The organism is Mycobacterium venezuelense (genome assembly GCF_054919535.1).
In genome coordinates this window covers 228765-286048 of record NZ_JBONDW010000008.1, presented here as the reverse complement: position 1 = coordinate 286048, position 57284 = coordinate 228765, and the positions used below count along the sequence as shown (strand labels likewise).

Sequence of the window (57284 nt, the reverse complement as noted above, 5' to 3'; positions counted from 1 at the left end):
GGTTGTCTTCGTAGTCGACGCCGCTGCGAGCCTGCTCCTCGATCGTGCTGCCGGTCACGTAGTGCACCAGCGTCAGCACGGCCCGCGCGGCGGTGTCCAGACTGAAGCCGGCGGCCTGCAATTCGTTGAGCGCCAACTCATTGGCGGGCCGGGCCGACGGTGTCACCGAGCCGACGAACACCCTGGCACCGTCGCGGTAGGCCAGCATCGCGGCCCGGATCGCCCTCGCCACCTCGCCCAGCCAGTCGTGTGCCGTTTCGCCGGGCCTGCGCGGTCTGAGCCGATCGCAGATCTCGCGTGCGATGACGTCGGCCATCATGTCGAGCAGTTCCCGCTTGTTCTTCACATGCCAGTACAGCGTGGGTGCCTGGATACCGAGGGCGGTCGCCAGGATGCGCATCGACAACCCGTCGAGCCCGTGCTCGCCGAGCAGTTCGAGTCCCGTTCGTGCGATGAGCTCGCGGTTCAGTTTGGGCGCCACACGATGCACCCTAACACTGTTAGAGTTTTCTCTAACAGTGTTAGAGGAAGGTTGGAAATGGCGGATGTGATCGTGGTCGGAGCGGGGCCGACGGGATTGATGCTGGCCGGTGAGCTGGCGCGTGGCGGCGTGTCGGTCGAGCTCGTCGACCGAGCTCACGAGCGGCCTGGCACGTCGCGCGCAGCCGGCGTCAACGCACGCACCATGGAGGTTTTCGACCAGCGCGGCATGCTGGACGCGTTCGAAGCCCTCGGCACACCGATGGATGCCGGCCACTTCTCCGGGATACGGCTCGACATGTCGGCGTTGCCGACCCGGCGGGGCTACACGCTGGCCATCATGCAGACCCAGACCGAAAGCGTGCTGGAGCAGTTCGCGGCCGAGCTCGGCGTCGCCGTGCAGTGGGGCGTTGAGGTGACCGGGCTGGAGCAGGACGCAGCGGGCGCCGTCGTCACCACCACCGGGCCGCACGGCCCGCATACGCGACGCGCGGACTACGTCGTCGGATGTGACGGCAGCCGCAGCGCGGTGCGAGGCTTGACTGCAATCCCGTTCGAGGGCACCGATGCACAGTTCGTCACGCTGCTCGGCGACGTCGAGGTCAGTGACCCACCGACCGGGCGGACCTTCCTGGAGCGCACGGCGGCAGGCGTGTTCACGTTCCTGCCATTCGGCCAGTTGTCGGGCGAAACCTGGCAGCGCGTCATGGTGACCGAATACGAACCGTCCGAACCGAATTCGGAGCTCACCCTCGACCATCTGCGCGCAGCACTGAACGCGGTGGCGGGCAAGGATTTCGGGATCCACTCGCCGGTATGGTTGTCACGGTTCGCCGACGTGTCGCGCCAAGCCAGAAACTACCGCTCCGGACGCGTGTTCCTCGCCGGCGACGCCGCGCACATCCATCCACCGCTTGGCGGGCAGGGCATGAATCTCGGTATCCAGGACGCGGCAAACCTCGGATGGAAGCTGGCCGCGGTCATTCGGGGCGAGGCAAGCCCGGAACTGCTCGACACCTACCACCATGAGCGTCATCCGGTGGCGCAGCGCGTCCTGGAGAACACCAGAGCGCAATCCGCGCTGCTGGCCGGTGGCGCCAATGTGACCGCGATGCGCGAGACGTTCCGCGGGCTACTCGATATCGACGCGGTCAACGAGCGCATCGGCGCCGAGATCTCAGGCCTGGATGTCAGTTATGGGTCCGCCGTCGACCACGTGCTGGTCGGGCGGCGAATCCCGGACTGCGACATCAGAATCGGCGGCGCGCTGAGCCGACTCTACGAGCTGCTGCACGAAGCGCGGCCAGTCCTCATCGACTTCGGTGCGGGGCTCGGCCGCGACGCGGTCGAGGCCGAGCCCATCGGCGCGAGTTGGCGCGTGCCGCTCTTCGGTCGCGTGTCGATCCCGCCCGCGGTGCTGGTGCGGCCCGACGGGCACGTCGCCTGGGTGTCGGTGGACGGGACGGACAGGGGATTGGACCGGGCGGCAGAACGGATCGGGGCAACTCATGTCGCAACGGGCTGCCGTTCGGCGATGACCTCGTCGACGAGTACGCCGATCTCGGCCACACCGTCTCGCTGAGCGAACGCCGCTTCGAGCCCACGCGCACGGTCCCGATAGCGGTTGTCGGCGAGAACGTCGCGAACCGCGCGCCGGATGACATCGGGCGACGGGGTGCCGGTGCGCAGATTGATGCCCGCACCCGTCCAGGCCACGCGCGCGGCGACCTCGGGCTTGTCTTCGGTGTTGCCGGCCACCACCAGCGGGACCCCGGTCGACAATGCGCGCTGGACCGCGCCGTAGCCGCCGTTGGTCACCATCACGTCGACCTTCGGCAACAACACGTCGTGTGGGATGTATTCAGCGACAAAGGTGTTGGATGGTACCGCCACTTTGAGCAGGTCCACGTCACGGCCACCGGTGGTGGCGACCACCGTGACGTCGTCGTAGCGCAGTGCTTCGATCGTCGGTTCGAGGAGCCGGCTGAGGTCGGCATTGTCGATGGTGCCTTGCGTGACATGTACGACCGGTCGGCCGGCATCGAGCTGTCCCCACCAGGCGGGCGGCTGGAAGGCATGGCTGGGGGCCGGATGCACGGCACCGACGTAGCACACGTTGGCCGGTAGATCGCTACGCGGGTAGTCGAATTCGCGGACCGTCGGCGCGATGAGGCGGTCCGCGAGAAGCGCGGCGTCGAACACGAAGGTCGGCAAGGCGCGGGAGTTCATCCGGTGAAGCTGCTCTTTCACCGCGTTCTGCGCCGGGCGCAGCAGAACCCGCTGGGTCAGGAGATTGAGGCTACGGTTACGCAGGCGTCCGAGCCGGGTCGACGACGGCGGCAGCCCCAATCCGCTCGGTGCGGTGTCGCGGCTGCTCACCATCAAAGGCGTCGTCGTATAGGCCAGGATCGCAGGCAGGTTGCTCCGGTCGCCGAGCAGGAACGGCATGATCCCGAAGAAGCCGTAGTCGGCGATCACCGCGTCGTAGTGGTTGCGCGCCAACAGGTCTGTCAACGCGGCGGCCTGGTGTGCCATGGGCGCAACGAAGAAATGGATGATGTCGAAGTTGACGCGTTTGATGCCCGAGGTCTGTGCCCTGCCGGGATTGTCCGCGTCGAGTCTCGTGTCGTCCAGGTCGGCCTCGGCGGGCAGCGCCGACGGGGTGGCTCCGGTGGCCCGGATCGCGGGCGCATGCTTGGCCGATGTCAGCACGGTCACCCGGTCACCTCGATCAACCAGTCCGTGCGCCACTGTCAGTAGCGGTCCGATATGTCCGAGTGGTGACAGTGCGGCGATGAGAATGTCCGCCATCGTGGGCTCCCTTTTGCGGTGATCTGTGCAGTCCGACGAGATCCGATCGTCGGTGATCACCGGGTGGGCGAGCTTGGAGGTTTCGTGGAGAACGGGTGGAGATTGCAGGTAGAGGGTGGTTTTTCGCGTCAGCCCTCGTGCGGCCTGCCCCTCAATGCTTCACGCGGTCGGGGCGCGTGTAGACGTTCATCGACTCGCCACGCAGGAATGCCACGAGCGTCAGGCCGGACTGGCTGGCCAGATCCACGGCAAGAGACGACGGGGCCGAGACGGCCGCGAGCACCGGGATGCCCGCCATGACCGCCTTCTGCGTGAGCTCGAACGAGGCGCGGCCGCTGACCAACAGCACGGTGTCGGTCAGCGGTATCCGGTTTTGTTCGAGCGCCCAGCCGATCACCTTGTCCACCGCGTTGTGCCTGCCGATGTCTTCCCGGACGACGAGCATGGTGCCGTCGACGGTGAACAGTGCCGCGCCGTGGAGGCCGCCGGTGCTGGCGAAAACCTTTTGCGCATCGCGCAATTGGTGGGGCATGGCCGACAGGGTCTCGGCCGATACGGTGGAGGGATCGTCACCCGGGCAGTGTCGGCTGCTGAGGCGGACCGCTTCCAGCGAGGCTTTCCCGCACACGCCGCAGGACGAGGTGGTGTAGAAATTGCGGGTCACATCAACATCGGGCTTGGGGACGCTGGGTGCCAGCGTCACGTCGAGCACGTTGTAGGTGTTCTGCGAGACACCGGATTCCTCGGTGGCGCCCCGGCAGTACCGCACGGTCAGGAGGTCGTCGCGCTGCCGGATGATGCCCTCGGTGAGCAGAAAGCCCTGTGCCAACTCGACATCGGATCCGGGTGTGCGCATGGTCACGGTGATGGGCGTGCCGTTGATGCGGATCTCCAGCGGCTCCTCGACGACGAGGGTCTCCGGGCGAGCCACGGCGTGGTCTGCCGTGACGTGATGGGCGCGACGGCGCGCGGTCACCCGGCCCACTACGGTGTACTTCCCTCGCGGCGTTCGAGCCTGATGACGACCGCCTTGGACACCGGGGTGTTCGACTTCCTCGCGGTATGGTCCAGCGGCACAAGGGGATTGGTCTCGGGGTAGTAAGCCGCGGCGTTGCCTGCCGGGGTGGAGTAGGGGACAACCAGGAAGTCCTTGGCCCGGCGCTCCTGCCCGTCGAACTCCGATATCAGATCCACCCGGTCATCCGGCCGCAACCCGAGCCGGTCGATGTCGGATGGGTTGACGAACACCACCCGGCGACCGCCCTTCACACCGCGGTAACGGTCGTCGAGACCGTAGATCGTGGTGTTGTACTGATCGTGGCTGCGCAGGGTCTGCAGCACCAGCCGGCCGTCGGGCACTGCGACCCATTCCAGTGGGTTGACCGCGAAATTGGCCTTGCCCGTGGTGGTGGGGAATTCGCGGGAGTCCCGCGGTGGGTGCGGCAGCTGGAACCCGTCGGGCTGGCGCACCCGCGTGTTGTAGTCCGTGCAGCCGGGCACCACGGCGGCGATCGCGTCGCGAATGGTGTCGTAGTCGGTGGCGAAGGTCTCCCATGGCACCGGATGATCCGGGCCGAGGAGGGTGCGCGCGAGTTGGCAGACGATCGCGACCTCGCTGCGCAATTGGTCGCTGGGCGGATGCAGGCTGCCGCGGGACAGATGCACCATCGACATCGAGTCCTCGACCGACACCTGTTGCTTGCGTCCGTCGATGATGTCGCGGTCGGTGCGGCCCAGTGTCGGCAGGATCAGCGCGGTCCTGCCGTGCACGAGATGACTTCGATTGAGTTTCGTCGAAATCTGCACTGTCAGACTGCAACTGCGCAACGCAGCCTCAGTCACCTCGGTGTCGGGCGTCGCCGAGACGAAGTTGCCGCCCATGCCGATGAACACCTTCGCGCGGCCGTCGCGCATCGCGCGGATGGCGTCGACGGTGTCGTAACCGTGCTTTCGTGGGCTGGCGATGCCGAATCGGCTGTCGAGGGCCGCGAGGAACGCCTCGGGCATCTTCTCCCAGATGCCCATCGTGCGGTCGCCCTGCACATTGGAGTGGCCGCGCACCGGACACACGCCCGCACCCGGCTTGCCGATCATGCCGCGCATCAACAACAGGTTGGTGGCCTCGCCGATCGTGGCGACCGCGTGGGTGTGCTGCGTCAGTCCCATGGCCCAGCACACCACCGTGCGTTGCGATGCGATGAGCATGTCGGCGACCCGCCGCATCTGCGCCCGGTCGACTCCGGTGGCCTCGGTGACGACGTCCAGGTCAACCATTCGGGTCTGAGCGGCGTAATCCTCGAAACCCGCGCAGTGTGCAGCGACGAAGTCGTGGTCGACGACGGTGCCGGGGGCCTTGTCCTCGGCTTCGAGCAACATGCGGCCGAGCCCGGCGAACAACGCCATGTCGCCGCCGATGCGGATCTGCACGAACTCGTCGGCGATCGGCACGCCGTGCCCGACGACGCCGTTGACCTTCTGCGGGTCCTTGAACCGGATCAGCCCGGCCTCGGGCAACGGATTGACCGCGATGATCTTGGCGCCGTTGGCTTTCGCCTTTTCCAGGATCGACAGCATGCGCGGATGGTTGGTTCCCGGATTCTGCCCCGCGATCAGGATCACGTCGGCCAGCGTGAGGTCCTCGACCGTGACCGAACCCTTGCCGATACCGATCGATTCGCTCAGCGCGGTGCCCGAGGACTCGTGGCACATGTTCGAACAGTCCGGCAGGTTGTTGGTGCCGTAGCTACGGACCAACAACTGATAGAGAAACGCGGCTTCATTGCTCGTGCGCCCGGAGGTGTAGAAGAGCGCCTCATCCGGTGAGCCGAGCGCGTTGAGCTCGTCGGCGATCAGCCGGTAGGCCGCATCCCAGGAGATCGGCCGGTAGTGGTCGTCGCCCGGCGCGAGCACCATCGGATGCGTCAGCCTGCCCTGCTGCGACAGCCAGTACTCGGGTTTGGCGTCGAGTTCGGCGATCGTATGGCGGGCGAAGAACTCCGGTGTCACGACGCGTTTGGTGGCCTCCTCGGCCACGGCCTTGGCGCCGTTCTCGCAGAATTCGGCGAGTTTGCGGCCACCGTGTTCCTCGGGCCACGCGCAGCCCGGGCAGTCGAAGCCATGGCGCTGGTTGAGCCGGGTCAGTGCGGCCGCCGTCCGCAACGGCCCCATCTGCTCGAGCGCACGTTCCATCGACACCATGACGGCCTTGACACCGGCCGCCTCATCCTTGGCGCCGGTGGTGATGACGTCGTGGTCGTCATAGTCGGCTTGGTAGTCGGTGCCGCGGCTCATATTCCAAACTTAGCCGTCGCGAACCGAGGGCCGCATTCATTGGCGGGCGGTGGGGATTGGTATTTCACATGCAGTGATAGATGCTTTCTATTGAGCGACGAGAGCGTAGGTGACGGATGGCCAACGATGTGCTGCTACAACACCTCGACTACTTGCTCGCGCTCGCGACCGAGCGGCACTTCGGGCGGGCTGCTGCGCGTTGTCACGTGAGCCAGCCGACGCTGTCGGTCGCCATCCGCCGATTGGAGCGCGAGCTCGGCATCGTCATCGTTCAGCGCGGACACCGCTTCGAGGGATTCACCGAGGAAGGCCGGCGAGTGGTCGCGTGGGCGCAGCGGATCGTGGCCGAACGCGACGACATGCTGGCCGATATCGACCGCATGCGGGGGCGGTTGACGGTGACCGCCCGACTGGGCGCGATTCCGACGGCCGTGCCTGCCAGCCCGTTCGTCACCGCGGATTTTCTTCTCCGCAACCCGGCGGCGTCAGTGCGCATCGAGGCGTTGTCGTCGCGGGAAATCGCAAGGCGGCTGGCGGATTTCGAGATCGATGGCGGGCTGACGTATCTCGATGACGAAGCACCTCCCGGCACAAAGCTGGTGGAGATGTACCGGGAGCAATACGTTCTGGTGGCTCCGGCGGATCATCCGCTGATGGGCGAGTCGGAGATCGCGTGGTCGGATGCGGCGACCCTGGAGCTGTGCGTGCTGACGCCGACCATGCGCAATCGCCGCATCCTCGATGCCAACATGGCCGCCGAAGGCGTGGTCTATCGGCCTGCGGTAGAGGCGGATTCGGTCGACGCCCTCTACGCACACGTGGCGCATTCGCAACGGGCGACCATCGCTTCCACCGCGTGGCTTCCGCAGCTGGGTGTCCCGGAGGGCTTCGCCGCGCGGCCGATGGTCCAGCACGGCCCACGCCCGGCGATCGGACTTGTGGTGCTCGACCGCGCACCGGCGTCCATCGTGGCTGCCGCTCTGGTCGAGGTGGCCGCCGGCATCGATCTCGGCGCCCGCATCGACGGCATGTGGGCGCAGATGAGTGACTCGGCAGGTTAGTGACGGTGCACGATGGCACGTTCGGCCATGCCGGTGTCACACCGTGCCACAATCATCGTTCAGGACGGTGTCGGCGCCGCGCGTCGCCGATACCCGCAGCTACCGGGAGAGGTGCTCGGTGAAATACGGAAACGGTTGGCGGCCTGCCCCGGTGGACTGGTCATCGACGCGTGGCCGCATCCTCCTGGCAGCCTCGGCCCTGTTCGCTCAACGCGGGTACTTCGGCACCTCGACGCGCGATATCGCCGAGGCGGTGCAGATTCGACAGCCGTCGCTGTTCCACCATTTCGACGCCAAGCAGACGATCTTCCGGACACTGATCGAGCTCGACCTCGGTCCATCGATCGACCGGCTCCAGCAACGCATCGCTGAGGATTCGACGTGGGCGGAGAAGCTGCATCTGACCGCGGCGCTCGACGTGCAGGACGCGCTTTCGCAGCCCTTCGACTCCCGGGGCCTGTACCAGGACGCCGTTCTGGCGCAGGACGGTTTCGCCGATGAGCGCGACGGCATCGAGCTTTTCCACACGCTGGTCGAGAGCCTGATCATCGGAGGTCAGCGCAGCGGGGAGTTCGTCGACGTCGATCCCAGCTTCTTCCAACGTGCCCTCAACGGCGTGCTCTTCGAGACCATCAGAGAACAAGGCGGGCCCGACGGGCCGGTGCGCCGGGGCCGCCCGCTCGACGCGGCGGATTTCCTGCTGCGCGCAGTGCTGATCGATCCCGCCGGCTTGTCCGGCGTGCGGGAGACCACGAAGCGACGGCTCGCCGACATGACGGCGCCGTCACGCGTGGCGCGCTGACGGCCCGCGCTCACGGCGTAATCGCCGGGCGGCCCACCAGTCGGATCGGATTTTTCTCGGCCGACACATGAATTAACCCATTCGGCATACAAGACGCCTATCGTTCGATAGCCTGCTGCCTATCGGTCGATAGGCACCCCGTTCGCAGTTCCGGCCGCCCCCAGGAGGAACCCATGAGGAAGATCACCATCGCCCTTGCTGCTGCCTGCATCTCCGTGCTTGCGGGCTGTTCGTCGTCGGACTCGGCCGCGCCTTCCGAGTCCGCGGGCCCGCCCGAGGTCGCGCCGCCCGCGATCCTGCAGGCAGGCACGCTCAAAGTGTGCGCGCCCAATGACGGGACACCGCCCGGGGTGTATCACGACGAGGCCGGGAACTTGGTGGGCAGCGAGGTGGATCTCGCCAATGCGCTCGCCGGTCAGCTCGGGCTGAAGGCCGAGTTCGTCCAGTCCGGCTTTGCCGCTGTCATCCCGACGCTTCAGGGCAAGCAGTGCGATGTAATCATGGCGCAGCTCTACATCAAGCCGGAGCGCGAGAAGGTCGTCGATTTCGTTCCTTATCTGTACTCCGGCACCGGAATTGCCGTCGCCGAAGACCACGCGTCCGACATCACGGGCATGAACGACAGCCTCTGCGGCAAGAAGGTCATGGTCGCCGTCGGCACGACCGCCGAAGCGCTTTCGCAGGAGCAGTCCGACAAATGCACGGCGGCAGGCAAAGAGCCCGTCGACATCAGCAGGAACAACAACGCGGCGGTGTCACTGCAGCAGGTTCAGAACGGCCAGGTGGACGCGTTCCTGGACACCGCGGAAACTCTCGGTTACTACGAGACCAAGACCGGAGCCAAGATCCAGATGGCCGGTGAACCATTCGGCACCATCAAGATCGGTGCCGCGACACTCAAGGGCAACACCGCGCTCCACGACGCGATCCAACAGGCGCTGACCGAGCTGCAGGGCAGCGGCGCCTATGACGAGATCATCGCGCAGTGGGGCCAGGCCGACCTGAGCATCCAGAAGTAACCGGCAGGCAGCACAGTGAATTTCGATTGGGATTTCTTCTGGAAGAGCCTGCTCACGCCGAGCGAGCCGTTCCTCGACGGCCTGGTTCTCACCATCGTCATCTCAGTGGTCGCCATGATCCTGGCAACCGTGTTGGGGCTCGTCATAGCCCTCATGCGGCGCTCGCATGTCGCCGCGTTGCGGTGGTTCGCCGGCTTCTACATCTGGGTCATCCGCGGCACGCCCTTGCTGGTCCAACTGGTGGTGATCTACACCGGCCTCGCCGCCGTGGGTCTCTACGAGTTCCATGACGTCAGCTTCGTCGGCATCTCGGTCAAAGCCGCCGTCCAAGCCGCCATCATCGGGCTGATGATCCACGAGAGCGCCTACATCGCCGAAATCGTTCGCGCCGGATTGGATTCGGTGCCCAAGGGGCAGTTCGAGGCGGCAGCGTCGCTGGGTATGCGCCCCAGCAAGGTTATGCGCTGGATCATCGTCCCGCAATCGCTGCGGGTCATGGTGCCGCCGCTCGGCAACACGTTCAACGGCTTGATGAAGACAACGTCGGTGCTGAGCGTGATCGGTGTCAGTGAGCTGTTTCTCGTCACTCAGTCGATCAGCTCGGCGACATTCTTCACCTTCGAGATCTTCATGGTCGCGGCGATCTACTACCTGGCCTTGACGACGATCTGGACGTTCATCCAGGCCGCCATCGAGAACCGGCTTGCCCGCCAGCTGGGGATCGACCAGCCGGTGCGAATCACACAGCGACTACGCGGCGGCCGAAAAGGCAGCAATACAGCGACTTTACAGCCGCAGGCGTGAGACAGGAATGAGTACTCAGATGAGTTCGACGGTCGAACAGCCCATCGTCCAGGTACGCGGCGCGTGCTGCACTCTTGGCGGCAGGCGAGTCCTCGACAACGTGTCGCTCGACGTGATGCGCGGCCAGGTCGTGGTTCTGATCGGCCCATCCGGTGCCGGAAAGACCACCCTGCTGCGGTCCCTGAATCACCTGGAGGAGTTGGACAGCGGCGAGGTTCTCATCGCCGGTGTGCCGATCGGCCACCGCGACCTGACCAACCGCAAGAAGGTCAGCACGGCCGAGCTCGCCCGACGTCGGCGCGAAATAGGCTTTGTGTTCCAGCATTTCAACCTCTTCCCGCACATGACGGCGGCCGAGAATGTCTGGAACGCGCCCGTGCGTGTGCTTGGCACCCCCAAGGAAAAGGCGCTGCAGGATGCGTTGGAGCTGCTCGACCGTGTCGGTCTGGCCCACAAAGCGGATGCGCGCCCGAGCCAGTTGTCCGGCGGCCAGCAGCAGCGCGTGGCGATCGCCCGCGCACTGGCGATGCGCCCGAAGGTGATGCTGTTCGACGAGCCGACGAGTGCGCTGGATGTGGAGATGGTCGGCGAAGTGCTCGCCGTGATGCGCGAACTGGCTAAAGAACACATGACCATGGTGTTGGTGACCCACGAGATGCGCTTCGCGCGCGACGTGGCCGACCGGATCGTGGTCATGGACAACGGCCGAATCATCGAAGACGCATCTCCAGAGATGGTCTTCACCAATCCGAGCAGTGACCGAACGAGAGCTTTCCTGTCGACGTTTCACTGACGAGTCCAGCAGCAGGCGCAACGGCGCCGAACCGAGGTCCTCACGACGTCCGGCAGCTGCCGGCCCACCGGCTGTCGCTGTGCGTCAGCCATGAAGGAGAAGTCCACCGTGCCGTCATCAACCAATCCGATGTCGTTCACCGGCGCACTGGCCACGCCGCACGCGCTGGCCACCGACGCCGGGATGCGGGCAATAGCGCAGGGCGGCAACGCGATCGATGCAGCGATCACGGCGGCCGCCGTACTCACCGTGGTATACCCGCACAACGTTGCGCTTGGCGGAGATCTGATCGCGCTCGTTCGCACGCCCGACGGTGTGGTGCGTTGCGTCAACGCCTCTGGTTGGTCCGGTGCGGCGGCGGACGCCGCGGCAATGCGTGCGGAACATGGCACCTGGCTGCCCGCGCGCGGCGCCGATGCCGTGACGGTTCCCGGCGCGGTACGCGGCTGGCAGGCTTTGCGCAAGCTCGGAAGCCAACTCTCCTGGGAGCGCACCCTGGCGCCCGCTCAGCACTGCGCCGAACACGGCGTTGCGGCCGCGCCGTCGTTGACAGCGCACATCAATCACCCGGAGAACGCCGATCTGTTCGGCACCGAGGATTTCGACCGCGTGTTCCGGCCTGCAGGCAGGCCGTTGGGCACGGGTGAGAACTTCCGGCAACCGGCGCTCGCTGAGACGTTGGCACAGTTGAGCGGGTCCGGCCCGGATGGGTTCTATACGGGTGCCCTCGGCGAGCGGATGGTGCGCTATCTGCGTAGCCGCGGGTCATCGCTGACCGGTGAGGATTTCGCGGATTTCGAACCGGACATCACCGATCCGATCTCGATGAGCTTTCGTGGACTCACCGTGCTGACGAGCCCGCCGAATTCACACGGGTTCATCCTGCTGCGCGCGCTGCATGCAATCGACAAACTCGGCGTGACCGATCCGCTCGGGGCGGGACTGGGCACACTGATGCAGATTTTCCGGCGGGGGAACCAACTCCGCGCGACGGATCTGGCCGATCCACGTTGTGTCGACGTCGATGCCGAACAACTCATGACCATCGGTCCCGACGTGGTGAACACCGAGGTCGAGGCGGAACCCGACCGGGCGCTCGTGCCCTACGGCGACACCGTCGGGATCGCCGCGGCCGACAGCGACGGGTATGCCGTCTCCTTGATACAGAGCGTGTATCACGCGTTCGGCTCCGGACTGATCGACCCGGATACCGGTGTGCTGTTCCACAACCGGGGGACGAGCTTCTCCCTCGATCCGGCGTCCCCCAACGTCCTCGCGCCTCGCAAACGTCCGGTGCACACGCTGATGCCCGCGATGACGACACACGAGGGCAAGGTACGCCACGTTCTGGCGACGATGGGTGGCCAGGGCCAACCGCAGATTCTCGCGCAACTGTTGCTGAGGACGCTGGCCGGCGAGACCGTCGAGTCGGCAGTCGCCGCGCCGCGAGCGATCGTCGGGTTGCAGCACGACGGGACCACGCGCGACACCGTGAGCTGGGAGGCGGACCTGTCCGGGTCGGCGCGAGACGCATTGAGCCGCAGCGGGTTGCCGGGAGTCGAAATGGCATCGCATTCGGAGAGTCTGGGCCAGGCCAATCTGATCGCCATCGGTGCCGAAGGCGCGATGACCGCGGCCTCGGACCCACGGTCGGACGGGGCAGCCGTCGTCGCGAACTATCCCCGGCACCGCTGGGAACAGACGCGGAGATAGCGCAGAGCGCGGTCGGGAAAGGAGTCGGTCATCGTCCTCAAAAGTGTTTCGCGTCAGCGTCATCTGCGGCTGTGGTTGATGATGACGTTGACGGTCGTCACCGGAGCGCTCGATGCTGTCGGCTATCTCGGCCTTGACCGCATCTTCACCGGAAACATGACCGGCAACATCGTGATCCTGGGCATGGGCGTTGCGGCAGAAGACGATCTCCCCGTCGTCGGCCCGCTGCTCGCGCTCTGTGCGTACGTCGTCGGCGCGGCGCTCGCGGGCCGCACCCTTCGTCACTATTCCGGTGTGTGGCCGCCGGCTGTCACCAAGATTCTCCTCGGCAGCGCCGTGATCCTGACTGCGGTCGGTGTCGCGATGGCGGTCGGCAATATCTCGGGCGCGAGCTTTGCCGGCATCGTGTGTGCCGGAACCATCGCGCTGTTGATGGGCGCTCAGGCCGCGACCGCGCGGGTACTCGCGGTCACCGACATGACGACTGTGGTTGTCACTTCGACGATTACGGCGTACGCGAGCGAAACGCTGTTCATGCCCGGATGGGCGTGGCTGACGCATCGACGGCTCTGGGCGATCGTGGCGATTTTCGGCGGCGCGCTCGCGGGCGCCCTGATGATGAAGATTCACATCAGTATCCCCGTGTTCGCCGCGGCCGCAGCCACGGCTGCCGTCGCAGTGATCGGACACCGCGGTTGGCTGCCGGACTGACACCGGCCGTCGCGAGCGTGCGGAAAATGCTGCCCGAGGCTCGGCGTGTCAGCAGCAGACCCGCACGCTCGCGCAGCTGAGTCAGGCGCCGGGGATGGTGGCGCGGTCCACGATCGACACCTCGACGCGGTCACCGGTGTTGAGCGACTGGACCCCGGCGGCGCACACCGCCGCCGCGGCATAGCCATCCCATGCGGTCGGGCCGTCGGTGTAGTTCCCGGTCGTCGCACCGGCCTTGACCGCATCGACCCAGCGCTGGAACTCGATGTCGTAGGCCAAACCGAAGCGTTCGCGGAACCCAGGGGTGATCTGCCCGCCCCAGGTGCCGGGGGCGCCCTTGCGGATCAAGCCGACATCCAGGCCGATGAAGGCTGAGCCCTTTTCGCCGACGAGTTCGGTGCGGACCTCGTAGCCGACGCCGGTGGTGACGAAAAGTTCGACATCCACGTGTTTACCCGACTCGGTTCGCAGGATCGCGATCTGGGGATCCTGAATGCCAACGGGCGCACCTGGATTGGCCGCCGGGCGCAGAATCTGGATAGACGTGATCTCCTCGTCGAACAGGAACCGCGTGACGTCGACCTCGTGGACCAGTGAATCCTTGACGATCATCGAGCTGTCGAAGCTCGGCGGCACGGCCGGATTGCGGTGTACACAGTGCAGCACGAGTGCCCTGCCGAATTCTCCTGCGTCGAGCAGCGCTTTGAGCTGCATGTACTCGGGGTCGAAGCGGCGCATGAAACCGACCTGGATGAGCCGGGTGCCCAGTTCGGCCTCCCGGCGCACCACTTCGAGTGAGGACTCGACGTCAGTGGTCAACGGCTTCTCGCACAACACCGGCTTGCGGTGTTCGAGGCAGGCGAGCAGTTGCTTGTCATGGGTCGGCCCCGGCGTGGCCAGGACGACGGCGTCGACATCGGCATCGGCGATCGCGTCGAGCGGGTCACCGATCACCCGGCAGCCCGGGATGCCGGCAGCTATCTGCTCGGCCTTCTCGGTGATGAAGTCGTTGACGACCGTCACGCAGGCACCCGAGATCCGTTCGCACAAGCGCGATACGTGATCAGCGCCCATGATGCCGACGCCGAGCACGGCGACACGTAGATCAGACATGGTTCTCCTCCCCGCCTCAGACGCCGAACTTCACCGACGGGACACCGCACGAACCGAGGTAGGCGCGGGTGCGCTTGGCGATGGGTAGTGGGGCGTCGACCTCGCATGGGTACATGTCCTGCTCGACGATCGCGAAGACGTCGATGCCGAGCTTCTCGACCGCGGCGAGCAACGGTGGCATGTCCGGGATTCCGCGCGGCGGTTCGGTCATCGCACCGAGTTTGACGGCTTCGCCGAACGGTAGGTCCTCGGCCTCGACCTTGGCCCGCACCTCGGGATCGACCTGCTTGAGGTGCAGATATCCGATCCGCTCCGGTGCCCGCTCGATGATGGCGATGTTGTCACCACCGCAGTAGCTGATGTGTCCGGTGTCCAGGCAGAGGTTGACGAACTGGCCGTCGGTGCCGTCGAGGAACCGATAGACGTTCTCCTCGGTGTCCACGTGACTGTCAGCATGCGGATGGTATTGCGCACGCACACCGTACTGCTCGAACATCGCCTTACCCAGGTCGTTCATGCCCTGGGTCTTCTTCTTCCACTGCTCGGGCGTGAGGTTGCGGTCCTCCAGTACTGCGCCGGTCGCGGGATCGCGCCACATCTCGGGAATCACGACGACGTGCTTACCGCCAACGGCGGCAGTCAATTTCGCGACATCCTCGATCTGCTTCCACACAGCCGACCACGAATCGTCCTGATGAAGATGCTCGAACACCGTTCCGGCGGAAAGCTTCAGGTTGCGTGCCGCGAGCTCGTCCGAAAGCCGCTCGGGGTCGGTGGGCAGGTAGCCGTAGGGGCCCAACTCGATCCATTCATAGCCCGACGCCGACACCTCGTCGAGGAAGCGGGTGTAGGGCGTCTGCTGGGGGTCGTCGGGGAACCACACGCCCCACGAGTCGGGGGCGGATCCTACGAGAATTGTGCTCATCGTTCTCTCTTCAGCGATCGGATGGATTGATCAGGGGGCGTTGGACTTTCTTCCACTCGGCGTAGCGCTGATAGGCGTCCTTGGTGGAATCCAGCGTCGAGACCTCACTGACCGGGACGTCCCACCACGAGTGGCTGTCCGGGGCAAAGACGAGGGGATCGGTTTCGACGTAGATGACCGTGGTGTGGTCGTTGGCCTTCGCGGCCTTGACCGCATCCGCGAATTCGGCCGCCGTGCCGGCCTTGATGACGTCAGCGCCCAGACTCGCGGCATTGGCGGCGAGATCCACCGGGAGCTTGGCGCCGTCGAGGCGGCCATCGGTGCCGCGGTACCGGTAGGCGGTGCCGAACCGTTGCGAGCCCACCGATTCCGAGAGCCCACCGATCGACGCGAATCCGTGGTTCTGCACCAAGACGGGAATGACTTTGACGCCCTCCTGGACGGCAGTCACGAGCTCGGTGGCCATCATGAGGTAGGAGCCGTCGCCGACCATGATGAAGACGTCACGATCCGGGGCGGCCATCCGTACGCCGATGCCACCGGCGATCTCGTAGCCCATGCACGAGTAACCGTATTCGACGTGATAGCCCTTGCGATCTCGCGTTCGCCACAGCTTGTGCAGATCGCCGGGCATCGATCCGGCCGCGCACACCACGACATCCGTCGGTTCGGACAACGTGTTCACCAGGCCGATCACCTGGTTCTGATTGAGGGCCACGCCGTCTTCGGTGGCATATGCCGCCGACACGGTGTCGTCCCATTCCTTGGCGAGGGTGGCTGTGCGCGTGCGGTATTCATCGCTTACGGCGTGCCCGTTCAGGGCGGCGCTCAGCGCGTCGAGTGCCTCGCGCGCGTCCGCTACGACGCTGATGCCGCCCTGCTTGACCGAGTCGAGTGAGGCCACGTTGACGTTGACGAATCGGACGTCCGGATTGTTGAACGCGGTACGCGAGGCTGATGTGAAATCGCTGTAGCGGGTGCCGATCCCGATGACGACGTCGGCCTCGGCCGCGAGCGCGTTGGCGGCCGTGGTGCCGGTCGACCCGATCGCGCCCACCGATTGTGGATGATCGAACCGCAGCGAGCCCTTACCGGCCTGGCTTTCCCCGACGGGAATTCCGGTCTGCCGGCAGAACGCGTCGAGGGCGTCGGTGGCGCCGGAGTAGATGACGCCACCGCCTGCCACGATCAGCGGTTTGGTGGCCGAGCGGATGGTATCGGCCGCTTTGGCGATCACCGCGCGTTCCGGCAGTGGACGCGCCACGTGCCAGGTGCGTTCGGCGAACAGCGATTCCGGCCAGTCGTGCGCCTCGGCCTGCACGTCCTGCGGGATAGCCACCGTTGCCGCACCGGTTTCGACGGGATCGGTGAGCACGCGCATGGCGCCCAGCAGCGCGGCCGGAAGCTGCTCGGGGCGCCAGACCCGATCGAAGTAGCGCGACAACGGCTTGAAGGCGTCGTTGACCGTGACGTCGCCGGACGACGGCAGTTCCAGCTCCTGCAACACGGGCGCACTCACGCGGGTGGCGAAGGTGTCGGCGGGCAGCAGCAGCACCGGCAGGCGGTTGATCGTCGCCAGCGCCGCGCCGGTCAGCATATTGGTGGACCCGGGCCCGACGCTTGCGGTCACCGCCCAGGCCTGCAGGCGATCCTTCTGCCGGGCATAGGCGACGGCGCTGTGCACCATGGCCTGCTCGTTGCGGCCCAGCACATACTTCAGCCCAGGCTCGCGACCGGTCTCGTGTGCCTCGACCTCATCCTGCAACAGGGCTTGGCCCAGCCCAGCCACATTGCCGTGCCCGAAGATCCCGAAGCAGCCCGCGAAGAATTTGGACCGCTCGCCGTCACGCTCGACATATTGGCTCGCGAGAAACCGAACGGTGGCCTGCGCCACGGTCAGTCGCACGGTGGGTTCGGTGTCGACGAATTTCTCGGTCGACTTCGGTGCGGTGGAAACCATCCGGTCAGGCTCCTTTCCGGGGCTGGTGCAGGGGGAGACGCGGATCGATGTCCTGCCCGTCCCAGGTGCCGCGCAGCCAGGTGTGTTCGGGATCGTCGACGATCTTCCAGGCCCGTTCGGCGCCCGGTCCTGCCATCACGTTCAGGTAGTACATGTGGTAGCCGGGCGCGGCGACCGACGGACCGTGGTATCCGTGCGGCACGAGTACCACATCTCCGGTGCGGACCTCTTCGAGCACCTCTATCGGCCGGTCGGGGGTGCCGTACACCCGGTGATACCCGAAACCTCTTGACCCGTCGGGACCTTCGGCGATCTCGAAGTAGTAAATCTCTTCGAGCGCGGTCTGGGTCGGGGTGTTCTCGTCGTGTTTGTGCGCTGGATAGCTCGACCAGTTGCCACCTGGCGTGATGACCTCGCAGGCTATCAGCGAATCGGCTTCGAACGTGTCGGCGGTGCCGAAGTTGTGCACCTGGCGGCTGCAATTGCCGGCGCCACGCAGTTCGAGCGGTACGTCGGCAGCGGCGACCCGCCGGTTGGGGAAGGACCGCTTGGCGCGCGCCCCGCAGATCGCGAAGCGCCCGGCGCCCGTCAGGACGTACTCCTGCTCGATGCCGATATACACCATGTCGGCCGGACCGTCGAAAACCGATGCCCGTTGGGATAGTTCGAAGGTTTCGTCACCGCAGTCGACCGTGCCCCCACCCGTCAGCGGCAGGATCATCACTTCGGTTCCGCCGGTATGGAACTCGATCGTCTGCGAGTCGTCGAGTTCGACGACCCGTAGTGACGACTCGGTCCAGCCGGCGCTCTCGGGCGTGACGTCGACGGTGAACGGTAGCTCGGCGCTACGCGCCGGGATGTAGAGCTTCGAGTGCATCGGTCACCTCACCAACTTGACGGCGGTCGAAACGGCCGAGCTCACGTCGTCGTCGGCCGGGTACAACAACGTGCGTCCCACGATCAGGCCCCGTACCGAAGGCAGCGCGAGCGCCTTCTCCCAGCTGGCGAAAGCCTCGTCCGGATCGGTTGGGTCGCCGCCCAAAAGGAGCGTCGGCAGGGTCGTCGCATCCATCACGCGGTCCATCTCTTCGACGACCGGCAGCTTCATCCAGGTGTAGGCCGAGGTCGAGCCGAGCCCCTGGCTGATGTGGATGGACTTGATCACGGCATCGGCGGTCAGGTCGTTGCGCACCTTGCCGTTCACGCGGCTCGACAGGAACGGCTCAAGCATCGCGATCAATCCGTGGGCGGCGAGCTCGTCGACGGCCTGTGCGCACGCCGCGAGCGTCGCCACCGTGCTCGGATCCTCAAGGTCGATGCGGCACAGCATCTTTCCGCCGTTCATACGGGCGGTGGCAGTCGAGGCGGCCGTGGCGCCGGTCATCCGGTCGTCCAGCTCGAACACCGATCCGGCCAGTCCACCGCGATTGAACGACGAGATCACCACCTTGTCCTCGAGGGCGCCCAACAGCAGCAGGTCGTCGAGGATGTCGGCGGTCGCCAGCACGCCGTCCACGCCCGGGTCCGCGAGTGCGGTGCACAACCGGTCGAGCAGGTCGGTGCGGCTGTTCATCGCCGTCGGCCGGGAACCGACCGCGAGTGCACCGCGAGCCGGATGGTCGGCCGCGACGATCATGAGCCTGCCGTCACCACGCATGGTCGGCCGCGTGGTTCGCTGCTGCCAGGCCCGCGCGACTGCGTCGGGATCACCCGCGCGCACAGCGGTGATCTCGGCGGGGTTGGTGCAGACGGCGTTAGACATTGACGGCCTCCACGGCGGTTTGTTCGGCGAGACCGGCCACCTCCGTGGCGGTCGGCATCGCGGTCGAGCATTCGAGACGCGAGGCGACGATCGCCCCTGCGGCGTTGGCGTAGCGCAGCGTCTTCTCGAGCGGCCAGTTGTGGAGCAGGCCGTGAATGAGGCTGCCGCCGAAGGCATCTCCAGCCCCAAGGCCGTTGACGACGTCGACCTCGTTGGGCGGAACGGTGACCGAGCTGTGCCGGGTCTTACCCAGCACGCCGCGTGGGCCCTGCTTGACGATCGCAAGCTCGACGCCGAGATCGAGCAGAGCCTCGGCGGCCCGGTGCGGGTTGGTCTCGCCGACGGCGATCTCGCATTCCTCGCGGTTGCCGACGGCCACCGTCACGTGTTGCAACGCGCGCTGCACCTGTTCGGTGGCCGCGGCGGGGGTCTCCCAGAACATCGGCCGGTAATCGAGATCGAGCACCGTAAGCGGCGCCCGCTCGCGGAGCTCCCACGCCGCGAAATGTGCACTGCGGCTGGGCTCTTCGGAGAGTCCGGTGACCGTCGACCAGTACAACCGTGCGGTTCGCACGGCCTCGGCGTCGATTTCGTCCGGCCTGATCTGCAGGTCGGGGGCCGACGGCTTGCGGTAGAAGTACAGCGGGAAGTTGTCGGGAGGAAAGATCTCGCAGAACGTCACCGGCGTGGGGTACTCGGAGTGCGTGGTGACGAACAGGTTGTCGACGCCGAGGGCGGCGAGTTCGTTTCGGACGTACCGGCCGAACGGATCGTCACCGACACCCGAGATCAGCGCGCTGTGATTACCCAACCGCGCCGCGGCGACCGCGACGTTCGCCGCGCTGCCGCCCAGGAACTTGCCGAACGATTCGACGTGTTCGAGCCCAACCCCGACCTGCAGTGGGTATACGTCGACGCCGCAGCGCCCGATGGCGAGAACGTCGAATGCCGGACTGGCGGTATCGGTCACGATTGACTCCCGAGTGCGGTGTGCGTATGTGGCTGGGCAGTTGCAGAGCGGCGACGAACGTGCCTGGCGTCGATGTCGAGAGTGCTCCCCGTCACCGGTCGCTGTCAAGACTTTGTTCGGACATTCTTACTTGCGGTCATTTGCATGTACCCTATGTCACTACTCCACGCAAATCCGGCGCGGAGCATCCGAGGATCGGAGCGAGAGTGACCCCGACGCTGTCTGTCGAACTCGACCGTTCGAGTCCGGTGCCGCTGTACTTCCAGGTTGCCCAGGTCTTCGAAAAAGCCATCCTCGATGGACAACTCAAGCCGGGGGACCGGTTCGAGAATGAGCTCGCGTTGGCCAGCCGACTCAACTTGTCGCGCCCGACCACCCGGCGTGCCATCCAGGAACTCGTCGACAAAGGACTGCTGGTTCGCAAGCGCGGGGTGGGCACGCAGGTGGTGCAGACGCCGGTGCACCGGCCCGTTGAGCTGACGAGCTTGTACGACGATCTGGCGCGCGGCGGTCAGGAGCCGGCCACGAAGGTGCTGGAGTACACCGTCGGTCCGGCCACCGACGACATTGCCGAGCGGCTCAATCTGGCACCCGGCGCCGAGGTCGCCAAAATGCGCCGGTTGCGGACGTCGAACGGTCAGCCTCTTGCGCTCATGACCAACTATCTGCCGGCTTCTCTGGCGCCCGACGAGGACGAGTTGGAGCGGGCCGGGCTGTATCAGTCGCTGCGCACGCGCGGTGTGCACATCCGGCTGGCCCGCCAGCGGATCGGCGCCAAGGCTGCCGACCGGGATGAGGCGCGGCTGCTCGACGAGAAGCCAAAGGCCCCGCTGCTGGTGATGGAGCGGACCGCATTCGACGATTCTGGCCGCATCGTGGAATACGGCAGCCACGCCTACCGTGCCTCGCGGTACTACTTCGATACCACCCTCGTCGATCGGTAGAAATCTCAAAAAGGTTATCCTGCAATGCCTTTTCCGCGGCGGGGCCCGGGCGTGTCGGCCGGGTACCGGTGCGGTGTCCCGCCTGCCCACGATTTGATATGCAGTCCTAATGTCCGAACAAAGTCTTGACTTTCCGATGTGAGCGGTATTACATCAGGGACGAGGCCGTGCCGCTTGTCACTGCTCTCCAGGCGTACAAGCACCGGTGACGTCGAGGCAAGGAGAAACAATGAGATTGAGTCGGCTCGTGGCGGTCGCCGGGGCGAGTGTGCTCCTGTTGGGCGCCAGCGCGTGCTCGAGCACCGGGGGCAAGCCGGAAAGCACCGGCGGCGGCACTGGTGCGGGTACGGCCGACACCCCGCGGATGACCATCGCGATGATCACCCACGAGGTACCGGGCGACTCGTTCTGGGACCTGGTCCGCAAGGGCGCGGAATCCGCGGCCAAGAAGGACAACATCGAGCTGCGTTACTCAAGCGATCCCGAGGCACCCAACCAGGCCAACCATGTGCAGACCGCGGTGGACAGCGGTGTCGACGGCATCGCGGTGACACTGGCCAAGCCCGACGCCATGAAGGCGGCCGTGCAGAACGCCGCGGCCAAGGGCATCCCCGTTGTCGCGTTCAACGCCGGGCTGGATGCCTGGCAGGGGATGGGCGTCAAAGAGTACTTCGGTCAGGACGGCTACATCGCCGGTCAGGAAGCGGGCAAGCGGCTGGCCGCCGAAGGCGCCAAGAAGGTCGTCTGCGTCATCCAGGAGCAGGGCCACGTCGACCTCGAAGCCCGGTGCGCGGGCGTGAAGAACACGTTCCCCGCCACCGAGGTCCTCAACGTCAACGGCAAGGACATGCCGTCCGTCGAGTCGACGATCACCGCCAAGCTGCAGCAGGATCCCGCGATCGACACCATCTTGACGCTCGGTGCGCCGTTCGCGCTGACTGCCGTCCAGTCGGCGAAGAACGCCGGTAGTTCGGCCAAGGTCGCGACCTTCGACACCAACGCCGCACTCGTGGACGCGATCAAGAACGGCGATGTCCAGTGGGCCGTCGATCAGCAGCCGTTCCTGCAGGGCTACCTGGCCGTGGACTCGCTGTGGCTCTACCTCACCAACGGCAACATCATCGGTGGCAACCAGCCGACGCTGACCGGGCCGTCGTTCATCGACAAGTCGAACATCGATGCGGTGGCCGAGTATGCCAAGAACGGGACGCGCTGATGAGCGCTTGCGCGAGCGCTCGCGCGAAGAAGAAAGAGCATCCATGAGTACGCAGGCAGATCTCGATCTCGAGAGTCACAAGGTCGTTCACGACGAACGCGTCAAAGAGCAGAACAAGCTGCAGCGCTTGATCATTCGCCCGGAGATGGGCGCTGCGGTCGGTGCCGTCGGCATCTTCATCTTCTTCCTGATCGTCGCGCCGCCGTTCCGCTCGCCCGAGTCGCTGGCGACCGTGCTGTATGCGAGTTCGACCATCGGCATCATGGCGGTCGGTGTGGGGCTGCTGATGATCGGTGGCGAGTTCGACCTGTCGGCAGGCGTCGCGGTCACCACCAGTTCGCTGGCCGCCTCGATGCTCGCCTACAACCTGCACCTCAACCTGTGGGTGGGCGCGGCGCTGGCGCTCATCGTGTCGCTGGCGGTGGGGTTCTTCAACGGCTACCTCGTGATGAAAACCAAGATTCCGTCGTTCCTGATCACGTTGAGCACGTTCTTCATGCTCGCCGGAATCAATCTGGCGGTCACCAAACTGCTTTCGGGTCAGGTGGCCACCCCGAGCGTGTCGGACATGCAGGGGTTCGAGTTGGGCCGGACCGTGTTCGCGTCGTCGATCTCGATCGGGCCGGTCGAGGTTCGGATCACGGTGTTGTGGTGGATCCTGTTCGCGCTCATCGCGACCTATGTGTTGTTCAAGACCCGGGTCGGCAACTGGATCTTCGCGGTCGGCGGCAACCAGGACAGTGCTCGGGCGGTCGGTGTGCCGGTGACCAAGGTCAAGATCGGCCTGTTCATGGTGGTCGGGTTCTGCGCCTGGTTCGTCGGCATGCATCTGCTGTTCTCGTTCAACACGATTCAGTCCGGACAGGGCGTCGGCAACGAGTTCTTCTACATCATCGCCGCGGTCATCGGTGGCTGCCTGCTCACGGGTGGGTACGGCACCGCGATCGGCACCCTGATCGGTGCGCTGATCTTCGGTATGACCAACCAGGGCATCGTGTACGCCGGATGGAACCCGGACTGGTTCAAGTTCTTCCTCGGCGCGATGTTGCTGTTCGCGGTGATCGCCAACAACGTCGTCCGCAATTACGCAGCGAAGAGGTAAGTGAATGAGCACAACTGCTGAAGCGCCGATTGCGGAGACACCGTCGGGCGGTGGAGTGCCGCTGGTCGAATTGCGGAGTGTCGGCAAGAGCTACGGAAACATCATCGCGCTCAAGGACATCAACCTGCGGGTGGGTGCCGGCGAGGTCACCGGTGTGCTCGGTGACAACGGGGCGGGTAAGTCGACGCTGATCAAGATAATCGCCGGCCTGCACAAGCCGACCGAGGGTGAATTGCTGATCGACGGCAAGCCGACGGTTTTCGAGTCGCCGAAGGATGCGCTGAAAGCCGGCATCGCCACGGTGTATCAGGACTTGGCCGTGGTGCCGCTCATGCCGGTGTGGCGCAACTTCTTCCTGGGCAACGAGCTCCGCAAGAAGGGCATCCTCAAGTCGCTCGACATCAACGCGATGCGGGCCACCACGATCTCCGAGCTGCAGAAGATGGGTATCGACCTGCCCGATGTCGATGCACCCATCGGTTCGCTGTCGGGCGGGCAGCGCCAGTGTGTGGCCATCGCGCGGGCAATTTTCTTCGGTGCCCGCGTGCTCATCCTCGACGAGCCGACGGCCGCGCTGGGCGTCAAGCAATCCGGAATGGTGTTGCGCTACATCACCGCGGCCAAGGAGCAGGGGTTCGGGGTCATCTTCATCACCCACAACCCGCACCACGCGTACATGGTCGGCGATCACTTCGTCCTGCTGAACCGTGGTCGCCAGAAGCTGGACTGCACCTACGACGAGATCACGCTCGAGCATCTGACCCAGGAGATGGCCGGGGGCAACGAGCTTGAGGCACTGTCGCACGAGTTGGGCCGCAAGTAGTTCTTCCGCGCCGAAACTACGCGTTGTGACGGATTCCGACCGGATTCCGTCACAACGCGTAGTTTCGGCGCGGTGTATCGGTGCGCAACCGTGAAGCGTCTTGGCCAGGCGGTGCGCCGAACAGCCTGCGATACTCGCGGGTGAACTGTGACGGGCTGTCGTAACCCACCAGGTGTCCGACGCAGGCGATGTCACCGGGGCGGGCGGTGAGCAGAGACCTCGCCTGCTGCAAGCGAATTCGTTTCTGGAACTGCAGCGGGCTCAACGCCGTCACGGCTCGGAAGTGGCGGTGGAAGGCCGATGTACTCATCCCAGACATGCGGGCGAGATCCTCGATGCGCATCGGCTCGGCATAGTTGTCGCGCATCCAGGCGATCGCGCGGTTGACATGCGACAGGTGGCTGTCGGCGAGGCCGATCTGACGGATCGTCTCGCCGTGTGGGCCAGTGAGCAAGCGCCACAGTATCTCCTGTTCGATGAGGGGCGCAAGCACGGGTGCGTCTCTGGGGCGGTCGAGTAGCGCGACAAGCCGGGCGATGGCGTCGAGCAGGTCTGCGTCGGAATCTCCGGTCGCGATCGCCGGGCCGCTGGCTGTGACACGCGCCGGCCGGTCCGGTCCGGCTTGCAACATCAGCGCGGCCAGCGCGGCGGGCCGCAACACGAGACCCATCGCCAACGACGGTTGCGTCGGGGTTCCGAGGTAGTGCCCGGTGACGGGAAGGCTCGCGGCGACAAGCAGATACTGCCCGGCCCGATACTCGAAGACCTCCTCGCCCAGATGCAGTCGTTTCCCGCCCTGTGCCATGACGACGAGCAGTGGTTCAGTCAGGGAATAGTCCGGGCTGGCCGAGCCGAGAACCTTCGACAGCAACAGTCCGTCGATCGATGTGCCCATGTCCGGCCGCGCGTGTCGGTCGATGAGGCGACAGAGGTCAGAGAGGCTATCGGTGGTGGCCCGCACACCTGTAGGAAACCACGACAGGAACCTGCCGATAAACCGATCCGACCAAATCAAGCAGGATCGTGCAAGAGCCGGCGAGGATCGAACTACCGCCGGTGCGCGTTCGGAGCTGGGATGGAGGGGTCCGATTCCATTCTCCAAAGGAGCATTCAATGTCTCTCGACAGCTACGTCACCCTCGGCCGGTCCGGACTTCGCGTCAGTCCGTTCGCGCTTGGCGCGATGACGTTCGGAGAGGATCCCGGGGCTGCGGGCACCAGCGTCGAGGAGTCCGAGCGAATACTCGCGGCGTATCTGGACCGAGGTGGCAACTTCGTCGACACCGCCAACTTCTACACCAACGGTCACTCCGAGAAGATCCTCGGGGACTCCTTCGGCCGCAGCCCAGGGCGGCGCGCCCGCGTGGTGCTGGCGTCGAAGTTCTTCGCGAATCTGTTTCCCGGTGACCCGAATGGCGGAGGCGCCGGGCGCTCGGCGATCATCGCGCAGCTGCACGAGACGCTGCGCCGGCTCGGCACCGACTACCTCGATCTGTACTGGCTGCACAATTGGGACCGCAATACGCCGATCGAAGAGACGATGCGAACACTCGACGACCTCGTCCGGGCCGGAACCGTCCGCTATATCGGGTTTTCCAATACGCCGGCGTGGGTCACCGCACAGGCCCAGACCATCGCTCTGTTGCGTGGCTGGACACCGTTGATCGCGCTGCAGGTCGAGTACTCGTTGTTGGCCCGCACGGTGGAGGGCGAGATCGCACCGCTCGCACTCGATCAGGGTATGGCGCTGGTCCCGTGGAGCCCATTGAAGAACGGATTCCTGTCCGGCAAGTACCGTCGCGGTGCGGAGGTGGCCGACTCGGCGCGCTCGGCGTATGTCGGCGGACCAACCGACAGCGAGTTCGCGGTGATCGATGTCGTGGCGAAAATCGCCCAGGAGCTCCAAACAACCTCGGCGGCAGTGGCACTCGCGTGGTTGCGCGCGCGTCCCGGCACGGTGGTGCCGATCATCGGGGCCAGGAAGCTCGACCATCTGCAGGCCAATCTCACCGCGTTCGACGTGCGACTCGACGGCGCACATCTGCAACAACTCGACGATGTGTCGGTGCCCTCGCTCAACTATCCCGCTGCGGTCAACGGGGATACGCGCACGATCCTCCAGTTCGCCGGCTGCACCGTCGACGGCGAGACGTCCTCGGTCTATCCGCCCTTGTTGGCCAGTGACGTCCGGTACTGAGAGTCGGCGGTACGTGGCGCGTCGACGAGCGTGCGCGTTTGCACATGAAACCGCGGCGTGTCGGGCAACAGACCCGCACGCTCGCGGTGTGGGGGTGACGTCGCCGGTGCTAGGTGACCGTGAAGGCGGCGCGGAACGCTTCGAGGGCGGCGACGCTGTCGCCCGCGGCGTAGGCTTCCATGCCGACAGTCCCGGTATATCCGCCCTCGCGCAGTGCTTTTGCCACGGCGGGGTAGTGGATCTCACCGGTGCCGGGCTCACACCGGCCGGGTACGTCGGCCACCTGTATCTCGCCGATCGCCCGACCGGCGCGGCGCACGAGCTCGACGAGATTGCCCTCGCCGATCTGGGCGTGATAGAGGTCCAGCATCATTTTGACGTTGGGGTGCCCGACCGCCTCGACGAGCGCGAGCGTGTCCTTGGCGCGGGCCAGCGGGACACCGGGATGGTCGACGATGGTGTTGAGGTTCTCCAGGCAGAACGTGACGCCTGCGGCGGCGCCGAGCTCTCCGAGGGCCTCGAGCCCGCGCAACGCCGACAACCACATCTCACCTGTGGCGCGGTACTGCGGCCGGGCGGCGTTGCCGTCGATCAGTTCTCCGGGATGCACGACGAGTCGCTGAACCCCGAGCACCGCAGCGGCTTTGATGGCTTGCTCGGCTGTCCGAACCACTTCGCGCGAGCCGTCGGGATCGTAGAGATCGCCGTGCAGATAACCCGTCATCGACGAGAAGCGTGCTCCCGTCGCCGCCAGGGCGTCGAGGTCCTTGTCGTGAAAGCTCCAGATCTCCACCGCGAACCCGAGTTCGTCGATGCGCCGGGCCCGCTCGACGATGTCGAGGTCGGTGAACACCATCTCCGAGCAGACGGCAAGTGGGAAACTCATTTGCTCACCGCCCCGGCTAGCATGACCGGAGCGCCGGTGCGCACCGATTGGGCTGCGGCCAGCGCGATTTCGAGTGCGACGCGCGCGTCGTGCCCGGTCACCGACGGCGTGGTGCCGGTCCGGATGCTGTCGACGAAGTGGGCGAACTGCGCGACGTAGGCGTCGGCGAACAGCTCGGTGTTGAGCCGTCCGGCCTGTTGGGGTGCCCGGCCGGCCAGCAGCACGCCGTCGGAGCCGAAGATCTCACCCCGCACGTCGTATCCGTAGACCGCTTGGAAGCTGGCTTCGTGCGCCGATGGATTGTGCCGCTTCGACATTCGGATCGGCCACAGCCACCAGGGTGGCGTCAGGAACTCGGCGGGCCAACGACTCGGCGTGGAACCGGCCGATCCATCCCGTGCCGATGAGACCGAAGCGCAGCTGATCCGACATGACGACTCCATTCTTCTAGAACGTTCTAGGGGAAAGTAAAGCCGTCGGGCGGAGAGTTCGTCAAGAAAATTCCTAGAACGTTCTAGAATGGCCGCCATGCGGGACCGGCCGACCCTCCATGACGTGGCGCAGCGAGCGGGAGTGTCGCGCGCCCTGGTGTCCATCGTGATGCGTGACGCACCGGGTGCCAGCGACGCCACCCGCGAGCGCGTGCGCCGGGCCGCCGACGAACTCGGCTACCGGCCCGACCCAAGGGCGCGCATGTTGCGCTCGGCGCGCACCAACCTGCTTGGCGTGGTCTTCACGGCGGGCCAGGAATTCCACGCCGGGTTGGTCGACGGCGTCTACCGCGCGGCCGAGTTACGCGGCTACGACGTCCTGCTCAGTTGCGTGACACCGCACCACCACGAACGACAGGCCGTACGAACCCTTCTCGATGACCGCGTCGAGGCGCTCGTGCTGATCGGCCCCGAACTGCCCACCCGTGATCTGGTCGAACTCGACACCCGATTGCCGGTCGTGGCGGTTGCGCGGAAAATTCGCGGCGTAGACGCGGTCCGCAGCGACGACGCCGTCGGTGCCGGCCTCGCGGTCGACCACCTGGCCGGTCTCGGCCATCGCGCGATCACCTATCTCGACGGCGGCCGGGCCCCCGGCGCGGCGGAACGTCGCAAGGGATTCCGCAAGGCCGCCGACGCCGCAGGCGTCACCACCACCATAGGCGTCGGCGGTATCACCGAACGCGAAGGCGCGGCCGCCGCCACCGTACTACTCACCGGCGAATCGCCGCTTCCCACCGCGGTATTCGCATTCAACGACCGCTGCGCGCTCGGGTTCATCGACGTCGCGATCCGGGCCGGCGTGCGAGTGCCGTCCGACGTGTCGGTGGTCGGATTCGACGACAGTCCGCTCGCGGGCCTTGCCCACGTCGATCTCACGACCGTCGGACAGGACAGCTCCCAGCTCGCGGACCTGGCGGTCGGGCGTGCCGTCGAGCGCATCGACGGCACGGGTGCCCGGGTCGATGTCGTATGCGAACCGAAGCTGGTGGTGCGCGGCTCGACGGCGGCCCCGAGCTGACACCGGGACGAGACTATCGCGGCGCCAGGCCCGCGGCGCGGTATGCCGCATCGACGTAGGCCATGTTGGCGACCGCGTCCGCGAGTCCGAACGGTAGCGGTGTTCCGTGCCGCACGTGATCGGCGAACGCCTGCAGTTGATAGGTGTAGCTGGCACGGGTGCCAAGTCGCTCGACCCGGGTGCCCGCCCCGGAGCGGACGGTCAATCGATCGTCGTCGTTGGGTCGGATGAAGTCGTGCACCAAAGCGTCGCCGTCGGTTCCGGCGATATGAATGGTGAACGAATAATCCTCGGCCACCATCGAATTGGCGCTCAACCCCGTACATCCGGCCGGAAAAGCCAGGTCGACGTCACAGGACGCGTCCACTCCCGGTGTTCGTTCCTGCGCGCGGGCCGCCACGATGGCGGGTTCGCCACCCAGCCCGTCGATGTCCAGTCGGCCCAGTGCCCGCATGACATGCATGCCATAGCAGCCGAGGTCCATCAGCGCACCGCCGGCAAGATCGAACGACCAGCGGGGATCGTCATCAGAGGGACACGGCATGGCCATCCGCACCTCGACGCGCATGAGCCGGCCGAGTTCTCCGCTCGCCGCCACGGCGAACGCGCGCTGAGTCACCGGATGGAAGTAGTAGTGAAAACCCTCCAACACGGTCACCCCCACGGCTTCGGCCGCCTGCGCGACGGTGGCGGCCTCGGACCGGTTGCGCGCGAACGGCTTCTCGCTGAGCACGGGTTTGCCTGCCGCAACAGCCGCGGCGTTCCACGGCCCGTGCATGGCATTGGCGAGCGGGTTGTAGACGACATCTACGTCGGGGTCCTCGATCACCTCGGCGTAGGAACCGAGGACCCGTTCCACACCGAACTTCTCGGCGAACGCGGCGGCCCGGTGCGGATCCCGGGCAGCCACGGCCACCAGTCGGTGCCCCAGTTCCTCAGCAGGCCCGGCAATCGCCTTCTCGGCGATCCGGGATGCGCCGAGCACGCCGATGCGAAGGCCGGTCATGCGGTTGCCTCGCAGGCTCGGCTCCCGCGTTGCAGATCCATGAATCGCTCGCAAGTTTCGCTCATGCGGTCACGGAGTTGAGGTAGGCCACGCTCGCGAGGACGTCCCGCACAGGCCCTTCATCCGTCGGCTCGCCCTGCAGAATCGTGTCCTGCTCCAACACGAACCAGCCGTCGAAGCCGTTGTCCCGCAATACGGAAACGATCCCGGCGATGTCCACGTCGCCGGTTCCCAGCGGGGTGTACATCCCGGCCCGGACGGCGTCGGTGTAGGTCAGGTCACCGGCCTGTACGCGCGCCGCGAGAGCGGCGTCGACATCCTTGAGATGTGTGTGTCTGATGCGATGCGGCACCGCCTTCGCCAACTCGAGCGGGTCGGTGCCACCGATCAACAGGTGACCGGTGTCCAGGCACAGCGGGATCGACGACCCGGCCAGTACCCGATCCACATCCGACCGCGTCTCGACCATGGTGCCGACGTGCGGGTGCAGCACGGCAAGCAATCCGGCGTCAGCGGCGATGCTCGACAGCCGGTCGAGGTTGGCGAGCAGCGTGGCCCACTGGTCGGTGTCGAGCTCGGGGCGCGAATCGTAACCGTCTGACCCGGTGGCGGCGGCCAGCACGACCACACCGGCACCGGCTGCCCGCAGCGATGCCAGCGGGCCGTCCAGATCGCCCGCCGGATCGTGGCTCGCGTCGTGCAAGACCACGGGAACGAATCCGCCTACGCACGAAAGGCCATGCCCGTCAAGCACTTCGGTGAGCTCGGCGGTGTCGGCGGGCAAGAACCCGTCCGGGCCGAGCTCGGTCGCGGTCAATCCCGCACCGCGCATCTCGGTCAGGACGCGATCCCGGTGCAGTTGGTATCCCCAGCCCGGCACCTCGCATACACCCCAGGAGATGGGGGCTCCGGCGATTTTGATCCCCCGGTCGCTTCGCTCCTGCCCGCCGATCTTGATCGTCACGAGTTCCGAACCTCCTCGATGCGCACCGGCGCACCGCGCCGCAGTGACTCCGTGGCTGCCTCGGCAAGCCACGCCACCTCGACCGCATCGGACACGGTGGCTCCGGGAATCGCCTCGCCCTTGACCACCGAGACGAAGGCGGCGAGCTCGGCACGGAACGCATCGGTGAACCGGTCCATGAAGAAGTGGTGATACGGCCCGGCGGGAAAATCGTTGCGTGGGTCCATGTTCTGCATGGGTGCACCTTGATCCCAGCCCGCGACGACCGTGTCGTTGAAGCCGTGGACCTCCAGGCGGCAGTCGTAGCCGCGCGCGTTGTAGCGGGCGGCCGAGACGATACCGAGCGCGCCACCGTCGAATTTCACCACCACTGCCGCGGTGTCGACATCGCCGTACTCGGCGAATCGCGGGTCACCCTGGACGGTTCCCGTGGCATACGCCTCCACGGCGTTCTGACCGGTGATCCACCGCAGGACGTCGAAATCGTGTACGGCGCAGTCGCGGAAGATACCGCCCGAGCCCTTGATGTAGTCCATCGGCGGGGGAGCGGGGTCCATCGTCGTGCTGCGGACCGTGTGCAGGTGCCCGAGCGAGCCGGAGTCCACCGCACGTTTGGCCGCGGCGAACGCGGCGTCGAACCGGCGCTGGTATCCGACCTGGACCGGTACCCCGGAGCGTGCGATCACCTCGGCAACATGCGCGCTTTCCGCCGCCGTCGATGCGATCGGCTTCTCACAGAACGTGGGTAGGCCGCGCCCGACCGCGGCCAGCGTCAGTTCGGCATGGGCCGGGGTGGCGGCCGCGACCACGACGCCGTCGATCCCGGAGTCCAGCAGGTCCTCAACCGAATCAGCCGGTTTCGCACCGTGTTTGGCCGCGACGGCGGCTACCACGTCAGCCCGCTCGTCGGCGACCACCAGGCCGTCGATGCCGTCGAGCCCACTGAGGGTTTCGACGTGGAAGGCGCCGATGCGCCCGAGTCCGATCACGCCGAGCGTGGTCATGGGATTCTCCGTTCGTTCTGCTGGTCCAGGATGGTGTCGAGTTCGGCGGGCACAATCCCGTCGGCGAGCGCGGCGAGCACGGTGTCGACCTGGCTGGGCGGCGCGAGACTGCCGATGGGTTGATCGCTGTCGAGGTTGGTCGGAAACGCATAGCCCTCCGCGGTGGCATTGACGACATTCACGAGATCCCGCTCGGGCCGCCCCGCGGCCTTCATCGCCAGCAGTTCGGGATAGACGGCGCGGATCATCGCCGTGCGATCGAGTGATTCCATCGCCCTGCCGAAGGGGGAGGAGATCTGCAGCAGATTGGCCATCCGCCGGATCTCGGTCGATGTGTTGGCGCCCGCCCCGTGGTAGAGCGCCGGGTTGAAGAACACCGCGTCGCCCTTGCGCAACGGGATCTGCACCTGGTGTGCGGCGAAGAACTTGATGAACTCCGGCCGGTAGAACGCGATATAGCCGCCGGTGAACGTCTGAGAATAGGGCAGCAGCATGGTCGGGCCGCTCTCCAGCGGCATATCGCAGTGGGCGACGGCGCCCTGCAGCGTCAGTGCGGGCGACAGCCGGTGCATATGAGTGGGGTAGGCCGCGAGCTGATCAGGTGTCACGAAACCGAGGTGGTAGTCGCGGTGCGGAACCTGTGCCGCACCACCGGGATTGACGACGTTGACCTGAGACGTCAGCTGGTAGCGCGGGCCCAGCCAGGCCTGCGAAACCAGCGCGAGCACATCGTTGGCGTAGTACTCGGCGTACACCCTCGGGTCGTGTATGGCCAGCTTCTGTGCGGCGTTCCAGATCCGGTCGTTGGCCCCGGCCTTGCCGAAGTGGTCACCGGCCGCGCCGCCGCCCGCGTGTTGTGCCTCGATCAGGGCAGTGAACGCCGCACTGGCGCGGTCGATCACATGGTCCTCGAAGGCGTCCTCGAACACCACGACGCCCGGTCCATCGCTGAGCGCGCCGATGAGCTCGGCCTGCAGGACACGGCGGTCGGTTTGGGCGAGGGGCGGCGAGGCGTACACCGGCACATTGCCCCGGACGGCCACGGCATGTGGATAGTCCGCGGGATCCGTTCGGCGCGAGACGGTCTCGCGGAAGTCGTCGAGGCTGCAGTCGGAGTCCTCGATCCACGGCCCCGTGGGTGTACGCGGTGGTGCGGTCATGGCTGACAGTCTTGCTGTGCGATGTGCCACAATCAACGGCAAAAATCCATCAAAAACCCATCACCATCTTCGCGCTCGCCGGAGGAAGGAGAGTCGATGGCGCACCGGTACAAGGTTCGCGAGATCGCGCAGCAGTGCGGTTTGAGCGAGGCGACCGTCGACCGGGTGCTCAACAACCGCCCCGGGGTGCGTGAGAACACCCGGGGCGAGGTGCGCCAGGCGATCGCGGATCTGGACAAGCAGCGGGCGCAATTGCGGCTCAACGGCCGTCGCTACCTGATCGACGTCGTGATGCAGACGCCGCAGCGGTTCTCCGACGCGTTTCGGGCGGCCGTTGAAGCCGAGCTGCCCGCGTTTGCGCCGGCCATGTTGCGGGCACGGTTTCACCTGTGGGAATCGGGGTCAACCGCACAGATGGTCGACACCTTGGCGCGCATCCGCAGCAGCCACGGTGTGGTGCTCAAGGCGGCCGACGAGCCCGAGGTCGCCGAGGCGGTCGACCATCTTGTCGGTGCGGGTGTCCCGGTGGTCACGTACACGACCGACATCCCGACCAGCGCACGCTGTGGCTACGTCGGCATCGACAACCACGGTGCCGGGGTGACGGCGGCGTATCTGATCGAGCAGTGGCTCGGCCCGGCCCCGTCGGGAGTCCTGATCACCCTGAGTCGAACGGTCTTCCGCGGCGAGGGGGAGCGCGAGGTGGGTTTTCGGTCGGGACTGCGGGGTTCCGGTCGCGCCGTCGTCGAGGTGACCGACAGCGACGGGATCGACGCAACCAACGAGCGGCTCGTCCTCGACGCTTTGCAGCGCCATCCGTCGGTGGAGGCCGTTTATTCGCCGGGCGGTGGCAACCTGGCCACGGTTTCGGCGTTCGACAAGCTCGGTCGGCCCTGCAAGGTCTTTGTCGCCCACGATCTCGATGCCGACAACCGCAGACTGCTGCGCGATGGCCGGATCTCGGTGGTGTTGCACAACGATCTGCGTGCCGACGCACGGCTGGCGATGCGGTTGATCCTGCACGAACACGGCGCGCTACCGGCCGAACCCGTCCGTCCGGCACCCATCCAAGTGATCACCCCGTACAACCTGCCCGCGTGACTACCTCGACGCGCTCGCAGCTTCTCCAGCTACCATTTCGCCCCACGGCCACATGGGTGTGTGTGGACCGCCGCCAGACTGTGACCGATTGCGACCGGGGGACTCATTCATGCCGCGAGAGTTAGTCCCGGGCGTGACCGTGCTCGGCAACCTGGCGATCGACATCATCGACGGAGCCGCGCCGAGCCCGGGTGGCTGTGCGTCGTTCGCGGGTGTCGCGCTACAAGCTGCCGGTGGCGCGGGCCGGATCGTTGCGATGGGCGCCGAGGACGACCACGCGCTGTTCGATCCCCTGCTTGAGCGGTTCGGCTCACTGGTCCAGATCCTGCCGTCGGGCGTGACGAGTTCGTTCAGCCTCGATTACGACGACACCGACCATCGCCATATGGGAGTCGAGGCGATCGGCCCGGTGTGGACCCCCGCCGACATCGACTCCGCTGACCCCGTCACGACGTGGGTGCACCTCGCTCCGCTGCTGCGGACGGACTTCCCGGCCGAGACGCTCGCCGCCCTGTCCGCACGCGGGCACCGCGTCGCATATGACGGGCAGGGGCTGGTGCGGGCCGATCGCTTGGGACCGCTCGTCGAGGACCGGCATTTCCCGGCCGATCTCCTTGCCCATCTCGACATCCTCAAACTCGCCGAGGACGAGGCCGTCATCGTCGCCGACGGCCCGTTCGACGCGTCGACCGCGCAGCGCCTCGCGGTGCCCGAGATTCTGGTGACCTACGGATCCGAAGGATGCGACATCTACGTCGACGGCACGGTCCTTCGTGTCCCGGCCGCCTGGCGAGTGCTCGGTGTGCAGACGACGGGCGCCGGCGACATGTTCACCGCCTGCTATGTCGCGCACCGGGCCGCCGGGGCCGACCCGCGCCGCGCCGCGGAATCGGCCAGCGCGCTGGTCGCGCACGAGTTGGACAAACGCGTACACGTGGGGTCGGCCGACCGCGTGTAACCGCAGGTCGCGCGAGCAAAACTCGACACATGTCAAGTTTGTTCCGTGGGTGCTAGCCGTGCGCTACTGACGGGTAGGCTTTTCCTTAGAGAATGACATTCTCCTAAACGTGACGAAAACCACACTTGTGTCTCAAACCGGCCGTCTTCACGTCAGTGAACAGCGCCTTCGGTGACAACTCGCCCGCGTGTCAAGCCCGGCGGCGGTGAAGTGGAGCCTAAGAACAGTGCAATAATCGGTACTGGTAGTGACATCAAAATTTGGTGGACGTTGATCCGGCGGCGCGTCGTATGGAAGCGCCGTTGTACACAGCGGTGAAACGTGGGCCGAAGAACGCGTGAAAGGCGGGAGCCGTGGGTGAGAACGGCAACGGCACTGGCGCCGCGCCGCGGCAGAAACTTGAGAAGGTCGTCATCCGCTTCGCCGGTGACTCCGGCGACGGTATGCAGCTGACCGGTGACCGGTTCACGTCGGAGGCCGCGCTGTTCGGCAACGACCTTGCCACGCAACCGAACTACCCGGCCGAGATCCGCGCCCCTCAGGGCACGCTGCCGGGGGTCTCGTCGTTCCAGATCCAGATCGCCGATTACGACATCCTCACTGCGGGCGACCGCCCGGATGTCCTGGTCGCGATGAATCCGGCCGCACTCAAGGCCAATGTCTCCGATCTTCCGCGCGGCGGGCTGATCATCGCCAACTCCGACGAGTTCACCAAGCGCAACCTCGCCAAGGTCGGCTATGACGCCAACCCGCTGGAAACCGACGAGCTGTCCGACTATGTAGTGCAGTCCGTCGCGATGACGACGCTGACGCTCGGTGCGGTCGAGGCCATCGGCGCCACGAAGAAGGATGGCCAGCGCGCGAAGAACATGTTCGCGCTCGGCCTGCTGTCCTGGATGTACGGACGCGAGCTCGAGCACAGCGAGACCTTCATCCGCGAGAAGTTCTCCCGCAAGCCCGACGTCGCCGAGGCCAACGTGCTGGCGTTGCGCGCGGGATGGAACTACGGCGAGACCACCGAGGCGTTCGCGACCACCTACGAGGTCTCGCCTGCCAAGCTCAAGTCCGGCGAGTACCGCCAGATCTCGGGCAACACGGCGCTCGCCTACGGCATCGTGACAGCCGGTCATCTCGCGAACATCCAGGTCGTGCTCGGCACGTACCCGATCACGCCGGCCAGCGACATCCTGCACGAGCTGTCCAAGCACAAGAACTTCAACGTCCTCACGTTCCAGGCCGAGGACGAGATCGCGGGAATCGGCGCCGCCATCGGTGCGTCGTACGGCGGCGCGCTGGGTGTCACGAGCACCTCAGGTCCCGGTGTCTCGCTCAAGTCGGAGGCAATCGGCCTCGCCGTGATGACCGAGCTTCCGCTGATCGTCATCGACGTCCAGCGCGGTGGCCCGTCCACGGGTCTGCCCACCAAGACCGAGCAGGCCGATCTGCTGCAGGCGCTGTTCGGGCGCAACGGCGAGTCGCCGGTCGCGGTCCTCGCGCCGCGGTCCCCGTCGGACTGCTTCGACATCGCCGTCGAGGCCTCGCGTATCGCGGTGAACTACCACACCCCGGTCATCATCCTGTCCGACGGTGCCGTCGCGAACGGCTCGGAACCGTGGCGGATCCCGGACGTGAGCAGCTATCCGCCGATCGAGCACACGTTCGCCAAGGAAGGCGAGCCGTTCCAGCCCTATGCGCGCGATCCCGAAACGCTGGCGCGGCAGTTCGCCGTCCCGGGTACGCCCGGCCTCGAACACCGCATCGGCGGTCTTGAGGCGGCCAACGGTTCGGGCAACATCTCGTACGAGCCCAAGAACCACGACCTGATGGTTCGGCTGCGCCAGGAGAAGGTCGCCGGCATCTCGGTGCCCGACCTCGAGGTCGACGATCCGAGCGGCGACGCCGAACTGCTCATGCTCGGGTGGGGCAGCAGCTACGGCCCGATCGGTGAGGCCTGCCGGCGCGCCCGGCGCAAGGGCATCAAGGTGGCACAAGCCCACCTGCGGCACCTCAACCCGTTCCCGGCCAACCTCGGCGACGTTTTGCGGCGCTACCCGAACGTCGTGGTGCCGGAGATGAACCTGGGGCAGCTCGCGCTGCTGTTGCGCGGCAAGTACCTGGTCGATGTCCAGTCGGTGACCAAGGTCGAGGGCATGGCATTCCTGGCGGATGAGGTCGAAGGCATCATCGACGCGGCACTGGACGGGACGCTGGCCGAGAAGGAAAGCGACAAGGCGAAGTTCGCGCGGTTGGCCGCCGCCACCATCGAGACTGAGACTGTGGGAGCGAACGCATGACTGACCTCATCGGGGCAGATCTGGGACTGACCGAGTCTGGCCTGAACAAGACGAGCCTGGTGCCCAAGACCGACCAGCCGCAGAAGGGCAAGGACTTCACCAGCGACCAGGAGGTCCGCTGGTGCCCTGGTTGCGGTGATTACGTCATCCTCAACACCATCCGGAACTTTTTGCCCGAGCTCGGGTTGCGGCGCGAGAACATCGCGTTCGTCAGTGGCATCGGCTGCTCCAGCCGCTTCCCGTACTACCTGGAGACCTACGGTTTCCACTCGATCCACGGGCGTGCGCCGACGATCGCCACCGGTCTGGCACTGGCCCGGCCGGATCTGTCGGTGTGGGTGGTGACCGGTGACGGCGACGCGCTGTCGATCGGCGGCAACCACCTGATCCACGCGCTGCGCCGCAACGTCAACATCACGATCCTGCTGTTCAACAACCGGATCTACGGGTTGACCAAGGGGCAGTACTCGCCGACCTCGGAGGTCGGCAAGATCACGAAGTCCACCCCGATGGGGTCGCTGGATTACCCGTTCAACCCGGTGTCGCTCGCACTGGGCGCTGAAGCCACCTTCGTCGGCCGGGCGCTGGATTCCGACCGTAAGGGCCTGTCCGAGGTGTTGCGGGGTGCCGCGGCGCATCGCGGCGCGGCGCTGGTCGAGATCATGCAGGACTGCCCGATCTTCAACGACGGATCCTTCGACGCTCTTCGCAAGGAAGGCGCCGAGGAGCGGCTGATCAACGTCACGCACGGCGAGCCGATCACCTTCGGCGCCGACGGTGAGTACTGCGTCGTCAAGTCCGGCTACGGCCTGGAGGTCGCCAAGACCGCCGATGTCGCCGCCAGCGAGATCGTCGTGCACAACGCAGAAGTCGACGATCCGGCGTACGCATTCGCGCTGTCGCGCCTGAGCGAGCAGAACCTCGACCACATGGTCATGGGCATCTTCCGCCAGGTGAATCGCCCGACCTATGACGATGCCGCGCGTGAGCAGGTCAACACGGCGATCGAATCGAAGCCCCATGACACCGCCGCTCTGCAATCCTTGCTGCGTGGCAAAGACACCTGGACCGTCGAAGAGTGACGCTGATCGGCCTGATCAGAAGGACCTGACTTCCATCCCGCTCGCCGGCGTCGTGCTGGCGGGCGGTGCCTCGCGCCGAATGGGGCGCGACAAGGCGACATTGCCGTTCGACGGTTCGACGCTGGTCGAGCGGGTCGTCGCGGCCGTCAGCGTCCGATGTTCGCCCGTCTTCGTGATCGCCGCACCCGGCCAACCGCTTCCACAACTGACCGCGCAGGTGCTGCGTGACGAAGTGCGTGGCGTCGGTCCGCTGGTGGCGACCGGCCGCGGTCTGCGTGCGGCCGCGGAAGCGGGACGCGACCTGGCTTTCGTGTGCGCGGTCGACATGCCGTATCTCTCTGCGGACCTGATCGACGAGCTTGTTGGGCCCGCGGTGCGATTACCTGTCGACATCGTGCTGCCCTGGGACGGGCGCGACCACTATCTGGCGGGTATCTACCGCACGCGGCTGACCGACGCGATCTCGGCACACGTGAATGCGGGGGAGCGCAGTATGCGGTCGCTGGCCGAATCCGTCGACACCCAGCGGATCGTCATGGCGCCGCAACGCGCCCTCACCAATGTCAACAGCTCCGCCGACCTTCCGTGATGCGGCGGGAATTTCTCACAGCTATCCCAGCAAATTTCGAATTCAGTGTCGTGCGAGGCTGAATTTATCGTTTCGAGATCTTTATCCCGCTATTCCGGTGTCAATAGGAAAGTGGAGTTCGAAGTGCCATCCCTGACGGGTCCTTTCAGCCGGCAGGGTGACAGGGCGAGATCTGTTGAATGCGTTGATGATTGACTCATGATGCGCGCGAGCGTGAAGCCGAAACGGTTGCCGACAAAGGTCGGAGTTCATTTCGTTAGTCGGTCAAAACAGTTCTGACCAGTGCCTTTGTGCGTCCCAGATGCCCGGCCGACACGGTCGTGGGGCTATCTCGGTGCGCACCCGTCGGTGCTCATTGCCACCAAACATGCTGCAGCGCAGTTGATTCCGTCGATCTTCTGGCTGTCCAGACCGTATCGGCGGGAGGTAGGGGAAGGCATGCGCTCGGCTGACGAAATGTGAAAGTTGTTCTCCGCCAACACTGTTACCGAATGACGAATCCTGCCTGCGTCTGGCTGCGGACAGCGAACGATTTCGGCGCACGATGACACCTGTCGATGGCATCTACCTGCGTGTTTGGTGTCCGAACACTGGTGGCGGCCTATGGGGGATCCAAATGAAGTGTCCGGCGTCACAAAAATCGCGTGAGCTGCCTCACTATTTGACGCGGTAAGGTTTAGATCAGCGTCAAGCTGAAATCGCGAGCTGACCTGCATAAACGATTCTCTCATCGTCTCGTTATCTGTCCGTGATCTTTCCGCGATCGCTCGTAGATCGATATGACTTCTGTTCGAGACCTTTGTACGGTCCCTAACGACTCCGAACGGAGCAAAACAATTTCAAACCCAAGAACCTGCGTGTGAGTGGGCCGCGGCGGCGAATGCGCTGCGCGGGCGTCGGGTCTGACACCCGGCTGGGCGTTTCTTGCTCCCCCTTCCGTGCCTGACCGAGACGGCACGGACCAACCCCTCCTGCCTGTTTCAGGTAGCCACACCCGCGTGAGCGGGTGTCGATGGCGCGCGCTTGGCGAAAGGAACGAAGTGAAGAACATCCGCAAGACGTTTGGGCTTGGCATCATCGCCGGGGCGCTCGCTGTGGCTCCGGTGGCGCTGGGTGCCGGCACCGCCAATGCGGACAGCGTTAACTGGGATGCCGTCGCGGCATGCGAGTCGGGCGGCAACTGGTCGATCAATACTGGCAACGGCTACTACGGCGGCCTGCAGTTCAACCTGGGTACCTGGCGTTCGCACGGTGGCTCGGGCATGCCGCATCAGGCTTCGCGCGCGGAGCAGATCCGCGTGGCCGAGAAGGTCCTGAACACCCAGGGCATCGGCGCATGGCCGGTGTGCGGGAAGCGCGGCTAGGGCACCACAAAAGCTCTGTTCAGAAGCGGTGCCGGGCATTGCCCGGCACCGCTTCTGTTTCCTCATGAAGCTCTCGGGTTACTCCAGTCTCCGGAAGAACTTCAGCCTCCTGTGTAACGCGTGAGGTTGGTCACACGAACCTATTAGTGACCGCACGGTTGCAGGATTGTGACCGACGTTTGTTCCGCGGTCCTGGTGTCGAAGGTCGGGGAAGGACCGCGATGAAGAACATCCGTACGGCGATGACGAGGAGTGTGTTGATCACGGCGCTGTCCGGGGCGCTCGCGATGGGGCCCATGGCCCTGTCGACCGCGACGGCCCGCGCCGACTCCGTGAACTGGGATGCGATCGCCGCCTGCGAGTCGGGCGGCAATTGGTCCACCAACACGGGGAATGGCCACTATGGCGGGTTGCAGTTCAAACAATCCACGTGGGCCGCGCACGGAGGGATCGGTTCACCCGCGACCGCGCCGCGCGAAGAGCAGATCCGGGTTGCCGAGAACGTGCTACGCACGCAGGGGCTCGGCGCCTGGCCCAGGTGCGGTGCGGCAGCGGGCGCTCCTGCGGTGTGGGGCGCGCTGGCGGCCGGTTCAGGGTGTCAGGCAGTTCGGCCCGGGGCCGTGCTCGGCATCCTCGACCTTCGCCGACTCTGCTCGACGCTGCTGAATCCCCTCGGAGTATTCGGGCGCTGAGGCTCATCGCGCCGGCTTGAAGGCCGAGCGCGCCGCAATCGAGGCGAGGTGTCGAGTCAGTACGTACTCGGGGACCAGCACCGTGGCGCGGCTCGCGGCGGCGCTGAGCACGGCGGGTCGCAGGTTCACGATCCGGCCGATCAGCCGTGACTCCCGCACGATCGCCATCACGCGGCGGCGTCGTACTTCGGTGAACCGTGCGAACGCCGTCGTCAGCTCGGGCGTTGTCGTCACCAGCGCGCCCAAGGTCGCGGCGTCCTCCAAACCCTGACATCCGCCCTGGCCCAGATGTGGGCGCATCGGGTGCGCGGCGTCCCCGGCGATCACCACGGGCCCGCTGGCCCAACAGCTGGCCGGCACCCGGTCGTAGAGGTCGTTGCGAAGTACCTCGGCCGGATCCGCGGCGGCCAGCAGCGTGGGAATCGGCTCTGCCCACGAGCCGAAGATCCGGTGAAGGTAGGCCAGCTCGCCCTCGGGTGCGGTCTGGCCGCGTGGCGCACGCTCGGTGGCGAACCAATAGGTGTAGTCACCGCCCATCGGAACGTGTCCTACTTCGAGGCCGGGCGCCAGCGTCTCGCCGGACAGTTCGGGATCAAGGGGATAGTCGGCCACACCCCGCCAGGCGGTGTACCCGGCGTAGCGCTTGCGCAGTGGACCGTTCAGGTGGCGGGCGACCACCGAGTCGACGCCGTCGGCGCCGACCAGACCGGTCGCCTCGCGAACCGAGCCGTCGGTGAACGTCACGCGCACACCGGAGGACGTCACAGCGACGTCGCGAGCCGTCAACTCGTTACGAACTGTTCCGGCAACCAGCGCCCCGGTGAGGATGTCGGTCAATGCCGCTCGTCTGATCACGACGAGCGGCTCGCCGAGGGCGCGGGTGAAACGTTCGGAAGCCGGCCGCCGCAGCCACGTGCCGTCGTGCCACCGAAGTGCACCCGCAGTGACCCGCCCGCCCGCGCTGCGCACCGCGTCGCCCAGTCCCATCTCATCGAGCGCTGCCAATGCGTTCGGCCAGATGCTGATTCCCGCACCGGGCCTGGTGTCGGTACGGGCCTCCGCCACACACACGTCATACCCGCGTTGCTGAAACGCGACAGCCGTGGCCAATCCGGTGATGCCGGCACCGATGACGAGGATCGATTCGACCATCGGTCGAATGTATTCGGTGCGTCAACCGCTTGAGACGTTCGCTTCACAGCGCGGAAACGAAGCGGTGGTTTCCTGTCAGCGAAACGAGTTAACCCCAGGTGTCCATTGCTCGGGAAGGCTGCATGAAACCTGCTTTAAATCTCACCAGCGTGCCGCCATGGGCTACCGCCATCACATTGCCCGACGCCGATCGCTCCGGGCGGTCTTGGACGATCATCGCTTTCGGCTCGGCCGACGACGTCGTGTCGGTGTGGACCACGCAACTACCGGTCGAGCCGACCGTGCACCGGGTCACGACCGACGAAGAGGCCCGCGCGGCGCTGGCCGGCGATCTCGCCTCAGCGGTCGTCGGCTGGCGTTTGATGATCGCGGGCCCGGCCAACGCATGCCTGCGGCTTCGCGCCTGTGCGCTCGAACGCGGCGTCGCCGACGATGAGATGACAATCGCCAGTACCGAAGTCGCGACCCGAGACGTGCAGTGTGTGCACTGCCGAGCCGTCACCACTGCGGCAGTCGACCTCGAGTCAACGCTGCGCTGTGCCGGATGCGCTCGTACGCTCCTTGTCTACTACCACGTTTCACGCCGCCAGGGCGCGCATCTCGGCTTCATGGCCGACGCCGAACAGCACTCGGAGGCGGTGGCGTCGTGAGCGACCTCGAGCTGACCGTCGTCGGCATCGATGACAGCGTGCCACAGGTGCGGACTGTACGTCTGGCGCGGGCCGACGGCGGCACCTTGCCGTCTTATCCGCCGGGCAGCCACATCGTGATCGACTGCGGGGGCGTGACCAATGCCTATTCCCTGACCGGTGACGGAATGTCGCCTGCGTGCTATGTCGTGTCAGTCCTGTTGTGCCCGGACGGATCCGGTGGTTCACGCTGGATGCATGAGGCGTTGTCCGTCGGCGACCGGCTGACGGTCCGGCCCCCTCGCAGTGCCTTTGCTCCGGTGCTCAGAGCGCGCCGTCACGTGCTGATCGCCGCGGGCATCGGAATCACCCCGATGGTGTCGCACCTGCGTGCTGCGCAACGATGGGGTCGGCAAGTGCAACTGCTCTACATCCACCGAAAAGGCCGAGGCGCTTACCTCGACGAGATCGACCGGCTCTGCGGTGATGTCCAGATCTTCACCGACCGGGCGAAGTTCCACGGTGAGCTCGTCGCCGTGTTGGCCGGCCAACCGATGGGAACGCACCTGTATGTCTGTGGCCCAACACGTTTCATGGAAGAGGTGATCTCGGAGGCGAGGGCATCGGGCTGGCCCGACAGCCGAATTCACCTGGAGCGGTTCGGGGTCGAAGCGCTCGACGCGGGCGAGCCGTTCGAGGTGGGCCTTGCAGGCACCGGAGAGACGTTCACGGTGCCATCGGGTGTCTCACTACTGGAGGCGCTCCAACGCCGTGGCCACGCCATTCCGAACCTGTGCAGGCAAGGGGTATGCGGCGAATGTCGAATTCCCGTTTCCGGCGGTCGCATCCTGCACCGTGACCTGTTCCTCACCGACACCGAGAAACAACGGGGAGATGCCCTGATGAGTTGTGTATCCCGTGCCGCAGGCAACCGATTGGAGTTGGCCCTGTGACCGTGACACCCGTACCTGTATCGGCTCCCGATCTGCTGGCGACCTTTCCGTTTCCGTTCCCGAGCGATAGGTACCGCTACAGCACCAATGTCGAGCCGGCCGGCGGCGCCGTGGTCACACCTGTCGGGCGTTGGGGTGACCGCGTCGTCGACATCGACAGCGAGTACGAGCACGAACTGGCCGAACGGGCACGGATATTGGCCGCGGATCCGACACGCTATGCGGTACTGCCACATATGCGCGCCGCCTGCTGGGACGCCATGTTGGTGCTGATGCGCGAGATGGCCACCTCCTACCCGGACATCATGTCGCTGACCACGAATGGATCGGTTTGGCACTGGCGCAACAACCGGCTCGGAATCGCCCAGGACTTCGTCGTCGGGGACGAGTCATCCCTTCCCGCAGAGCCGTTGGCCTACATCGCCGGCCAAGTACAGGACGACATCGTGCTGCTCGACCAGCGTGACGACGATCTGTTCGGTGACGCGGGCGTGGTGACGTTCGCCGCCGACTGGTCGTTCGGTTTCGACGTCGGCATGACGTTCCTGGAGATTCACGGACCGGTGCCGAGGCTGCGTCAAACCGGGGTCATCACCCGAGCCCGCGAGTTTCTCATGCGTATGCAGCCCAACGAAATCTACCGCCGCACCAACTGGACGCTCACCATCGGACGGCGCCTCGACGTGTCAACCGAGCGGTACCACGAGTGGGGTCCGGACCGGCCGATGATCGGCACGGTCGACGACGAAACCTTCGGCCGGCTCGTGCATCTGCGTGTCGAGCTGCAGCATTTGATCCGATTGCCCGAGTCCGGCGCGATCTGTTTCCTGATACGCACCTACATGTTGCCGTTGGCCGACCTCGTCACCGTGGCGCCCTGGCGAGACCGGCTGGCCGCGGTGCTGTCGGACCTTCCCGACGATATGGCCGACTACAAGGGCATCATCGGCTATCGCGACCGTGTGGTGGCCTGGCTCGCGGCACATCAAGCAGCGCAACAGAACACGCCCCCGGCCACGTGACCGGGGGCGTGTTCGCATGCTGATCAGTACGCCGGTGGCTCGCCTTCGGCAGCCGGGCCGGGCTCGACCGGCTTGTGCTCGGCGATGGCCCGGTACGCATCGTTCTCGTGCTGGATCATCCGAACGAAGAAGCCGATGAACAACGCCACCGCCAAGATGAACACAACCCATACGCCGACGGAGAAACCACCGAAGGTGAACACCACACCGGCACCGTCGTAACTGTCGATCGGACTGAACACTTACTTCACCTCCACTGCGCCGACGAGCGCCTTCGCGCCGTTGACCGGCATGACCGTCATCGGAATGCCTTCGGGATACGGGGTTGCGGGCACCTCGCTGAGGTCGAGACCCTGCTGCTCGACCTCGGGCGGGATACGCAACAGCTTCATCTTCTTGAGTGCCAGGGCCACCAGATAAGTGGGTATGAAGCCGAGCGCCGCGAACACCGCGATGCCGATCAGCTGGCCCCACAGCGAGATCGGTGGGTTGCCGTCGGTGTTGGGGTAACCGGACAGGAAAATGCCTGCCATGAGCAGCGAATAGGTGCCCATTCCACCGTGCACGGTGACGGCTCCCACGACATCGTCGATCCGGAATCTCTCCAGCAGCTTGCCCAGGTAGGGGCTCAGCGCCCCGCCCGCCAAGGCGATGATGAACGCGAGCGCCGGATGGTAGAGGTCCATGCCCGAGGCGACTGCGATGACACCGGCCAGGCCGCCCGAGATCGTCCAGAACGGTTCGCCTCTCGACGTGAGATAGGCGCCGATGATCCCGCCGGCCAACCCCATGAGGGTATTGAATGCGAACGCCGACAACGTGGTCGGGCTGCCGTAGATCGTCGCGTAGCCGTCGGGTCCGTAGATGACGCAGCCCATCAGGAAGCCGAAGAACCCGGCGAAGATCAGCATGAGGCCGAGCATGGTCAGCGGCAGGTTGTGCGGGCGGATGGTGACCGGGGTGCCGTCGGGCAGGAAGCGGCCGAGGCGCGGGCCGAGATTTATCAAGATGCCCAACGTCGCGAACCCCGCGATCATGTGGACGCATCCGGCCGCACCGACGTCGTGGAACCCGAGTTTCGTCAGCATCCATCCGGCGCCGTGCCAGCCCCACGCCGCGCCGATGATCCACACCACCGATCCGACGAACACGGTGAGGATCAGGAAGGCACTGGTCCGAATCCGTTCCAGCACAGCGCCGGACATGATGGAACCGGTCGTTGCCGCGAACAGCGCGAAGGCGCCCCAGAAGATCCCGCTGACGGGATCTTCGACGTTGGGACCCATGTTGTCGCTCCATGGCAGTGCCGCGGCAGCGAGCTCATCGATCCTGGGATAGCCCGCGGGCATGGCGTTGTAGAGGAACCAGCCGACGAAGAAGAACGACGCCACGATGCAGGCAAAGGCGAGGAGGTTCTTCATCGCGGTCGCGAGGACGTTCTTGGAGCGTGACGCGCCCATCTCGTAGGCGAGGAAGCCTGCGTGGATGAGCATCATGAGCGCGATGGACATCCAATAGAAGAACTCGTTGTTGACGGCGGCCATGGATGTGACTGCGTCTTCGACTTCGGGTGGCACAGGGGGACCTCCGAATGATCACGGAATGGTGGGGATGTTTCTTCGCAGGATTCGCTGAGTACTGACGGTGTACTCCCGAAGTACGGTAGCCGCCGCGATATGTCCCGCTGATCAATGCGCGTTAATTCGCTGTGAAGTCCCTGTGCTAACAATATGGGCCCCGATGGGCGCGTGCGCTTGCCGGCGAAGTTCGCTGTCGAAGTTGTGATCGGTAGTGGGCCCGCGGCAGCACGCTCGGCATGCGTCCGCACCGGACGCGGTCGGGCCAAACTCAGAGAGGATCAGATGAACCCCACCCGTTTCGGCGTCGCCATCGCCGCCGCCGTCATCGCGGCGTCCGCCCTCAACGGCTGCTCGAAGGTCACCGAGATCAGGGACGCAGCCTCCAACGCCGCCGAGCAGGTCGTCGCGTCGGGTACGGAGAAGATCACCGAAGCCGTCTCGGGCAATCTGTTCACCGCCGAAGGTATCGACGCGGCCTACGCCGCGATCTCGGAGAAGGTCGGCGCCAATCCCATGCAGGTGGTCGAGGTCAATATCGCGCCGGGCGTGCTGACGGTCGAGGCCATCGACCCGAACGCGCCGACCGAGCTGAACCAGTGGAGCTACACCTCCGGCGCAGTCGGGCCGTCGCGTCCCATCGACTACGACGACGACACCGAAGCGTTGCAGCAGAACCTGTTCGCGATCACCGATGTGCCGACCGGCGCGATCGCCACCGCGATCAACGGCGCCGTGGCGGCAAGCCAAATCGCGGACGGAAAGGTCCAGACCCTGACCATCAAACGCAACATTCCGTTCGACGCGAACGTGCTCATGTTCATCAACGTCGAGGGCGAGCGCAGCAGCAAGCAGGTCCGGGCAGACGGTGCCGGGCAGATCACCGACGTCGTCTGAGCGACCGTCACCAGCGGCCCGCATCGGGTCCGGTGCGGGCCGCGCCACTACGGTGGAACGGCATGACCCCGTTTCACGATCTCGACGACTACCTCGCGCTGCCACGGGTATCCGGTCTGGCGGTATCGCCCGACGGCTCGCGGGTGGTCACGACGATCAGCACGCTGAACGGCAAACATACCGAGTTCCGCACGGCGATATGGGAATTGGACCCCGCCGGGCAACAGCCGGCCCGGCGGCTGACGCGCGGCGTCAAGGGCGAATCGACACCTGTCTTCACTTCGGACGGTGACTTGCTGTTCCTCGCGGTCCGTCCGACACCGGACTCCAAGCGCGCCGCCGACAGGCCGCCCGCGGCATTGTGGAGACTGCCCGCGGCAGGTGGCGAGGCGTACGAAATGCTCGCGCTGCCCGGCGGTGTCGCGAGTGCCGTCAGCGCCAGCAGGGCCGAGGTCACCGTCGTGAGCGCGCCGCTTTTGGCCGACACCGTCGACGACGACAAGAACCTGCGCGAACAGCGCAGGGACAACAAGGTGTCGGCGATCCTGCACACCGGCTATCCGGTGCGGCAATGGGACCACGATCTCGGCCCAGAGCCGCCGCACCTCCTCGACGCGGACGGGCCGCGCGATCTCACCCCAGGCCCGCGTGCGGCCCTGCAGGAGACGACGTTCGACGTCAGTGCGGACGGCTCGTTCGTGGTGACCTCGTGGCACGAACCCGGCCCGGGCGCAGCCATCCGCTCGACGCTCGTCCGCATCGACCGCGCAACCGGCGCCAGGACCACGATCGCCGACGAGCCCGGCGCCGACCTGGACCATCCGGTGATCGCGCCGGACGGTAGCGCCGTCGCATTCACCAGGGAAACCCATTCCACACCGACAACGCCACCACGAATCACGGTGTGCTGTACGCGCTTCGGCGCCGAACCGGTCGAGCTGACTGCGGACTGGGACCGGTGGCCGAGCTCGCTGGTGTGGTCGGCGGACTCGTCGGCGCTCATCGTGACCGCCGACGACGGTGGCCGCGGACCCGTCTTCGCGGTCGATCCGGTCACCGGGGCCGTGACTCGGCGTACCGACGACGACTACACCTACACCGACGTGCGCTGCGGGCCAGGCGGCGTGATCTACGCATTGCGCAGTTCGTATGTCGCGCCACCACACCCCGTGCGGCTCGATCCCGACGGCACCGTCACCGAACTGCCGTGCGTCGACGCGCCGCAGTTACCCGGCACGCTGACCGAGGTGACGACGACAGCTGCCGACGGTGCCCAGATCCGGTCCTGGCTGACCCTGCCGAGCGGGGACGAGCCCGCGCCACTGGTGCTCTGGGTGCACGGCGGACCATTGGGCAGTTGGAACACCTGGCACTGGCGGTGGAATCCGTGGCTGCTCACGGCGCAGGGCTACGGCGTGCTCATGCCCGATCCGGGATTGTCCACCGGCTACGGACAAGATTTCATCGCCCGCGGATGGGGCGCGTGGGGTGCCGAACCGTACACCGATCTCATGGCCGCGACGGACGCGGCCTGCGCGCATCCCCGGATCGACGCCTCGAAGACCGCGGCGATGGGCGGCTCATTCGGTGGATACATGGCCAACTGGATCGCGGGCCATACCGACCGGTTCGACGCGATCGTCACCCACGCCAGCCTGTGGGCGCTCGATCAGTTCGGCCCGACCACCGACGGCGCCTACTGGTGGGCCCGCGAGATGACCGCGGAGATGGCTCAGCACAATTCGCCGCATCTGTCGGTCGGCCAGATCCGCACCCCGATGCTCGTGATCCACGGCGACAAGGACTATCGAGTGCCGATCGGCGAGGCATTGCGGCTCTGGTACGAGTTGCTGACCGATTCGGCGCTCCCCGCCGACGAGAACGGCGAAAGTCCGCACCGCTTCCTCTACTACCCGACCGAGAACCACTGGGTGCTGGCACCGCAGCACGCCAAGATCTGGTACCAGGTGGTGCTCGCTTTTCTCAACGAGCACCTGCGCGGAGAACCGGTTCAGCTACCCGAACTGCTCGGGTAGCGTCGGGATGGTGACGCAGCGTGAGTTCGACCTGGTTCTGTACGGGGCGACGGGTTTCGCCGGCAAGCTGACGGCTGAATATCTGGCCAGAGCCGGGGGTACAGCGCGGATTGCGCTCGCCGGACGCTCGGAGGACAAGCTGCGCGCGGTGCGCGCGACCCTCGGTGACGCCGCACAGTCCTGGCCGCTGGTCATCGCCGACGCCAACGATCCCGCGACGCTGGACGTCATGGCTGCGCGCACACAGGTCGTGGTCACGACAGTCGGTCCGTACACCCGTTACGGCATGCCGCTGGTGGCCGCGTGCGCGGCGGCAGGCACCGACTACGCCGACCTGACCGGTGAGACGATGTTCATCCGCAACAGCATCGACCTGCACCACAAGCATGCCGTCGACACCGGGGCGCGCATCGTGCACTCGTGCGGATTCGACTCCGTCCCATCGGATCTCACGGTGTTCGCGCTGTACCGCCGGGCCGCTGCCGACGACGCCGGTGAACTGTGCGACACCAACTTGGTGGTGCGCTCGTTCGCCGGTGGAGTCTCCGGTGGCACGGCCGCCTCGATGCTGGAGGTGCTGCGCACCGCGTCGAGTGACCCCGACGCGCGCGAGCTCATGAACGATCCCTACACGTTGAGCCCCGATCGCGGCGCCGAGCCCCAGCTCGGCGCGCAACCCGACGTGCGGTGGCGCCGTGGCGGCGAGATCGCACCGGAACTGGCCGGGTACTGGACCGGCGCGTTCGCGATGGCCGCGCCGAACACCCGAATCGTCCGGCGCAGCAACGCATTACTCGACTATGCCTACGGACGGAAGTTCGAATACGGCGAGCAGATGAGCGTCGGCCGCTCAGTCGTCGCACCGATCGCCGCGGCACTGGTGACCGGCTCCAACGCCGCCACCCTCGGCTTGGGCGGCCGGTATTTCAACCGAGTGCCCGCGGGCTTGATCGAGCGCGTACTGCCCAAACCGGGAACCGGGCCCAGCGAAAAGACCCGCGAGAACGGCCACTATCGGGTCGAGACGTACACCACGACCACGTCGGGTGCGCGCTATGTAGCGACGATGGCCCAGCGCGGCGACCCGGGTTACAAAGCCACGGCAGTGTTGCTCGGGGAATGCGGGCTGGCGTTGGCGCTCGACCGGGACAAGCTCTCGGATCTGCATGGTGTGCTGACGCCCGCTGCCGCGATGGGTGACGCACTGCTCACGCGGCTTCCCGCGGCCGACGTGACGCTGGAGACCACCGCGCTCGGCTGAGCCGGTATCGATCTCGCCGCACAGAACACCTGAGGACAAGATCAGTTTCGACTAGGGTCGACGGCGAGGACTTCCTGTACGCCAGCAACGAAGGTGGGTTAAGAAATGGCCGGTCTCGACGAACTCTTCGCGCAGATTCCCGTCGCGGATATCGCCAACAAGCTCGGCGCAGATGAAGGCGAGGTGAACGCCGCCATCAAGACTCTCGTGCCCGCGCTGGTCGGCGGTGTGGCGGAGAATGTCCAAGCCGACAACATCGACTCCAGCGACCTCGAGTCGACTGTCACCGCAAAGGGTGCCAGCGGTCTGCTCGACGGTGGCGTGAGCGTCGACCAGGTCGACGCGAAGGAAGGCGATCAGATCGTCGCGAAGATCTTCGGCGGCAACGACAGCAATCAGGTCGCGTCGGCGTTGGCGGGCACGGGCGCAGGCGGAGGCGACCTCATCAAGAAGCTGTTGCCGATCCTGGCCCCGATCGTGCTCGCCTACATCGGCAAGCAGTTCTCACAGCAGAACGCGCCCGCGCAGTCCGCGCCGCAGCCGCAGGCCTCCGGCGGTGGGCTCGGCGACATCCTGGGCAGCATCCTCGGCGGAGCCGCCGGCGGGTCGGGCGGCGGCAACAATCCGCTCGGCAGCATTCTCGGCAGCGTGCTCGGTGGCGGCGGTGGCCAGAACAACGCCATCGGCGAGATCCTCGGCGGCCTGCTGGGTGGCAAGAAGTAGCCGGCCGCGGCACCCGGCCAGAGCCTCCGACGCCCAGCGAACGCACCGGGCGTCGGGGGCTTTCGCTTATCCGGGGCCGGTCTTCTTAGAATGGCGCGGTGACTCCCAGTCCTGATAACCGCGCCGATGCCCTCCCGAAGTCCTGGGATCCGGGTTCGGTAGAGGCCGACCTGTATCAGGGCTGGGTGGACGCCGGGTACTTCACCGCCGACCCGACGAGCGACAAGCCCGCGTACTCGATTGTGCTGCCACCGCCGAACGTCACCGGCAGCCTGCACATGGGGCATGCGCTCGACCACACCTTGATGGACGTGCTCACGCGACGCAAGCGCATGCAGGGCTTCGAGGTGCTGTGGCTCCCCGGTATGGACCATGCCGGTATCGCGACCCAGACCGTGGTCGAGAAGCAGCTCGCGGTCGACGGCAAGACGAAGGAAGACTTCGGTCGCGAGCTGTTCGTCGAAAAAGTGTGGGACTGGAAGCACGAGTCCGGCGGCACGATCGGCGGCCAGATGCGCCGGCTCGGTGACGGCGTCGACTGGAGCCGCGACCGCTTCACGATGGACGACGGTCTGTCGCGCGCGGTCCGCACGATCTTCAAGCGGCTGTTCGACGCGGGGCTGATCTACCAGGCCGAGCGGCTGGTCAACTGGTCTCCGGTGCTGGAGACCGCGATCAGTGACCTTGAGGTCAAGTACGAAGACGTCGAGGGTGAGCTGGTCTCGTTCCGCTACGGCTCGATGAACGACGACGAACCGCACATCATCGTCGCGACCACTCGAGTGGAGACGATGCTCGGCGACACCGCGATCGCGGTCCACCCCGACGACGAACGCTATCGCCATCTCGTCGGCAAAACCCTGCCGCATCCGTTCACCGACCGCGAGATGATCATCGTGGCCGACACGCACGTGGACCCCGAATTCGGCACCGGCGCAGTCAAAGTCACCCCAGCGCACGACCCGAACGACTTCGAGATCGGCCTGCGGCATCAGCTTCCGATGCCCACGATCATGGATGCCAAGGGCCGGATCGCCGACACCGGAACCCAATTCGACGGCATGGACCGCTTCGAAGCGCGCGTCAAGGTGCGCGAGGCGCTGGCCGAACAGGGCCGGATCGTCGCCGAGAAACGCCCGTACCTGCACAGCGTTGGCCATTCCGAGCGCAGCGGCGAACCCATCGAGCCGCGCCTGTCCCTGCAGTGGTGGGTCAAGGTGGATGCGCTGGCCAAGGCCGCCGGCGACGCGGTGCGCAACGGCGACACCGTGATTCACCCGCCGAGCCTGGAGCCGCGCTGGTTCGCCTGGGTGGACAACATGCATGACTGGTGCATCTCGCGCCAGCTGTGGTGGGGCCACCGGATCCCGATCTGGCACGGCCCCAACGGCGAGACCGTGTGCGTCGGTCCGGATGAGACACCGCCCGCGGGCTGGGAGCAGGACCCCGACGTCCTCGACACCTGGTTCTCGTCGGCGTTGTGGCCGTTCTCCACCATGGGCTGGCCCGATCACACCACCGAGCTGGCCAAGTTCTATCCGACGTCGGTGCTGGTTACCGGGTACGACATCCTCTTCTTCTGGGTCGCCCGGATGATGATGTTCGGCACGTTCGTCGGCGACGATCCGGCGATCACCCTGGAAGGTAAGCGCGGCCCACAGGTTCCGTTCGAGAATGTGTTCCTGCACGGGCTGATTCGCGACGAGTTCGGCCGCAAGATGAGCAAATCACGCGGGAACGGCATCGACCCGCTGGACTGGGTCGAGAAGTTCGGCGCCGACGCGCTGCGCTTCACCCTGGCGCGCGGCGCCAGCCCCGGTGGTGACCTGTCGATCGGCGAGGACCACGCCCGCGCGTCGCGCAACTTCGCCACCAAGCTGTTCAACGCGACCCGCTTCGCGCTCATGAACGGGGCCGCTCCCGCGCCGTTGCCTGCCGCGGCAGAGCTGACCGATGCCGACCGGTGGATCCTAGGTCGGTTGGAAGAGGTTCGGGCCGAAGTGGATTCGGCCTTCGACAGCTACGAATTCAGCCGGGCCTGCGAGTCGCTCTACCACTTCGCGTGGGACGAGTTCTGTGACTGGTACGTGGAGTTGGCCAAGGTTCAAATGAACGAGGGCATCACTCATACCACCGGAGTGCTGGCATTCGTTCTCGACGCGCTGCTCAAGCTGCTGCATCCGGTCATGCCGTTCGTCACCGAGACGTTGTGGAAGACGCTCACCGGTGGCGAGTCGGTGGTGGTCGCGCAGTGGCCCGAGCCGTCCGGGTTTGCTCTGGATTCCATTGCCACCCAACGCATCGTCGATATGCAGAAGCTCATCACCGAGGTGCGCCGCTTCCGCAGCGACCAGGGTCTGGCCGACCGGCAGAAGGTGCCGGCCCGGCTGTCCGACATTGCGTCCGCCGGCCTGCAGGCGCAGCTGCCTGCGATCAGCTCGCTCGCCTGGCTCACCGAAGCAGGGGAGGGGTTCACTCCGTCGGCCGCGGTCGAGGTGCGGTTGTCGCAGGGCACCGTCGTCGTCGAGGTCGATACGTCGGGCACCGTCGACGTCGCCGCCGAGCGGCGAAGGCTGGAAAAGGACCTCGCCGCCGCGCAGAAGGAATTGGCGACCACCACAGGCAAACTCGGCAACGACGCATTCCTGGCCAAAGCTCCCGCTGAGGTTGTCGACAAGATTCGCGGCCGTCGGCAACTCGCCGGTGAAGAAGTCGAACGCATCACCGCACGGCTGGCCGCGTTGCGATGATCGCGGACACGAAGAGCAGAGCATCCGGTGACTGACCCAGTTCCTTCGCCGGACGAGATCGCTGCGCTGCTACAGGTCGAGCACCTGCTCGACCAACGGTGGCCGGAGACCAAACTGGAGCCAAGCACCGCACGCATCGCGGCGCTGCTCGAGCTCCTCGGCTCCCCCCAACGCGCCTACCCGTCGATCCATGTGGCGGGCACGAACGGCAAGACGTCGGTGTGCCGCATCATCGATGCCCTGCTGACCGCACTGCACCGGCGCACCGGGCGCACCACGAGCCCGCACCTGCAGTCGGCCGTCGAGCGCATTTCCATTGACGGCAAACCGATCTCGCCGGCCCAGTACGTGGCGACCTACACCGAGATCGAGCCGTTCGTGCAGCTGGTCGACCAGCAGTCCGAAGCGGCGGGCGGACCGGCCATGAGCAAGTTCGAGGTGCTCACGGCCATGGCTTTCGCGGCGTTCGCCGACGCGCCCATCGACGTCGCCGTCGTCGAGGTGGGCATGGGCGGGCGCTGGGACGCCACCAACGTCGTCAACGCACCGGTCGCGGTGATCACGCCGATCGGCATCGACCACACCGACTATCTGGGTGACACCATCGCCGCGATCGCGGGGGAGAAGGCCGGCATCATCACCCGTCAGGAGGAGGATCTGGTGCCGACCGACACCGTCGCGGTGATCGCCACACAGGATCCCGAGGCCATGGAGGTGCTGCTGGCCGAGGCGGTCCGGGCCGACGCCGCCGTCGCCCGCGAAGACTCCGAGTTCGCGGTGCTGGGACGGCAGGTGGCCATCGGTGGTCAGCTGCTGGAACTGCAGGGCCTCGGCGGGGTGTACTCCGACATCTTCCTGCCACTGCACGGTGAGCATCAGGCTCACAACGCGGTGGTCGCACTGGCGGCGGTGGAGGCGTTCTTCGGCGCGGGTGCGGACCGGCAGCTGGACGTCGAGTCGGTACGCGCCGGGTTCGCGGCCGTGCGCAGCCCCGGTCGGCTGGAGCGGATGCGCAGCGCACCAACGGTTTTCATCGACGCGGCGCACAACCCGGCCGGCGCGGCGGCGTTGGCCCAGACGCTGCAGCAGGAGTTCGATTTCCGGCTGCTTGTCGGTGTCGTATCGGTCATGGCGGACAAGGACGTCGACGGCATCCTGACCGCCCTGGAACCGGCATTCGATCAGATCGTTGTGACGCACAACGGCTCGCCGCGCGCCCTCGACGTCGAATCGCTCGCGCTGCGGGCAGAGGAACGATTCGGCCCGGATCGCGTGATCACCGCTGCGACCCTGCCCGACGCCATCGAAACGGCCACCGCCCTTGTCGAGGAATCCGGAGCCGAGGGCGAGGGGTTCTCCGGGGCGGGCGTCGTGATCACCGGTTCGGTCGTGACGGCGGGCGCGGCCCGCACCTTGTTCGGACGGGATCCCGCATGAGTGAAACTCCCGCGCCGCCGGATCCGTGGAAGAGCTTCCGCGGGGTCATGGCCGGAACGCTGATCCTGGAAGCCATCGTGGTGCTTTTGGCGCTACCGGTCGTCGCCGTCGGCGAGAGCGGTCTCACCTGGACCGCCGGTGGCTACCTGATCGGCCTCGCCGTGGTGATGATCCTGATGTGCGGCGTGCAGGGCAGGCCGTGGGCGATCTGGGCGAACCTCGGCATACAAGTCGTGCTGATCGCCGGGGTCGTCATCCACGGTGCCATCGGCTTCATCGGAGTGGTCTTCGCCGTCGTCTGGCTACTGATCGTGTACCTGCGTGCAGAGGTCAAACGCAGACAAGAACGCGGGCTGCTGCCCGGCCAGCAATCCCCTCCGGAATAGCGGGGGGACCTGCCGAGCGGCGTCGATTACCGACCGGTACTCTTTCTGCCGTGACTGAGCGGACCCTCGTGTTGATCAAGCCCGACGGCGTCAAGCGCCAACTCGTAGGGGAGATCCTCAGCCGGATCGAACGCAAGGGTCTGACGCTGGCGGCCCTCGAACTCAAGACTGTCAGCGACGAGGTCGCCCGGCAGCACTACGCCGAGCACGAAGACAAGCCGTTCTTCGGGTCGCTGCTGGAATTCATCACATCCGGGCCAGTTGTGGCCGCAATCGTCGAGGGTCCGCGCGCCGTGGCCGCGTTCCGTCAGATCGCCGGCGGCACCGATCCTGTGGAGAAGGCCGTACCCGGCACGATCCGCGGTGACCTGGCGCTTGTCACCCAGGACAACCTCGTGCACGGCTCGGATTCGCTGGAATCGGCCGCCCGCGAGATTGCTCTGTGGTTCCCAGGCGAAGCCACTTCTTCTTGACCTGAGTCGCGGCCTGTCTCGCCGTCTGGTCAGTGCCGCGTCAGTGATGTGGGATACTGGTCCCGGGTAGCCGGCCTCAACCGAGGCTGTACACCCGAATGAAGACTTCGACGAGCGCGACCACCGCAATCCGGTGTGGCGCCGACCGTCCAGCCATCATTCAGCCAGGCACCGGGTGGGTTCGGTAGACGAGCCGCTCGGAGCGAGACCACAACAAGTCCGGGGTACGTGTCCCGGGCCAATAGCGGAAGCCCTCGCGTGGCCGCGTCGAACGACGCGCCCGGGGGCTTGAGGAGAATTCGTGGCCGAAGATGCCCATACCGAAGACCTATCACCCCAGACTCCGCAGCAGGAGGGACTCCCAGAGCGGCTGAGAGTCCACTCGCTGGCGCGGGTTCTGGGTACCACCAGCCGGCGGGTGCTCGATGCACTCGCCGAGTTCGACGGTCGTCAGCGCAGCGCCCACTCCACGGTCGACAAGGTGGACGCGGAGCGCGTGCGCGAGGCGCTGGCGGTCGAGCCGGCCGAGGTCGGTCCACCCGCCGAGGCGGTCGAGCCGGTACAGATCGAGTCGGTCACCGTTGCGGTGACCGAGTCTGTGTCGGCGGCCCCGGCCGCGGAGGCCCCGGCTGCGCCGGCCGAAGAAGCACCGGCCGAGGCCCAGCCGAAAACCGCGGAAGCCGGCGAGGCTGAGACAACTCCGCCCGCCGAGACAACGCTGGTGGGTGATGAGCCCGAGTCGCGGCTGATCCTCGAGACCGCGAACATTCCTCCGGCGCGCGAAGCCCACACCGAGCGGGCTGATTACCTGCCGCTTTTCGTCGCTCCGCAGCCGGTGTCCTTCGAACCGGTCGACATCGACGATGACGAGGACGACGAG

The 57284-nt window shown here is 66.0% G+C and carries 52 protein-coding genes and 2 pseudogenes (2 of these 54 cut by a window edge); 33 read left to right on the top strand and 21 right to left on the bottom strand.

Going from position 1 to position 57284, the window contains the following annotated elements:
• A protein-coding gene (locus tag ACRCUN_RS15955) for a TetR/AcrR family transcriptional regulator C-terminal domain-containing protein (protein ID WP_462142593.1) crosses the window boundary here: on the bottom strand, positions 1-481 show its 5' portion. It extends 176 nt beyond the left edge of the window; 481 of the gene's 657 nt are visible here — the first part of the coding sequence; it begins with the start codon at positions 479-481; the stop codon falls past the left edge of the window.
• 57 nt (positions 482-538) lie between these two features.
• Between ACRCUN_RS15955 and ACRCUN_RS15950 the strand changes: the two genes are divergently transcribed.
• A complete protein-coding gene (locus tag ACRCUN_RS15950) occupies positions 539-2062 on the top strand; it encodes an FAD-dependent monooxygenase (RefSeq protein ID WP_462142592.1) in 1524 nt (507 codons plus the stop codon).
• Here the strand turns inward: ACRCUN_RS15950 and ACRCUN_RS15945 are convergent.
• The 3 genes from ACRCUN_RS15945 to ACRCUN_RS15935 form a co-directional block, all read right to left on the bottom strand.
• Complete coding sequence (locus ACRCUN_RS15945) at positions 1987-3291, bottom strand: nucleotide disphospho-sugar-binding domain-containing protein (protein ID WP_462142591.1); 1305 nt, start codon at positions 3289-3291, stop codon at positions 1987-1989. The two genes, ACRCUN_RS15950 and ACRCUN_RS15945, sit on opposite strands and share 76 nt — an antisense overlap.
• 151 nt (positions 3292-3442) lie before the next feature.
• Complete coding sequence (gene fdhD / locus ACRCUN_RS15940) at positions 3443-4276, bottom strand: formate dehydrogenase accessory sulfurtransferase FdhD (protein WP_462142590.1); 834 nt, start codon at positions 4274-4276, stop codon at positions 3443-3445.
• A complete protein-coding gene (locus ACRCUN_RS15935; RefSeq protein ID WP_462142589.1) occupies positions 4276-6582 on the bottom strand; it encodes an FdhF/YdeP family oxidoreductase in 2307 nt (768 codons plus the stop codon). Before ACRCUN_RS15935 ends, fdhD begins: the two co-directional genes overlap by 1 nt.
• 116 nt (positions 6583-6698) lie before the next feature.
• On the opposite strand from ACRCUN_RS15935, the gene ACRCUN_RS15930 reads away from it, so the two are divergent.
• The 7 genes from ACRCUN_RS15930 to ACRCUN_RS15900 all read left to right on the top strand — a co-directional run bounded on the left by ACRCUN_RS15930 (position 6699) and on the right by ACRCUN_RS15900 (position 13485).
• A complete protein-coding gene (locus ACRCUN_RS15930) occupies positions 6699-7643 on the top strand; it encodes a LysR family transcriptional regulator (RefSeq protein ID WP_462142588.1) in 945 nt (314 codons plus the stop codon).
• A 67-nt stretch (positions 7644-7710) separates the two neighbouring features.
• Positions 7711-8445, top strand: coding sequence for a TetR/AcrR family transcriptional regulator (locus ACRCUN_RS15925; RefSeq protein WP_462142587.1), 735 nt, complete (start codon positions 7711-7713; stop codon positions 8443-8445).
• Positions 8446-8618: 173 nt separating this feature from the next.
• Positions 8619-9464, top strand: a complete 846-nt coding sequence (locus ACRCUN_RS15920) for an ABC transporter substrate-binding protein (RefSeq protein ID WP_462142586.1) — start codon at positions 8619-8621, stop codon at positions 9462-9464.
• Between the two features lie 15 nt (positions 9465-9479).
• On the top strand, positions 9480-10268 hold the full coding sequence (locus tag ACRCUN_RS15915; protein ID WP_462142585.1) for an amino acid ABC transporter permease: 789 nt from the start codon (positions 9480-9482) through the stop codon (positions 10266-10268).
• Positions 10269-10287: 19 nt separating this feature from the next.
• Positions 10288-11061 (top strand): amino acid ABC transporter ATP-binding protein, encoded by a 774-nt coding sequence (locus tag ACRCUN_RS15910; protein WP_462142584.1) that lies wholly within the window; start codon positions 10288-10290, stop codon positions 11059-11061.
• A 108-nt stretch (positions 11062-11169) separates the two neighbouring features.
• Entirely contained in the window at positions 11170-12774 is a 1605-nt protein-coding gene (locus tag ACRCUN_RS15905) for a gamma-glutamyltransferase family protein (RefSeq protein ID WP_462142583.1), read from the top strand.
• Positions 12775-12855: 81 nt separating this feature from the next.
• Positions 12856-13485 carry a YoaK family protein gene (locus ACRCUN_RS15900; RefSeq protein ID WP_462142582.1) on the top strand — a complete coding sequence of 210 codons (630 nt, stop codon included), beginning with the start codon at positions 12856-12858 and terminating at the stop codon, positions 13483-13485.
• Positions 13486-13566: 81 nt separating this feature from the next.
• Here the strand turns inward: ACRCUN_RS15900 and ACRCUN_RS15895 are convergent, their stop codons facing one another.
• The 6 genes from ACRCUN_RS15895 to iolC are packed head-to-tail and all read right to left on the bottom strand — an operon-like array spanning position 13567 to position 20215.
• Positions 13567-14598, bottom strand: a complete 1032-nt coding sequence (locus ACRCUN_RS15895; protein WP_462142581.1) for a Gfo/Idh/MocA family protein — start codon at positions 14596-14598, stop codon at positions 13567-13569.
• A 16-nt stretch (positions 14599-14614) separates the two neighbouring features.
• The gene (locus ACRCUN_RS15890; protein WP_462142580.1) at positions 14615-15523 is read right to left on the bottom strand and encodes a sugar phosphate isomerase/epimerase family protein; all 909 of its coding nucleotides are present in this window, start codon (positions 15521-15523) and stop codon (positions 14615-14617) included.
• A 10-nt stretch (positions 15524-15533) separates the two neighbouring features.
• Positions 15534-17483 carry a 3D-(3,5/4)-trihydroxycyclohexane-1,2-dione acylhydrolase (decyclizing) gene (gene iolD / locus ACRCUN_RS15885; RefSeq protein ID WP_462142579.1) on the bottom strand — a complete coding sequence of 650 codons (1950 nt, stop codon included), beginning with the start codon at positions 17481-17483 and terminating at the stop codon, positions 15534-15536.
• A 4-nt stretch (positions 17484-17487) separates the two neighbouring features.
• Positions 17488-18360 carry a 5-deoxy-glucuronate isomerase gene (gene iolB, locus ACRCUN_RS15880; protein ID WP_462142578.1) on the bottom strand — a complete coding sequence of 291 codons (873 nt, stop codon included), beginning with the start codon at positions 18358-18360 and terminating at the stop codon, positions 17488-17490.
• Positions 18361-18363: 3 nt separating this feature from the next.
• Positions 18364-19245, bottom strand: coding sequence for a Cgl0159 family (beta/alpha)8-fold protein (locus ACRCUN_RS15875; RefSeq protein ID WP_462142577.1), 882 nt, complete (start codon positions 19243-19245; stop codon positions 18364-18366).
• On the bottom strand, positions 19238-20215 hold the full coding sequence (gene iolC / locus ACRCUN_RS15870; RefSeq protein WP_462142576.1) for a 5-dehydro-2-deoxygluconokinase: 978 nt from the start codon (positions 20213-20215) through the stop codon (positions 19238-19240). Before iolC ends, ACRCUN_RS15875 begins: the two co-directional genes overlap by 8 nt.
• A gap of 206 nt (positions 20216-20421) precedes the next feature.
• Between iolC and ACRCUN_RS15865 the strand changes: the two genes are divergently transcribed.
• The 4 genes from ACRCUN_RS15865 to ACRCUN_RS15850 all read left to right on the top strand — a co-directional run bounded on the left by ACRCUN_RS15865 (position 20422) and on the right by ACRCUN_RS15850 (position 24300).
• Positions 20422-21159: a GntR family transcriptional regulator gene (locus ACRCUN_RS15865; RefSeq protein WP_462142575.1), complete on the top strand. Its 738-nt coding sequence runs from the start codon at positions 20422-20424 to the stop codon at positions 21157-21159.
• A gap of 229 nt (positions 21160-21388) precedes the next feature.
• Positions 21389-22375 (top strand): substrate-binding domain-containing protein, encoded by a 987-nt coding sequence (locus ACRCUN_RS15860; protein ID WP_462142574.1) that lies wholly within the window; start codon positions 21389-21391, stop codon positions 22373-22375.
• A 43-nt stretch (positions 22376-22418) separates the two neighbouring features.
• The gene (locus tag ACRCUN_RS15855; RefSeq protein ID WP_462142573.1) at positions 22419-23477 is read left to right on the top strand and encodes an ABC transporter permease; all 1059 of its coding nucleotides are present in this window, start codon (positions 22419-22421) and stop codon (positions 23475-23477) included.
• A 4-nt stretch (positions 23478-23481) separates the two neighbouring features.
• Positions 23482-24300: an ATP-binding cassette domain-containing protein gene (locus tag ACRCUN_RS15850; protein WP_462142572.1), complete on the top strand. Its 819-nt coding sequence runs from the start codon at positions 23482-23484 to the stop codon at positions 24298-24300.
• Between the two features lie 49 nt (positions 24301-24349).
• Here the strand turns inward: ACRCUN_RS15850 and ACRCUN_RS15845 are convergent, their stop codons facing one another.
• Positions 24350-25195 (bottom strand): AraC family transcriptional regulator, encoded by an 846-nt coding sequence (locus ACRCUN_RS15845; RefSeq protein ID WP_462142571.1) that lies wholly within the window; start codon positions 25193-25195, stop codon positions 24350-24352.
• Between the two features lie 218 nt (positions 25196-25413).
• Between ACRCUN_RS15845 and ACRCUN_RS15840 the strand changes: the two genes are divergently transcribed.
• Positions 25414-26496: an aldo/keto reductase gene (locus tag ACRCUN_RS15840; RefSeq protein WP_462142570.1), complete on the top strand. Its 1083-nt coding sequence runs from the start codon at positions 25414-25416 to the stop codon at positions 26494-26496.
• A gap of 109 nt (positions 26497-26605) precedes the next feature.
• On the opposite strand, the gene ACRCUN_RS15835 is transcribed toward ACRCUN_RS15840, so the two are convergent.
• Genes ACRCUN_RS15835 through ACRCUN_RS15825 form a run of 3 tightly spaced genes read right to left on the bottom strand, consistent with a single transcriptional unit; the run spans position 26606 to position 27814 of the window.
• On the bottom strand, positions 26606-27382 hold the full coding sequence (locus tag ACRCUN_RS15835) for a TIM barrel protein (RefSeq protein ID WP_462142569.1): 777 nt from the start codon (positions 27380-27382) through the stop codon (positions 26606-26608).
• Positions 27379-27636, bottom strand: coding sequence for a Gfo/Idh/MocA family oxidoreductase (locus ACRCUN_RS15830; RefSeq protein WP_462142568.1), 258 nt, complete (start codon positions 27634-27636; stop codon positions 27379-27381). The genes ACRCUN_RS15835 and ACRCUN_RS15830 overlap by 4 nt, the downstream gene beginning before the upstream one ends.
• The gene (locus ACRCUN_RS15825) at positions 27626-27814 is read right to left on the bottom strand and encodes a Gfo/Idh/MocA family oxidoreductase (RefSeq protein ID WP_462142567.1); all 189 of its coding nucleotides are present in this window, start codon (positions 27812-27814) and stop codon (positions 27626-27628) included. Before ACRCUN_RS15825 ends, ACRCUN_RS15830 begins: the two co-directional genes overlap by 11 nt.
• Before the next feature lie 96 nt (positions 27815-27910).
• On the opposite strand from ACRCUN_RS15825, the gene ACRCUN_RS15820 reads away from it, so the two are divergent.
• Positions 27911-28894: a LacI family DNA-binding transcriptional regulator gene (locus ACRCUN_RS15820; protein ID WP_462142566.1), complete on the top strand. Its 984-nt coding sequence runs from the start codon at positions 27911-27913 to the stop codon at positions 28892-28894.
• Positions 28895-28907: 13 nt separating this feature from the next.
• Here the strand turns inward: ACRCUN_RS15820 and ACRCUN_RS15815 are convergent, their stop codons facing one another.
• The 4 genes from ACRCUN_RS15815 to ACRCUN_RS15800 form a co-directional block, all read right to left on the bottom strand.
• Positions 28908-29900, bottom strand: coding sequence for a Gfo/Idh/MocA family protein (locus ACRCUN_RS15815; RefSeq protein ID WP_462142565.1), 993 nt, complete (start codon positions 29898-29900; stop codon positions 28908-28910).
• A gap of 61 nt (positions 29901-29961) precedes the next feature.
• A complete protein-coding gene (locus ACRCUN_RS15810) occupies positions 29962-30822 on the bottom strand; it encodes a sugar phosphate isomerase/epimerase family protein (protein ID WP_462142644.1) in 861 nt (286 codons plus the stop codon).
• A 38-nt stretch (positions 30823-30860) separates the two neighbouring features.
• Complete coding sequence (locus tag ACRCUN_RS15805; RefSeq protein WP_462142564.1) at positions 30861-31868, bottom strand: Gfo/Idh/MocA family protein; 1008 nt, start codon at positions 31866-31868, stop codon at positions 30861-30863.
• Complete coding sequence (locus ACRCUN_RS15800) at positions 31865-33028, bottom strand: phytanoyl-CoA dioxygenase family protein (RefSeq protein ID WP_462142563.1); 1164 nt, start codon at positions 33026-33028, stop codon at positions 31865-31867. The genes ACRCUN_RS15805 and ACRCUN_RS15800 overlap by 4 nt, the downstream gene beginning before the upstream one ends.
• 96 nt (positions 33029-33124) lie before the next feature.
• Here ACRCUN_RS15800 and ACRCUN_RS15795 point away from each other — a divergent pair, with 96 nt between their 5' ends.
• From ACRCUN_RS15795 to ACRCUN_RS15765, 7 genes and pseudogenes are all read left to right on the top strand, one after another.
• Complete coding sequence (locus ACRCUN_RS15795) at positions 33125-34129, top strand: LacI family DNA-binding transcriptional regulator (RefSeq protein ID WP_462142562.1); 1005 nt, start codon at positions 33125-33127, stop codon at positions 34127-34129.
• A gap of 133 nt (positions 34130-34262) precedes the next feature.
• Positions 34263-35087, top strand: a complete 825-nt coding sequence (locus ACRCUN_RS15790) for a PfkB family carbohydrate kinase (protein ID WP_462142643.1) — start codon at positions 34263-34265, stop codon at positions 35085-35087.
• 353 nt (positions 35088-35440) lie between these two features.
• Positions 35441-37381, top strand: a complete 1941-nt coding sequence (locus tag ACRCUN_RS15785) for a 2-oxoacid:acceptor oxidoreductase subunit alpha (RefSeq protein WP_462142561.1) — start codon at positions 35441-35443, stop codon at positions 37379-37381.
• On the top strand, positions 37378-38463 hold the full coding sequence (locus tag ACRCUN_RS15780; RefSeq protein WP_462142560.1) for a 2-oxoacid:ferredoxin oxidoreductase subunit beta: 1086 nt from the start codon (positions 37378-37380) through the stop codon (positions 38461-38463). Before ACRCUN_RS15785 ends, ACRCUN_RS15780 begins: the two co-directional genes overlap by 4 nt.
• A 25-nt stretch (positions 38464-38488) precedes the next feature.
• Positions 38489-39052, top strand: coding sequence for a molybdenum cofactor guanylyltransferase (gene mobA, locus ACRCUN_RS15775; RefSeq protein WP_462142642.1), 564 nt, complete (start codon positions 38489-38491; stop codon positions 39050-39052).
• Positions 39053-40182: 1130 nt separating this feature from the next.
• A pseudogene (locus tag ACRCUN_RS15770) lies at positions 40183-40416 on the top strand (transglycosylase family protein); the annotation flags it as partial.
• A gap of 323 nt (positions 40417-40739) precedes the next feature.
• Positions 40740-41108, top strand: a pseudogene (locus tag ACRCUN_RS15765) (transglycosylase family protein); the annotation flags it as partial.
• A gap of 3 nt (positions 41109-41111) precedes the next feature.
• Here ACRCUN_RS15765 and ACRCUN_RS15760 read toward each other — a convergent pair.
• Positions 41112-42260 (bottom strand): FAD-dependent oxidoreductase, encoded by a 1149-nt coding sequence (locus ACRCUN_RS15760; protein WP_462142559.1) that lies wholly within the window; start codon positions 42258-42260, stop codon positions 41112-41114.
• A 122-nt stretch (positions 42261-42382) separates the two neighbouring features.
• Here ACRCUN_RS15760 and ACRCUN_RS15755 point away from each other — a divergent pair, with 122 nt between their 5' ends.
• From ACRCUN_RS15755 to ACRCUN_RS15745, 3 genes are read left to right on the top strand one after another with little or no spacing between them, the layout of a single operon-like run.
• Complete coding sequence (locus ACRCUN_RS15755) at positions 42383-42910, top strand: dimethylamine monooxygenase subunit DmmA family protein (protein WP_462142558.1); 528 nt, start codon at positions 42383-42385, stop codon at positions 42908-42910.
• Positions 42907-43842, top strand: a complete 936-nt coding sequence (locus ACRCUN_RS15750) for a PDR/VanB family oxidoreductase (protein WP_462142557.1) — start codon at positions 42907-42909, stop codon at positions 43840-43842. The genes ACRCUN_RS15755 and ACRCUN_RS15750 overlap by 4 nt, the downstream gene beginning before the upstream one ends.
• On the top strand, positions 43839-44864 hold the full coding sequence (locus tag ACRCUN_RS15745; RefSeq protein ID WP_462142556.1) for a heme-dependent oxidative N-demethylase family protein: 1026 nt from the start codon (positions 43839-43841) through the stop codon (positions 44862-44864). Before ACRCUN_RS15750 ends, ACRCUN_RS15745 begins: the two co-directional genes overlap by 4 nt.
• Positions 44865-44887: 23 nt before the next feature.
• On the opposite strand, the gene ACRCUN_RS15740 is transcribed toward ACRCUN_RS15745, so the two are convergent.
• Both ACRCUN_RS15740 and ACRCUN_RS15735 read right to left on the bottom strand, forming a co-directional pair.
• On the bottom strand, positions 44888-45106 hold the full coding sequence (locus tag ACRCUN_RS15740) for a hypothetical protein (protein ID WP_067847209.1): 219 nt from the start codon (positions 45104-45106) through the stop codon (positions 44888-44890).
• Positions 45107-46441 carry an ammonium transporter gene (locus tag ACRCUN_RS15735; protein WP_462142555.1) on the bottom strand — a complete coding sequence of 445 codons (1335 nt, stop codon included), beginning with the start codon at positions 46439-46441 and terminating at the stop codon, positions 45107-45109.
• 285 nt (positions 46442-46726) lie between these two features.
• On the opposite strand from ACRCUN_RS15735, the gene ACRCUN_RS15730 reads away from it, so the two are divergent.
• The 9 genes from ACRCUN_RS15730 to rne form a co-directional block, all read left to right on the top strand.
• Positions 46727-47338: a hypothetical protein gene (locus ACRCUN_RS15730; protein ID WP_462142554.1), complete on the top strand. Its 612-nt coding sequence runs from the start codon at positions 46727-46729 to the stop codon at positions 47336-47338.
• A 62-nt stretch (positions 47339-47400) separates the two neighbouring features.
• Positions 47401-49374, top strand: a complete 1974-nt coding sequence (locus tag ACRCUN_RS15725; RefSeq protein ID WP_462142553.1) for a S9 family peptidase — start codon at positions 47401-47403, stop codon at positions 49372-49374.
• A gap of 7 nt (positions 49375-49381) precedes the next feature.
• Positions 49382-50635: a saccharopine dehydrogenase family protein gene (locus ACRCUN_RS15720; RefSeq protein ID WP_462142552.1), complete on the top strand. Its 1254-nt coding sequence runs from the start codon at positions 49382-49384 to the stop codon at positions 50633-50635.
• Positions 50636-50740: 105 nt separating this feature from the next.
• Positions 50741-51358 carry a DUF937 domain-containing protein gene (locus ACRCUN_RS15715; RefSeq protein WP_462142551.1) on the top strand — a complete coding sequence of 206 codons (618 nt, stop codon included), beginning with the start codon at positions 50741-50743 and terminating at the stop codon, positions 51356-51358.
• Positions 51359-51456: 98 nt separating this feature from the next.
• Positions 51457-54108, top strand: a complete 2652-nt coding sequence (locus ACRCUN_RS15710; protein ID WP_462142550.1) for a valine--tRNA ligase — start codon at positions 51457-51459, stop codon at positions 54106-54108.
• A 27-nt stretch (positions 54109-54135) separates the two neighbouring features.
• Positions 54136-55545, top strand: a complete 1410-nt coding sequence (gene folC, locus ACRCUN_RS15705) for a bifunctional tetrahydrofolate synthase/dihydrofolate synthase (RefSeq protein ID WP_462142549.1) — start codon at positions 54136-54138, stop codon at positions 55543-55545.
• Positions 55542-55931, top strand: coding sequence for a DUF4233 domain-containing protein (locus ACRCUN_RS15700; RefSeq protein ID WP_462142548.1), 390 nt, complete (start codon positions 55542-55544; stop codon positions 55929-55931). Before folC ends, ACRCUN_RS15700 begins: the two co-directional genes overlap by 4 nt.
• 50 nt (positions 55932-55981) lie before the next feature.
• Positions 55982-56404 (top strand): nucleoside-diphosphate kinase, encoded by a 423-nt coding sequence (gene ndk, locus ACRCUN_RS15695; protein WP_462142547.1) that lies wholly within the window; start codon positions 55982-55984, stop codon positions 56402-56404.
• A gap of 301 nt (positions 56405-56705) precedes the next feature.
• Positions 56706-57284 carry the beginning of a ribonuclease E gene (gene rne, locus ACRCUN_RS15690; protein WP_462142546.1) on the top strand. It continues 2436 nt past the right edge of the window, so only the first 579 of its 3015 coding nucleotides appear in the window; its start codon is at positions 56706-56708; its stop codon lies beyond the right edge, outside the window.

What these genes read in the sequence shown, in the direction of transcription:
- ACRCUN_RS15950 (WP_462142592.1), top strand. Translation starts at nt 539, where the DNA reads ATGGCGGATGTGATCGTGGTCGGAGCGGGGCCGACGGGATTGATGCTG.
- ACRCUN_RS15945 (WP_462142591.1), bottom strand. Translation starts at nt 3,291, where the DNA reads ATGGCGGACATTCTCATCGCCGCACTGTCACCACTCGGACATATCGGA.
- ACRCUN_RS15935 (WP_462142589.1), bottom strand. Translation starts at nt 6,582, where the DNA reads ATGAGCCGCGGCACCGACTACCAAGCCGACTATGACGACCACGACGTC.
- ACRCUN_RS15930 (WP_462142588.1), top strand. Translation starts at nt 6,699, where the DNA reads ATGGCCAACGATGTGCTGCTACAACACCTCGACTACTTGCTCGCGCTC.
- ACRCUN_RS15920 (WP_462142586.1), top strand. Translation starts at nt 8,619, where the DNA reads ATGAGGAAGATCACCATCGCCCTTGCTGCTGCCTGCATCTCCGTGCTT.
- ACRCUN_RS15910 (WP_462142584.1), top strand. Translation starts at nt 10,288, where the DNA reads ATGAGTTCGACGGTCGAACAGCCCATCGTCCAGGTACGCGGCGCGTGC.
- ACRCUN_RS15900 (WP_462142582.1), top strand. Translation starts at nt 12,856, where the DNA reads ATGACGTTGACGGTCGTCACCGGAGCGCTCGATGCTGTCGGCTATCTC.
- ACRCUN_RS15895 (WP_462142581.1), bottom strand. Translation starts at nt 14,598, where the DNA reads ATGTCTGATCTACGTGTCGCCGTGCTCGGCGTCGGCATCATGGGCGCT.
- ACRCUN_RS15890 (WP_462142580.1), bottom strand. Translation starts at nt 15,523, where the DNA reads ATGAGCACAATTCTCGTAGGATCCGCCCCCGACTCGTGGGGCGTGTGG.
- iolD (WP_462142579.1), bottom strand. Translation starts at nt 17,483, where the DNA reads ATGGTTTCCACCGCACCGAAGTCGACCGAGAAATTCGTCGACACCGAA.
- iolB (WP_462142578.1), bottom strand. Translation starts at nt 18,360, where the DNA reads ATGCACTCGAAGCTCTACATCCCGGCGCGTAGCGCCGAGCTACCGTTC.
- ACRCUN_RS15875 (WP_462142577.1), bottom strand. Translation starts at nt 19,245, where the DNA reads ATGTCTAACGCCGTCTGCACCAACCCCGCCGAGATCACCGCTGTGCGC.
- ACRCUN_RS15860 (WP_462142574.1), top strand. Translation starts at nt 21,389, where the DNA reads ATGAGATTGAGTCGGCTCGTGGCGGTCGCCGGGGCGAGTGTGCTCCTG.
- ACRCUN_RS15855 (WP_462142573.1), top strand. Translation starts at nt 22,419, where the DNA reads ATGAGTACGCAGGCAGATCTCGATCTCGAGAGTCACAAGGTCGTTCAC.
- ACRCUN_RS15850 (WP_462142572.1), top strand. Translation starts at nt 23,482, where the DNA reads ATGAGCACAACTGCTGAAGCGCCGATTGCGGAGACACCGTCGGGCGGT.
- ACRCUN_RS15845 (WP_462142571.1), bottom strand. Translation starts at nt 25,195, where the DNA reads ATGGGCACATCGATCGACGGACTGTTGCTGTCGAAGGTTCTCGGCTCG.
- ACRCUN_RS15840 (WP_462142570.1), top strand. Translation starts at nt 25,414, where the DNA reads ATGTCTCTCGACAGCTACGTCACCCTCGGCCGGTCCGGACTTCGCGTC.
- ACRCUN_RS15835 (WP_462142569.1), bottom strand. Translation starts at nt 27,382, where the DNA reads ATGAGTTTCCCACTTGCCGTCTGCTCGGAGATGGTGTTCACCGACCTC.
- ACRCUN_RS15825 (WP_462142567.1), bottom strand. Translation starts at nt 27,814, where the DNA reads ATGTCGGATCAGCTGCGCTTCGGTCTCATCGGCACGGGATGGATCGGC.
- ACRCUN_RS15820 (WP_462142566.1), top strand. Translation starts at nt 27,911, where the DNA reads ATGCGGGACCGGCCGACCCTCCATGACGTGGCGCAGCGAGCGGGAGTG.
- ACRCUN_RS15815 (WP_462142565.1), bottom strand. Translation starts at nt 29,900, where the DNA reads ATGACCGGCCTTCGCATCGGCGTGCTCGGCGCATCCCGGATCGCCGAG.
- ACRCUN_RS15805 (WP_462142564.1), bottom strand. Translation starts at nt 31,868, where the DNA reads ATGACCACGCTCGGCGTGATCGGACTCGGGCGCATCGGCGCCTTCCAC.
- ACRCUN_RS15800 (WP_462142563.1), bottom strand. Translation starts at nt 33,028, where the DNA reads ATGACCGCACCACCGCGTACACCCACGGGGCCGTGGATCGAGGACTCC.
- ACRCUN_RS15795 (WP_462142562.1), top strand. Translation starts at nt 33,125, where the DNA reads ATGGCGCACCGGTACAAGGTTCGCGAGATCGCGCAGCAGTGCGGTTTG.
- ACRCUN_RS15780 (WP_462142560.1), top strand. Translation starts at nt 37,378, where the DNA reads ATGACTGACCTCATCGGGGCAGATCTGGGACTGACCGAGTCTGGCCTG.
- ACRCUN_RS15760 (WP_462142559.1), bottom strand. Translation starts at nt 42,260, where the DNA reads ATGGTCGAATCGATCCTCGTCATCGGTGCCGGCATCACCGGATTGGCC.
- ACRCUN_RS15755 (WP_462142558.1), top strand. Translation starts at nt 42,383, where the DNA reads ATGAAACCTGCTTTAAATCTCACCAGCGTGCCGCCATGGGCTACCGCC.
- ACRCUN_RS15730 (WP_462142554.1), top strand. Translation starts at nt 46,727, where the DNA reads ATGAACCCCACCCGTTTCGGCGTCGCCATCGCCGCCGCCGTCATCGCG.
- ACRCUN_RS15725 (WP_462142553.1), top strand. Translation starts at nt 47,401, where the DNA reads ATGACCCCGTTTCACGATCTCGACGACTACCTCGCGCTGCCACGGGTA.
- ACRCUN_RS15720 (WP_462142552.1), top strand. Translation starts at nt 49,382, where the DNA reads ATGGTGACGCAGCGTGAGTTCGACCTGGTTCTGTACGGGGCGACGGGT.
- ACRCUN_RS15715 (WP_462142551.1), top strand. Translation starts at nt 50,741, where the DNA reads ATGGCCGGTCTCGACGAACTCTTCGCGCAGATTCCCGTCGCGGATATC.
- ACRCUN_RS15700 (WP_462142548.1), top strand. Translation starts at nt 55,542, where the DNA reads ATGAGTGAAACTCCCGCGCCGCCGGATCCGTGGAAGAGCTTCCGCGGG.